The 57,671-nt window shown below is 44.8% G+C and carries 44 protein-coding genes (2 of these 44 running past the window's edge); 35 read left to right on the top strand and 9 right to left on the bottom strand.

What is annotated here, in order from left to right; translation table 11 throughout:
* The 10 genes from proS to DW025_RS07830 all read left to right on the top strand — a co-directional run.
* Positions 1 to 194: the final stretch of a proline--tRNA ligase gene (gene proS, locus DW025_RS07785; RefSeq protein WP_119999458.1), read on the top strand. It extends 1,240 nt beyond the left edge of the window; 194 of the gene's 1,434 nt are visible here — the last part of the coding sequence; its start codon lies beyond the left edge, outside the window; its stop codon occupies positions 192 to 194.
* A 91-nt stretch (positions 195 to 285) separates the two neighbouring features.
* Entirely contained in the window at positions 286 to 1,617 is a 1,332-nt protein-coding gene (locus DW025_RS07790) for a CCA tRNA nucleotidyltransferase (RefSeq protein ID WP_119999460.1), read from the top strand.
* 177 nt (positions 1,618 to 1,794) lie between these two features.
* On the top strand, positions 1,795 to 2,787 hold the full coding sequence (locus DW025_RS07795; protein WP_243104934.1) for a hypothetical protein: 993 nt from the start codon (positions 1,795 to 1,797) through the stop codon (positions 2,785 to 2,787).
* A 153-nt stretch (positions 2,788 to 2,940) separates the two neighbouring features.
* Complete coding sequence (locus tag DW025_RS07800; protein ID WP_117549954.1) at positions 2,941 to 4,692, top strand: phospho-sugar mutase; 1,752 nt, start codon at positions 2,941 to 2,943, stop codon at positions 4,690 to 4,692.
* Positions 4,693 to 4,846: 154 nt separating this feature from the next.
* Positions 4,847 to 6,547, top strand: a complete 1,701-nt coding sequence (locus DW025_RS07805; protein WP_119999461.1) for a hypothetical protein — start codon at positions 4,847 to 4,849, stop codon at positions 6,545 to 6,547.
* Positions 6,544 to 7,494: a glycosyltransferase family 2 protein gene (locus DW025_RS07810; protein WP_119999463.1), complete on the top strand. Its 951-nt coding sequence runs from the start codon at positions 6,544 to 6,546 to the stop codon at positions 7,492 to 7,494. Before DW025_RS07805 ends, DW025_RS07810 begins: the two co-directional genes overlap by 4 nt.
* Positions 7,495 to 7,687: 193 nt before the next feature.
* Positions 7,688 to 9,094, top strand: coding sequence for a hypothetical protein (locus DW025_RS07815; protein ID WP_119999465.1), 1,407 nt, complete (start codon positions 7,688 to 7,690; stop codon positions 9,092 to 9,094).
* Positions 9,082 to 9,297, top strand: a complete 216-nt coding sequence (locus tag DW025_RS07820) for a hypothetical protein (protein ID WP_015534452.1) — start codon at positions 9,082 to 9,084, stop codon at positions 9,295 to 9,297. Before DW025_RS07815 ends, DW025_RS07820 begins: the two co-directional genes overlap by 13 nt.
* A gap of 122 nt (positions 9,298 to 9,419) precedes the next feature.
* On the top strand, positions 9,420 to 10,571 hold the full coding sequence (locus tag DW025_RS07825) for a YIP1 family protein (RefSeq protein WP_119999467.1): 1,152 nt from the start codon (positions 9,420 to 9,422) through the stop codon (positions 10,569 to 10,571).
* 141 nt (positions 10,572 to 10,712) lie between these two features.
* Positions 10,713 to 11,636: an AraC family transcriptional regulator gene (locus tag DW025_RS07830; protein ID WP_118017024.1), complete on the top strand. Its 924-nt coding sequence runs from the start codon at positions 10,713 to 10,715 to the stop codon at positions 11,634 to 11,636.
* 95 nt (positions 11,637 to 11,731) lie between these two features.
* Here the strand turns inward: DW025_RS07830 and DW025_RS07835 are convergent, their stop codons facing one another.
* Positions 11,732 to 12,499, bottom strand: coding sequence for a YesL family protein (locus DW025_RS07835; protein WP_022217363.1), 768 nt, complete (start codon positions 12,497 to 12,499; stop codon positions 11,732 to 11,734).
* A 351-nt stretch (positions 12,500 to 12,850) separates the two neighbouring features.
* On the opposite strand from DW025_RS07835, the gene DW025_RS07840 reads away from it, so the two are divergent.
* The 9 genes from DW025_RS07840 (at position 12,851) to DW025_RS07880 (ending at position 31,443) form a co-directional block, all read left to right on the top strand.
* Positions 12,851 to 14,152: an ABC transporter substrate-binding protein gene (locus DW025_RS07840; RefSeq protein ID WP_243104935.1), complete on the top strand. Its 1,302-nt coding sequence runs from the start codon at positions 12,851 to 12,853 to the stop codon at positions 14,150 to 14,152.
* Between the two features lie 115 nt (positions 14,153 to 14,267).
* On the top strand, positions 14,268 to 15,254 hold the full coding sequence (locus tag DW025_RS07845) for a carbohydrate ABC transporter permease (protein ID WP_243104936.1): 987 nt from the start codon (positions 14,268 to 14,270) through the stop codon (positions 15,252 to 15,254).
* Between the two features lie 15 nt (positions 15,255 to 15,269).
* Positions 15,270 to 16,112 (top strand): carbohydrate ABC transporter permease, encoded by an 843-nt coding sequence (locus DW025_RS07850; protein WP_117549963.1) that lies wholly within the window; start codon positions 15,270 to 15,272, stop codon positions 16,110 to 16,112.
* A gap of 248 nt (positions 16,113 to 16,360) precedes the next feature.
* Positions 16,361 to 17,065, top strand: coding sequence for a hypothetical protein (locus DW025_RS07855; protein WP_119999468.1), 705 nt, complete (start codon positions 16,361 to 16,363; stop codon positions 17,063 to 17,065).
* 73 nt (positions 17,066 to 17,138) lie between these two features.
* On the top strand, positions 17,139 to 19,331 hold the full coding sequence (locus DW025_RS07860) for an alpha-galactosidase (RefSeq protein WP_119999470.1): 2,193 nt from the start codon (positions 17,139 to 17,141) through the stop codon (positions 19,329 to 19,331).
* Between the two features lie 153 nt (positions 19,332 to 19,484).
* On the top strand, positions 19,485 to 24,785 hold the full coding sequence (locus tag DW025_RS07865; protein WP_119999472.1) for a hypothetical protein: 5,301 nt from the start codon (positions 19,485 to 19,487) through the stop codon (positions 24,783 to 24,785).
* 165 nt (positions 24,786 to 24,950) lie between these two features.
* The gene (locus DW025_RS14960) at positions 24,951 to 26,117 is read left to right on the top strand and encodes a hypothetical protein (protein WP_207666807.1); all 1,167 of its coding nucleotides are present in this window, start codon (positions 24,951 to 24,953) and stop codon (positions 26,115 to 26,117) included.
* 646 nt (positions 26,118 to 26,763) lie between these two features.
* Positions 26,764 to 29,934 (top strand): isoleucine--tRNA ligase, encoded by a 3,171-nt coding sequence (gene ileS / locus DW025_RS07875; RefSeq protein WP_022058402.1) that lies wholly within the window; start codon positions 26,764 to 26,766, stop codon positions 29,932 to 29,934.
* A 300-nt stretch (positions 29,935 to 30,234) separates the two neighbouring features.
* On the top strand, positions 30,235 to 31,443 hold the full coding sequence (locus DW025_RS07880) for a metallophosphoesterase (protein ID WP_119999474.1): 1,209 nt from the start codon (positions 30,235 to 30,237) through the stop codon (positions 31,441 to 31,443).
* Here the strand turns inward: DW025_RS07880 and DW025_RS07885 are convergent.
* From DW025_RS07885 to DW025_RS07895, 3 genes are all read right to left on the bottom strand, one after another.
* Positions 31,434 to 31,649 (bottom strand): hypothetical protein, encoded by a 216-nt coding sequence (locus DW025_RS07885; protein WP_119999476.1) that lies wholly within the window; start codon positions 31,647 to 31,649, stop codon positions 31,434 to 31,436. The genes DW025_RS07880 and DW025_RS07885 overlap by 10 nt on opposite strands.
* 248 nt (positions 31,650 to 31,897) lie before the next feature.
* Positions 31,898 to 32,470, bottom strand: coding sequence for a zeta toxin family protein (locus DW025_RS07890; protein ID WP_119999477.1), 573 nt, complete (start codon positions 32,468 to 32,470; stop codon positions 31,898 to 31,900).
* Positions 32,460 to 32,714, bottom strand: coding sequence for a hypothetical protein (locus tag DW025_RS07895; RefSeq protein WP_119999479.1), 255 nt, complete (start codon positions 32,712 to 32,714; stop codon positions 32,460 to 32,462). The genes DW025_RS07890 and DW025_RS07895 overlap by 11 nt, the downstream gene beginning before the upstream one ends.
* Before the next feature lie 538 nt (positions 32,715 to 33,252).
* Here DW025_RS07895 and DW025_RS07900 point away from each other — a divergent pair.
* From DW025_RS07900 to DW025_RS07930, 7 genes are all read left to right on the top strand, one after another.
* On the top strand, positions 33,253 to 34,971 hold the full coding sequence (locus DW025_RS07900) for an alanine/glycine:cation symporter family protein (RefSeq protein WP_119999481.1): 1,719 nt from the start codon (positions 33,253 to 33,255) through the stop codon (positions 34,969 to 34,971).
* A 204-nt stretch (positions 34,972 to 35,175) separates the two neighbouring features.
* The gene (gene dnaK / locus DW025_RS07905) at positions 35,176 to 36,936 is read left to right on the top strand and encodes a molecular chaperone DnaK (RefSeq protein ID WP_117549975.1); all 1,761 of its coding nucleotides are present in this window, start codon (positions 35,176 to 35,178) and stop codon (positions 36,934 to 36,936) included.
* Between the two features lie 25 nt (positions 36,937 to 36,961).
* A complete protein-coding gene (locus DW025_RS07910; RefSeq protein ID WP_015534466.1) occupies positions 36,962 to 37,357 on the top strand; it encodes a hypothetical protein in 396 nt (131 codons plus the stop codon).
* A 54-nt stretch (positions 37,358 to 37,411) separates the two neighbouring features.
* On the top strand, positions 37,412 to 38,311 hold the full coding sequence (locus tag DW025_RS07915) for a DUF5685 family protein (protein ID WP_117549976.1): 900 nt from the start codon (positions 37,412 to 37,414) through the stop codon (positions 38,309 to 38,311).
* A gap of 3 nt (positions 38,312 to 38,314) precedes the next feature.
* Positions 38,315 to 39,124, top strand: coding sequence for a J domain-containing protein (locus DW025_RS15315; protein ID WP_015534468.1), 810 nt, complete (start codon positions 38,315 to 38,317; stop codon positions 39,122 to 39,124).
* 301 nt (positions 39,125 to 39,425) lie between these two features.
* Positions 39,426 to 41,867 carry a glycogen/starch/alpha-glucan phosphorylase gene (locus tag DW025_RS07925; RefSeq protein WP_119999534.1) on the top strand — a complete coding sequence of 814 codons (2,442 nt, stop codon included), beginning with the start codon at positions 39,426 to 39,428 and terminating at the stop codon, positions 41,865 to 41,867.
* Positions 41,868 to 42,020: 153 nt separating this feature from the next.
* A complete protein-coding gene (locus tag DW025_RS07930) occupies positions 42,021 to 43,097 on the top strand; it encodes a glycoside hydrolase family 5 protein (protein ID WP_119999483.1) in 1,077 nt (358 codons plus the stop codon).
* A 107-nt stretch (positions 43,098 to 43,204) separates the two neighbouring features.
* Here DW025_RS07930 and DW025_RS07935 read toward each other — a convergent pair whose 3' ends face one another.
* Positions 43,205 to 43,420: a cold-shock protein gene (locus tag DW025_RS07935; protein ID WP_015534471.1), complete on the bottom strand. Its 216-nt coding sequence runs from the start codon at positions 43,418 to 43,420 to the stop codon at positions 43,205 to 43,207.
* A 261-nt stretch (positions 43,421 to 43,681) separates the two neighbouring features.
* On the opposite strand from DW025_RS07935, the gene DW025_RS07940 reads away from it, so the two are divergent.
* Together DW025_RS07940 and DW025_RS07945 are read left to right on the top strand one after the other, a co-directional pair.
* A complete protein-coding gene (locus DW025_RS07940) occupies positions 43,682 to 44,632 on the top strand; it encodes a SpoIID/LytB domain-containing protein (RefSeq protein ID WP_243104937.1) in 951 nt (316 codons plus the stop codon).
* Positions 44,633 to 44,715: 83 nt separating this feature from the next.
* Positions 44,716 to 45,477 carry a M23 family metallopeptidase gene (locus DW025_RS07945; RefSeq protein WP_119999487.1) on the top strand — a complete coding sequence of 254 codons (762 nt, stop codon included), beginning with the start codon at positions 44,716 to 44,718 and terminating at the stop codon, positions 45,475 to 45,477.
* 198 nt (positions 45,478 to 45,675) lie between these two features.
* On the opposite strand, the gene DW025_RS07950 is transcribed toward DW025_RS07945, so the two are convergent.
* Positions 45,676 to 48,159, bottom strand: coding sequence for a GH36-type glycosyl hydrolase domain-containing protein (locus DW025_RS07950; protein WP_119999489.1), 2,484 nt, complete (start codon positions 48,157 to 48,159; stop codon positions 45,676 to 45,678).
* Positions 48,160 to 48,429: 270 nt separating this feature from the next.
* Between DW025_RS07950 and DW025_RS07955 the strand changes: the two genes are divergently transcribed.
* Positions 48,430 to 49,062 carry a nuclear transport factor 2 family protein gene (locus tag DW025_RS07955; protein WP_119999491.1) on the top strand — a complete coding sequence of 211 codons (633 nt, stop codon included), beginning with the start codon at positions 48,430 to 48,432 and terminating at the stop codon, positions 49,060 to 49,062.
* A gap of 93 nt (positions 49,063 to 49,155) precedes the next feature.
* Here the strand turns inward: DW025_RS07955 and DW025_RS07960 are convergent, their stop codons facing one another.
* The 3 genes from DW025_RS07960 to DW025_RS07970 all read right to left on the bottom strand — a co-directional run bounded on the left by DW025_RS07960 (position 49,156) and on the right by DW025_RS07970 (position 52,970).
* Positions 49,156 to 49,386, bottom strand: coding sequence for a substrate-binding domain-containing protein (locus DW025_RS07960; protein WP_243104939.1), 231 nt, complete (start codon positions 49,384 to 49,386; stop codon positions 49,156 to 49,158).
* Positions 49,387 to 49,629: 243 nt separating this feature from the next.
* On the bottom strand, positions 49,630 to 51,831 hold the full coding sequence (locus tag DW025_RS07965) for an InlB B-repeat-containing protein (RefSeq protein ID WP_119999495.1): 2,202 nt from the start codon (positions 51,829 to 51,831) through the stop codon (positions 49,630 to 49,632).
* A gap of 134 nt (positions 51,832 to 51,965) precedes the next feature.
* Complete coding sequence (locus DW025_RS07970; protein WP_015534480.1) at positions 51,966 to 52,970, bottom strand: aldose 1-epimerase; 1,005 nt, start codon at positions 52,968 to 52,970, stop codon at positions 51,966 to 51,968.
* A gap of 218 nt (positions 52,971 to 53,188) precedes the next feature.
* Here DW025_RS07970 and DW025_RS07975 point away from each other — a divergent pair, with 218 nt between their 5' ends.
* From DW025_RS07975 to DW025_RS08000, 6 genes are all read left to right on the top strand, one after another.
* A complete protein-coding gene (locus tag DW025_RS07975) occupies positions 53,189 to 54,166 on the top strand; it encodes a hypothetical protein (protein WP_119999497.1) in 978 nt (325 codons plus the stop codon).
* 15 nt (positions 54,167 to 54,181) lie between these two features.
* The gene (locus DW025_RS07980) at positions 54,182 to 54,658 is read left to right on the top strand and encodes a DUF4358 domain-containing protein (RefSeq protein WP_119999499.1); all 477 of its coding nucleotides are present in this window, start codon (positions 54,182 to 54,184) and stop codon (positions 54,656 to 54,658) included.
* Positions 54,659 to 54,941: 283 nt separating this feature from the next.
* Positions 54,942 to 55,505: a flavin reductase family protein gene (locus DW025_RS07985; RefSeq protein WP_119999500.1), complete on the top strand. Its 564-nt coding sequence runs from the start codon at positions 54,942 to 54,944 to the stop codon at positions 55,503 to 55,505.
* Between the two features lie 47 nt (positions 55,506 to 55,552).
* Complete coding sequence (gene ispE, locus DW025_RS07990; RefSeq protein ID WP_119999502.1) at positions 55,553 to 56,434, top strand: 4-(cytidine 5'-diphospho)-2-C-methyl-D-erythritol kinase; 882 nt, start codon at positions 55,553 to 55,555, stop codon at positions 56,432 to 56,434.
* The gene (locus tag DW025_RS07995; RefSeq protein ID WP_015534484.1) at positions 56,434 to 57,105 is read left to right on the top strand and encodes a GntR family transcriptional regulator; all 672 of its coding nucleotides are present in this window, start codon (positions 56,434 to 56,436) and stop codon (positions 57,103 to 57,105) included. Before ispE ends, DW025_RS07995 begins: the two co-directional genes overlap by 1 nt.
* Before the next feature lie 151 nt (positions 57,106 to 57,256).
* Positions 57,257 to 57,671: the 5' portion of a spore germination protein gene (locus DW025_RS08000; RefSeq protein ID WP_117549998.1), read on the top strand. 1,076 nt of this gene lie beyond the right edge of the window; only the first 415 of its 1,491 coding nucleotides appear in the window; it begins with the start codon at positions 57,257 to 57,259; its stop codon lies beyond the right edge, outside the window.

Genomic DNA, 57,671 nt, shown 5'->3' on the forward strand with positions numbered 1-57,671 from the left:
AGAATATCATCGACAACGAGCAGGGCTTTGTAAAGGCTATGTGGTGCGGCGAGACAGCTTGTGAGGAGGCTATCAAGGATGAGACAGGAGCATCCACAAGATGTATGCCATTTGCACAGGAGCATCTTTCAGATGTATGTGTACACTGCGGCAAGCCGGCCAAGAAGATGGTATACTTCGGACGTGCATACTAGAATATAGATAATAATCATGTATAATAACTTCTTCAGTATTTTGCTGGAGAAGTTATTATTTTACAGATATAAAGATGCGGAGAGAAAATATATGAGAATAGACATTCCAGAGGGAGCAAATAAAGTTATAGAGGGTCTTGAGGCAGCAGGCTATGAGGCCTATATAGTCGGCGGCTGCGTGAGAGACAGCATACTCGGAAGAGAGCCGGGGGACTGGGATATCACCACATCTGCCAGACCTGAGCAGGTCAAGGAGATATTCAGGCGAACCGTAGATACAGGAATAGAGCATGGAACCGTAACAGTCATGATGGGCAAGGAAGGCTATGAGGTCACGACGTACAGGATAGATGGAGAGTACAGTGATCACAGGAGACCGGATCAGGTGGAGTTCACAGCCAGCCTTGAGGAGGATCTGAAGAGAAGAGACTTCACCATAAATGCCATGGCGTACAGCCACAGCAAGGGCATAATAGATATGTTTGGCGGTGTGCAGGATCTGAATGACAAGGTTATAAGAGCTGTCGGTGTGGCAAGGGACAGATTCGATGAGGATGCACTTAGGATACTCAGAGCCATAAGATTTGCGGGACAGCTTGGATTTGACATAGAGAGGGATACCCGAAAGGCCATGATCATCCAGGCACAGTACCTCAAGGATATAAGTGCGGAGAGGATCAGGGTGGAGCTCACAAAGCTCCTTGTATCAGATCACCCGGACAAGCTGCTCGAGGCCTATGTTACAGGGATCACTGCATATATCCTTCCTGAATTTGACAAGATGATGGAGCAGCCACAGAACAACCAGTATCACAGATACAATGTGGGTGTACACTCCATTGAGGCGGTTAAGAATATAAGAGCTGATGTAACCATGAGATGGGCGGCACTTCTCCACGATATAGGCAAGCCATCAACACACACTGTGGACGAGAATGGAACAGATCACTTTTACGACCACCAGATCGCGGGAGTTCCACTGGCGGAGGCGGTTCTCAGAAGACTGAAGTTTGACAACAATACCATCAAGGACGTGTGCAAGCTGGTGAGATGGCATGACTTTGGCATGGGCTGCGTTCCGAAGAAGAATACCATCAGGAAGCTTCTCGGAGAGGTTGGAAAGGATTTCTTCCCATATATAATCGAGATCAAGAAAGCCGATATGGCTGCCCAGAGCGATTACAAGCTGGAGGAGAGACAGAGCCAGCTTGCGGAGCTTGAGAAGAAATATGAAGAGATCGTGGCAGATGCTGACTGCGTCAGGATCAAGGACCTCAAGGTAAATGGCGGAGACCTCATAAAGATGGGAATAAAGCCGGGACCTCAGATGGGCGAGATACTTCAGAAACTGCTGGATATGGTTATAGAAGACCCGGAGAAGAACGACAGGGAATATCTTATTGAACAGGTCAAAATTATGTAAGGAGTATGTATTTCCCATATCATATAAAAAAGAATTATTGGATGATGCGATAACAGTCGTAAAAAAATCCGGTAAAATATAATAACTTAAGAATGAATCTTAACAGCCCCTCATACAATAATTTAGCAGGTTATTATTGCTATAAAGTGAGCGACAGTTGTAGGAGGGGGTTTTTATTTGACTGAAAAAATGGGTGAAGTGTATGAAGCATACGATATGGAAGTACAGGGAACGGGCAGAGGCAGAGGTGCTGTGATCCTGATGACGGACAAGGGGGTCAGACAGGTGTCATCCCTGAATGGAACTGACGAGAGGCTTCAGCAGGAGAAGGAATTCAAGGATAAGATATATGAAAAGGGATTCTGTAATATAGACCGGGTCGTGGCCAACAGCGAAGACGAGCTGGTGACCTGCGACAGGTATGGAAATCCATTTGTGTGCAGGGAATATTTCCAAGGGCGGGAGTGTAATGCATCAAGCATAAGGGATCTTGAGAAAGCAGTTATAAATCTGGCGTGGTTTCACAGAGCCGGAAGGGAACTGTACATGGAGGAGAATACGTCATACACAAAAAAAACTCCGGGAAATCTGGATAGAAAGGTAAATGAGCTTCGCAGGATAAGAAATTTTGTCAGCAGGAGAACCCTGAAGAATGACTTTGAGATGATGTACATAAAGACATTTGATTATTTTTACAGCCAGGCAGAGAAGTGCCTGTCGCTGTTTCAGGATAATTTCACATACAACGACAAATGGCTTGGCTATTGTCACGGCTCGTATAATTATCACAGCGTGATGTTCTGTGATGGATACATAGCAACCATAAATTTTGACCGGTTCCATGTGGGATACCAGCTCATGGATCTGTACCAGTTTCTCCGCAAAGCCATGGAGAAGAACAGGTATGATATCACCATGGCGAAGGACATTCTGAGTGCGTACAGTCAGATCAATTATCTTGAACATGAGGATTATGAATTCATATATCTTATGTACAGTTTCCCGGAGAAGTTCTGGAAGATAAGTAACCGGTATATGAACACCAGAAAGAGCTACATATCCCCGGTTTTGATGGAAAAACTCCAAAAAGTTATCGAAGATGACCAAGAAAAGCTCAAAATTTTGAGTGAAATTAACGATACCTATGGACTTCACAAGCTGACAAATTAAGAGTATAATGTTGGGGCGTGGATAATAATTGAGTTAGACACGTGATACTGAATTGTGATGTATTTTACAGATGGTTTTTTCGTGTGTGTGTTTTCCATTTGTAGGATGCTCTATGGGTAACATAAAGCAATAGATTTCACAGGAGGCAAAATGATGAGCGATTATAATTACAAGGACGTGTATGAGCAGTGGGTGAACAATCCTTTGTTTGGTCAGGAAACCAAGGATGAGCTCTTAGCGATCAAGGACGACGAGAAAGAGATAGAAGAAAGATTCTATTGTGATCTTGTATTTGGAACAGCCGGACTTCGAGGCATCATCGGAGCTGGTACTAACAGAATGAACATATATGTAGTGCGCAAGGCTACACAGGGACTTGCAAACTACATCATCAAGGCGGGCAAGCAGGACAAAGGTGTGGCAATAGCTTATGATTCAAGAAGAATGTCACCCGAGTTCTCTATGGAGGCAGCTCTCTGCCTGGCAGCAAATGGCATAAAGGCTTACAGATTCGAGTCACTTAGACCGACACCTGAGCTCTCATTTGCAGTGAGATATCTGGACTGTGTAGCTGGTATCAATGTAACAGCATCACACAACCCACCAGAGTACAATGGATATAAGGTATACTGGGAGGATGGCGCACAGATCACACCACCTCATGACCAGGGAATCATGGCCGAGGTAAAGGCCATCACAGATTTCGCAGATACAAAGACCATGGACATGGTAGAGGCAAAGAAGAAGGGGCTTCTTGTAACTATCGGTTCAGAGGTTGATGACGCATACATGGGCGAGCTCAAGAAGCTCATCCTCAATCAGGATGCAATTGACAAGTATGGCAAGGATATCAAGATCGTGTACACACCACTTCACGGAACAGGCAACATCCCTGTAAGAAGGATTCTCAAGGAGATCGGATTTGAGAATGTGTACGTGGTTCCTGAGCAGGAGCTTCCGGATGGAGATTTCCCAACAGTTGAGTATCCAAACCCAGAGGCAAAGGAAGCATTTGCACTGGCACTCAAGCTGGCAAAGGAGGTCGATGCAGATCTCGTTCTGGCAACAGACCCTGATGCCGACAGACTCGGATGCTACGCCAAGGATTCCAAGACAGGTGAGTACAAGGTATTCACAGGTAACATGTCAGGAAGCTTACTCTGCGAGTATGAGGTGAGCCAGATGAAGGAGAAGAATGGCAGCCTTCCAGCAGACGGAGCAATCATCAAGACTATCGTTACTACCAACATGGTAGATGCTATAGCAAAGTATTATGGAACAGATCTCATCGAGTGTTTCACAGGTTTCAAGAACATTGGCCGTGAGATCCTCAGATTTGAGCAGACAGGCAAGGGAACATACCTCTTCGGATTCGAGGAGAGCTACGGATGCCTGATCGGAACCCACGCAAGAGACAAGGATGCCGTTGTTGCAACTATGGCTCTCTGCGAGGCAGCAGCTTACTACAAGGGTCAGGGCAAGACTCTTTGGGATGCAATGATGGATATGTACGAGAAGTACGGATATTATGTAGATGACATCAAGACCGTAACACTCAAGGGTGTTGAGGGATCTAAGAAGATCGGACACATCATGAATATCCTCCGTGCAAATGTACCTGAGGATGTTGCAGGCTACAAGACAAAGGTAGTTCGTGACTACCGTCTTGAGTATATAAGAAACATTGAGACAGGCGAGGTTAAGCCTACCGGTTTCCCTAATGCAAATGTACTCTACTATGAGCTTGAGAACGATGCATGGCTTGCAGTAAGACCTTCAGGAACTGAGCCAAAGATCAAGTTCTACTACGGAGTAAAGGGTTCATCATACGATGAGGCACAGAAGGAGTCAGCAGCATTTGGTGACAAGGTCATGGATCTTATCTACGATATACTTGAAAAGTAATAAAGAAAAATAATCATAAACAAACGGATTGTTACAGTGACGTATAATATACGGTCACAATGTAGCAGTCCGTTTTTTATTTTAAAATAAATTAAGTATACAAAGGAGGTAAACTGCTCTTATTATATGGGCAAAGACAGGGAGAGAATAGATTATGACAGAGAGTGTAAAGAAAAATAAAGAAATCAGGACAAATCGGTATTTCTGGATCGCATGCATAGTGCTGGTGTTACTGCAGTATGGACTGTGCATCCACTACGGGCTTAAGAGACAGTATCTGTTTTGTGATGAGGTGTACAGCTATGGCCTTGCAAACTCCACGGACAAGACTTTTCTCCATCCGGGAGAGGACAACACGCCACTTGATGAGTGGGTGACGGGGTCATATTTTGAAAACTATATGAATTATAACGATGATTCATTCAACTACAGTGCGGCATACAGAAATCAGGAAAATGATGTCCACCCGCCGGTATATTATATGCTGCTGCATACGGTGTGCTACTTTTTCAAAGGAGCGGGATACAGTGCAGTTCCGGGAATAGTGCTCAACCTCATACTCCTGATATTTGTGGATATTCTTCTGTTGTATGTGGCGGCATATCTGCTTGGAAACAGATGGTATGGACTGATGGCGGCAGCCTTGTGGGGCGTATCATCGGTGGGCATAAGCAACTGTATGCTCATACGGATGTATCTTCTTCAGACCTTGAATGTATTGCTGCTGACGGCGGTTCATGTATATATACTGAGACATAAAAAGAAGATGACCATGCCGTATTTTATATTGCTGGCACTGGCGGTCATGTTCGGCGGACTCACACACTATTATTTCTACTTCTATGTTGCCGGACTTGGATTGTGTGTATGTATATACCTGCTGTATATGCGAAAGGTAAAGCAGATGTTTGCGTATGGCTTTAGTCTTGTTGCTGGACTTGGTGCGGCAATAGCGGTATTTCCCGCAACGATAAAGCACATATTTGGTTACAGGGGAAGCTATGCTACCGATAATCTGATAGGACTTTCCGGTCACAAATTCTTATATTATATCAGTTATATAAACAGGTCGTATTTTGCAGGACTGCTTCCGCTGATCGTGCTTGTGGCACTGGTGCTCATCGTGGCAAGGATAGTGCTTTCATTTGTGGATATAAAGATATCCTTGGTCAGGGGAAATGATGGATTATCCTACAGAGTATGTATACACAGGAGAGATATAGATGCAGACAGAACAGGAAGGATAGAGTCACGCTCACTGTTATTGGCGGGAGTTATCGTGGCTGACGCCGTTCTTGCATTTGTGGGAATACAGGGGTCCGAGCTTGTAAATGCAAGATATATCTACTCGGCACTTCCTATAGTGGCTGTGTTTATGATATGGTGTATGATGAAGCTGGTTCCAGTAATAACCAGGAAGAGATGTGCAGTTGTAACCGCTGTCATATGCCTGGCATTATGTGCAGGCAGTATAGCTGTAAAGGGTGTAGACTGGCAGTACAGGGGCTACAGCGACTGGAGCACAGCCTTGGAGGAGATGAAGGGACAGGACTGTATCATACTGTGTCACGGAGATGGCAAATGGAACAACGTGTATGCGGGTATGAATGTATTTTCCAGTATGGGAAGATGCAGGTATGTGTATGAGGATGATATAGACAGCATCGCAGACCTGGTGGAGGACTGTGGCGATGAGATATATGTGGCGGTCATCAATGATCCAAAATTTGAAGAGAAAAAGATACACAAGATGACTGAGAAAATAGCAGAGATAACAAAGTATACAAAGAAATCTATAGAATACAGATTTTCAGGAATACGAATTTATAAATTTAAAGCAGGTGATACAAAATGAAAAAAGTCAGCTTGATAATTCCTTGCTATAATGAAGAGCAGGCTCTTCCGATATTTGCAGGGGAGTTGGATAAGGTGAGACAGGGGCTCAGACAGTATGATTTTGAGGTTCTTATGGTAAATGACGGTTCGTCAGACAAGACTCTTGAGACCATGAAAAAGATCTCAGAGGAATACGATTATTTCAAGTATTTGTCATTTTCCAGAAACTTTGGTAAGGAGGCTGCAATGTATGCGGGCTTCTGCAATGCAGATGGGGATTACGTGGCGGTGATGGATGCCGACATGCAGGATCCGCCGAGTCTGCTCCCGGAGATGCTCGGTATACTTGAGCAGGGAGAATATGACAGTGTGGCGACCAGAAGAGTCACCAGAAAGGGCGAGCCGCCGATAAGATCATGGTTTGCGCGGATGTTCTACAAGATCATCAACAAGATATCCGACGCCGATGTCGTGGATGGCGCCAGGGATTTCAGGCTTATGAAGGCAGAGATGAAGGATGCCATCGTGTCGATGTGCGAGTACAACAGATTCTCCAAGGGAATATTTGGCTGGATCGGGTTCAGGACAAAATGGCTGGAATACGAGAATGTGGAGAGAGTTGCGGGCGAGACGAAGTGGAACTTCTGGAAGCTTTTCAAATACGCACTGGACGGAATAATCAACTTCTCCGAGGCGCCGATGAGTATAGCTTCAGGATTTGGAATATTTTGTACATTTGTCGCATTTGTCATGATGCTGTTCTTCTTCATAAGAAAGCTGGTGTGGGGAGACCCTGTTGCGGGATGGCCGTCACTTGTGTGCATCATACTGTTTATATCAGGACTCCAGTTCCTGTGCATAGGAATAATGGGTAAATATATCGCCAAGACATATATGGAGACCAAGAGCAGACCACATTATATAATTTCCGACACCAATAAAGACGACGTGAATAAGATAAATTGATAACATTATGAAGCTGTATTGTGATGGAATGGTTATGATACAGCTTTATTTGGATGATAAGACGTTTTATGTAATATTTACATCCGTTACAGGTACATATAGTTGTAATTTGACTACTTGATAGCTTATAATTTAGATGATACTGTTTTAGTCAAATGGGGCTTATGTTTGGTATACATGGGGGTAACATGCAATGAATCTTACAGTAAAATGTCCATCCTGCGGCGGTGTTGTGGTACTGAATCCTAAGACGAGGCAGCTGCAGTGTACGCAGTGTGATTCGGTGATCAGCAGAGGCATAGGAGAAGAAAACTCTGCCATGACCAGGAATGAGGATGGAGAGCTTGTAGATAAGAGAAGCTATAAGGCAATTCAGAAGATTGCCAGAATAAAAAGATACATAACTGATGCCACGGATACGATATACACATTGGATGAGATCAATATTGGAAAGGATGATGAATCACCAAGGTATATGGATATGAATCTATATGAATGTACCTCGTGTGGTGCGAGACTCATGGTGAAATCTACAGAGACATCAAGCTTCTGTGCGTATTGTGGGCAGCCGATGATATTGGTTGACAGAGTTAAGGATGAACTGGAGCCGGACCTTATTATTCCATTTGGGATTTCTCAGAAGAGAGCAGAACAGCTTATACGTGACAGGTTCTGTAAGGGGTGGTTTGTTCCGGATGAGATAAAGAAATTTGAGATTGATAAGATACGAGGAATATATATACCATATTGGCTGGCATCTTATCATGTTAGAAAAAAGCTCAAGTATGTATTTCAGGAGAATGAAAAAGGCGAGCGCGTTAGTAATTATGAAAAATGCTTTGGTTCTATAGCAGCAGTTGCACAGAAAACTGCAGACAAAACAGTCACACACAATTGTATGAGAGATTGTGAGTGTACAGTTCCAAGGGTACCTGGTGATGCAACAAGAAGATTGAATGATCACATTTCGGCAAGACTGGAGCCTTATGATTTAGAGAAGGCTTTGACGTTTTCTCCAGAATATCTGTCCGGATTTTACACGGACAGGTACGATGTACCAGCTGCCGAGATCGCAGCCGTTGCAAAGAGAAAGAGCAATGATGCGGTGAAGGAAGAGATGATGAGCGATGTTCCGAAAAACGCCCGGATTACTGAGGAAAAAACGGATATAAAGATGACAGATATCGAGTATGCATTGCTGCCAGCGTGGTTCATGACTTTTCGTTATCAGGGAATACTCTATACCGTGGCGGTGAATGGGCAGACCGGCAAGGTCGTGGGAAATGCCCCATCCAACAGATTTAAGGTTGGGGCATCCATAGCGATACTTATGACAGTGATGGTTGTGCTTTGTACATATGTATCTGTATTTGTTGGGGGACTTATGACGGATCTGTATAGGATAAGTGCAGGTGTGGGTGATTCAGGTGGAGCTTTTATGGTATTTTCCGCGTATGTGGCCGGAGTTATATATAGTTTGGTGAGTTTCTGGCGTGCGATCAACAAGCTTCACAGATCTAGAATAGATATTCACAGATTCAGAAGCTATGGCACTATAGAATACGTTAAGGAAAGGCAGGATAAGACATGGGTTCGATAGTATTTTTGTATGTTGCAATAGGTATCGTGTGCGGGATATGCTTAACGGTATCCATAGTGATTTCTGCTCTTGTAAGATCCAACAATATTGGACAGAATGAGGAGAAGAAAGCGGAATACGTTGATTATACTACATTTGTGTATCATGCAAAGTATGACAGCCACAGCCCGATTAACTATTTCGATGGATATTATAAGGATTGAGTCAGATCCTTCGATATCGCACAGAAGTTTATAGAGCAATGATATGATGACAAAACCAGGGGGATTTGGTATCATATTTTTGATATATTTTCACATAGGGAAAGGAATTGGAGGTAACAGGAATGAACGAGAATCAGGATCAGCAGTTTGGTCAGCCACAGGGAGAACAGCAGGTGGCAGATCAGGCACAGACAAATCAGCAGGCGGCGGAGAACAGCCAGCCACAGGCAGATCAGCAGGCAGCGGCTTACAGCCAGCCGCAGATGAGTCAGCAGGGAGTGTACAATCAGCAAGGCTATGGCCAGCAGATGAACCAGCAGGGTGCATACAATCAACAGGGTTACGGCCAGCAGATGAACCAGCAGGGTGCATACAACCAGCAGGGCTACGGTCAGCAGATGAACCAGCAGATGTATAATCAGCAGGGTTATGGCCAGCAGATGAACCAGGGAGCATACAGTCAGCAGGGCTACGGTCAGCAGATGAACCAGCAGATGTATGGTCAGCAGGGCTACGGCCAGCCACAGATGAACCAGCAGATGTACGGCCAGCAGGGCTATGCACAGCCACAGCCGAAGAAGCCATCAGCAGCGGGCAATATGATAAATGATCTTCTCAAGAATGTGATAGGTCTTTTCAAGAGCCCTGCAGATACAGCGGGTGAGATGGTTCAGAGTGACAACATGGTTCCTGGCGGAATACTTGCAGGAGTAAATGCCATCCTCTCACTTATATTTGTAACTGTCGGATTCCTCATAATGGGATTTGACTTTGGCGATTCAATAGCAAAGGGCTTCTACATGTTCTTCTTCACTATAATCGCAGCAGTCATCATGACAGCAGCGGTATTTATCGCCGGAGGAATTATATTCAAGGGTGGAATCACATTTGGAAAAGCACTTAACGCCGTTGGTGTATTTGCACTTTATGAGGCAATAGCAATGGTTGCAGGAATCATATTTGAGATCATCTCAGCACTCTTCCACAAGGTTGATTTCCTCAGCGGAATCATCGGAGGCTTTGGATACATACTCTTCCTCGGAATAAGCCTTTGCGGAATCGTGATCGCAGCTCATGCGTTATTCGATAACCTTGAGACAAATGACAACTCAAAGATATTTGCAGTTATCGCTGCTATAGTTATCTCAGTATTCCTCATCACTGTTATAGATAACATCGCAGAAAAGATATTCAGTGACAGCGCAACATGTGCAGAGCAGGTACTCAGCTACTTCAAGAACGCTGCAACAGTATTTGGTTACCGTCACTGGTAAGACATAATTTATAGATATTTTACAGGAAGCAGACAGATCTGAAAATTGACAGGTTTGTCTGCTTTTGTTAAAATATAAAGGTGTTTTGGTGTTAACTTATATAAAAGGGTGGCAAAGATATAGTAAAGGAAAGGACGGGTTATGGTAAGAAAGGTTGGTTTAACTGACAGTGTTGGTTTTGCTTGTCTGGAAGATCTACAGTTGTCGAACTCCTATATGTGGGGTACCGCAATCAGTCTGGACTATTGTGGCAGAGAGGATTGTATAAAAGGCTGGAAGTTTGGTCCATACGTCAGAGAATCATATGTTATCCATATGGTAAAGAAGGGCAAGGGTACATTTACAATTGCGGGGAAGACTTATGAACTAGGACCTGGACAGGCGTTTATCATCAGACCTGGTGAGGAAACTACTTACAGGGCTGACGATGATGATCCATGGAGCTACATGTGGGTTGGATTTCATGGCTACAGAGCTGAAGATTTTATTGAGGCGATGGGGTATGTAAAGGGCTCACCTATCATCAAGATAGAGCAGATGGATATGTGTGCAGAATGTATCAACAAGATGCTCGAATATTCCCAGATCACACGTATAAACGAGGTGAAGAGAATGAGTGCACTGATGCTTCTCTTCGCAACCATTATGGAGGATAATGCCTCCGATGCGCAGGAATCTGATAACATTGAGTATCCAAGTAAGATATATGTAAAGGCTGCTGTCGACTTCATAACAGAGAAGTACATGAACAAGATCAAGATCGATGACATTGCGGATTTCATAGGAATCAGCAGAAGTCATCTGACAGGAAGCTTCAAGAAGGAGATGGGTGTATCTCCTCAGGAGTATCTTATCAACTTCAGATTGGAGAAAGCTGCAAGTCTTCTCCGGTCATCAAAGGAACAGATCAATATAATCGCATATCAGTGTGGTTATGAGGATTCTCTTTCTTTCTCCAAAGCATTCAAGCAGAAGTTTGGAATGAGTCCTAAGTCATTCAGGAATCTTGAGGTTGAGCTTGAGACGAATGATGCTAAGTTTGGACATGAGGCTTCGAAGCTGTAAGATATAATTGAATCAAGAAATTTGAATTAAGCAAAAGGCGGGTGTGCGATTTGTCGCACATCCGCCTTTGCTGTATTTACGATATACGGTAAAAACTACTGTCTGCCATGATATGAATTGTCAACGATAAGCTTCTTGGTCACCTTTGTAGATTCAGGATTATCCTCATCTGATTCAGATGTCTGGTCATCGCTGTGCATCCATGAAGCAGGATCGTCGTCCGTGTACTTCTTTGTGACCTCATCCAGATATGGGGTGAATGCCTTCAAAAACATGAATGATGATACATATGCTATAAGGCCAAAGCCACATACTATGAACACGAATATACCTACCATGAATACCTGAGTGCTGGATAGCAGAACATATGCAGGCAGAGTGTAGAGAACCATGATCACTATTGTAAATATGAAGTTCTTGGCTGCCAGGTAAATGGACTGCAAGAGAAGGTTCTTCAATGTGTTCTTAAAGGCACTTATGACAGGGAACAGGTAAATTGCGATGAAGCATGTCAATATCATAAGCACGACACTGGTGTAGTACATGAGCTTGTTCTCCTGTGGACCACCCTTGCCAAAAAGGTTGAAATCCAGAGTGAATATAAATGATATAAGAAGGAATAGCAGCCATGAAATCGTTGACTGTTTGAAATTATCCTTGAAGCCTTTGAAGAATAATTTCACTACACCTCCATTTTCGCCTGTCCTCTGCTTCTTTAACAGAGTGAAATACATTGCGCTCATGGAAGCTCCCATGGTGACTATGGGAATACTACACAATATAAATAGAATGTTCACTATTATAATATCGCCGAGCGTTCCAAAAAATCTGGAAAACCAGCCGTCACTGCTGAAAATGTTCATAAAATTCCTCCTGATGTAAAAAGTGATAATATCGTTTGTTTAACTATAGCACAAAAAGGTATGCCAATATATAGCGAATTTTACAATTTACCATATGTATTCTACAATTTACCATAAAATAGCACAAAAACAGCGAACTTAACTACTTAAAAATATACATTTATGACAAAAACCCATGATATTTTGACATTTTTCCATGTGAAAATGTTCACCAAAATTTTATAATTCAATCATAGAAAGCACACAGAACGCCGTAAGGCGAACCGGCAGAACAGGACGCAGAATTCAGGGTATGAAAGAGAATGTGGGTGTCGTAAATCCTGCCGGTGATGTAAAAAGGAGGAAGGTTTTATGAGAAGAACAATGAAGAAAGCAGTAGCAGTAGGGCTTGCAGCGGCAACAGCATTTTCACTGTGCGCATGTGGCGGCGGTGATGGAAGCAAGGGTAGCAGCAAGGATGCACTTGAGGTGGTTATCTGGGATAACAATCAGCAGAAGGGTCTGCAGCAGATATGTGATCTCTTCACAGAAGAGACAGGAATCAAGGTTGATGTACAGGTTAAGGAGTGGGATTCATACTGGACACTTCTTGAGGCTGGAGCATCAGGTGGAGATATGCCGGATGTATTCTGGATGCACTCCAACAACTCACAGATGTACATGAAGAACAACAAGCTCTTAAAGCTCGATGACTACATTGAGAAGAGCGATAAGGTTGATATGAGCAACTACATGTCAGAGATCACAGAGCTCTACACATATGATGGCTCATATTACGCAGTACCAAAGGATTACGATACAATCGCTCTCTGGTACAACAAGAAGATGTTTGATGATGCAGGACTTTCTTATCCAGATGAGACATGGACATGGGATGACCTCTATGATGCAGCTAAGAAGCTTACTAATGGCGATCAGTACGGTTTCTGTATGAACACATCAAACGATCAGGATACTTATTACAACATGGTTTACTCAATGGGCGGTTACATCGTAAATGACGATCACACAAAGTCAGGATATGACGATGCCAACACTATCAAGGCTATGGATTATGTAGGAAAGCTCATCAAGGATTGCTGTCCACCGGCAACAACAATGTCAGAGACAGGTACAGACGTTATGTTCCAGTCAGGCACAGTAGCAATGATCACACAGGGGTCATGGATGACAGCAGGATTCCTTGACAACGAGTATCTAGTTGAGAACTGTGATGTAGCGATTCTTCCATATGACAAGACAACGGGCATGAGAACATCTATCTGTAACGGACTTGGATGGGCTGCATCAGCAGATACAAAGAGACCGGATGACTGCTGGAAGCTTATCGAGTGGCTCGGTTCAAAGGAGATGCAGGAGAAGCAGGCAGAGCTCGGCGTGACAATGTCAGCTTACAACAATACATCAGACAAGTGGGTAAAATGCACAGACAAGTTCAACCTCAACGCTTACCTTGATATTACAAAGGAGTCAACAGTTCCAGGTGTAACAAATGAGCTTATACTCAGACCTTACACATACAATTCAACAGTTTGGTCACAGGCTGCACAGACATTCTTCGCAGATGCATGGGCAGATACATCAAAGATGGAGCAGTCATGTAAGGACTTCGCAGTTCAGATGAACCAGTACATCGATGAGGAAGACAAGTAATCCTACAGAGCATTTATAAGATAACATAACAGTGGGTAGGATGAAGGTCCTGCCCATTGCTTACCAGAAACAATGGGGTGTTAATTACAGTATAAATGATAAGAGGAGGGATTTTATGTCAGATAACAACAAGAAAGTTGAAGAAAAAGCGGCTGAGATAATTCAGGCTACAGAGACACAGACAGTTAAGCCGGCAGCAGCAGAAGATAAAGAATTCAAGAAAAAGAAGTCAACAACATGGGAAAGAAACCAGCGCAAATGGGGCTGGGCATTCATCCTCCCAACAATGATAGGAATCATAGTACTTAACTTATGGCCTATAGTACAGACAATATATCAGTCATTCTGCAAGGTCGGTTCATTTGGAACATCAACATTTGCAGGATTTGACAACTACAAGAAGATGTTCGCCGACCCGGAGGTATGGCAGTCACTTCTCAATACATTCAAGTATGCGATCATTGAGGTTCCATTTTCAATCGCCATCGCACTTATACTTGCGGTATTCCTGAATCGCAAGATGCACGGAAGAACAATATACAGAGCAATATTCTTCCTGCCAATGGTAGTTGCACCTGCAGCTGTAGCCATGGTATGGAGATGGTTATACAATTCACAGTTCGGTCTGTTAAACCACATCCTCGGTACAAAGATCGAGTGGATATCCAATCCAAAGATCGCATGGATCTCAGTTGCGATCATCGGTGTATGGTCAATCATAGGTTACAACATGGTTCTGTTCCTTGCAGGACTTCAGGAGATACCTAAGGATTACTATGAGGCAGCAGATATTGACGGAGCATCAGGAGTAAGAGCTTTCTTCAAGATCACTCTTCCACTTCTCTCCCCTACAGTATTCTTCGTACTCGTAACAAGAGTAATCGGAGCACTTCAGGTATTCGACCTTGTATACATGGTAATGGATATTTCTAATCCGGCCCTCAAGAAGACAGAGTCAATCGTGTATCTGTTCTACCAGTACTCATTCCAGAATGGTAACAAGGGTTATGGATCAGCAATAGTAGTTCTTCTTCTCGCAGTCATCATGGTACTTACGGTATTCCAGATGATAGGTCAGAAGAAGTGGGTTCACTATAACTAGGAAGGGGGAATCGATATGACAAGAGGCGTACAGTTTAAGAGAAGAATGCAGAAATTATTGATTCACCTCATTCTGATCATATTCTCAATTATTATGATAGTGCCATTTGTATGGATGACACTCACAGCATTTAAGACAGTAACAGAGGCAACTTCGGTAAGTCCATTCGTAATATTCCCATCACAGTGGCGTACAGACGCGTTCACAACTGTTTGGAATAACATGAACTTCCTTGTCCTTTACAAGAACACATTACTGCTCATATTCTTCAGAGTTGTATGTGCATGTCTCACAGCAACACTTGCAGGATATGCATTTGCAAGACTTAAGTTCAAGGGCAGAGATTTTATGTTCTCTCTGATACTTTTCCAGATGATGATTCCTTCACAGATATTCATCATCCCACAGTTCCTGATGATCAGTAAGATGGGCATGACAAATACAATGTTTGCTCTGGTATTCCCGGGAATTGTAACAGCGTTCGGTACTTTCCTGCTCAAGCAGGCTTACATGGGACTTCCTGGAGATCTCGAGGAGGCAGCGAGACTTGACGGATGTAACATTCCAAAGACATTCGTGTTCGTTATGGCTCCGCTTGCAAGATCATCGATGGTTGCTCTCGGTATATTTACAGCAGTGTTCGCATTCAAGGATCTGATGTGGCCACTGGTTGTAAACAGCAGTGCAAACAAGATGCCGCTCTCAGCAGCTCTTGCAACAATGCAGGGACAGTATCAGTCCAACTATCCACAGCTGATGGCCGCATCTCTTATATCATGTATACCAATGATCGTTATATACCTGATATTCCAGAAGCAGTTCGTAGAAGGTATCGCAACATCAGGTGGAAAGCTCTAAAGAAAGTTAAAGAAGATATTATATATGCTCACAGGGTGACGTCACTTAATGACGCCACCCTTGTGAAATATATCGTAAATACGAAGTATTTACGATGCTGCAGACGCCGCGCGAAGCGCCTCCCATGCGTCTGTTCCAAAATATATCGTAAATACGAAGTATTTACGATGCCGTGGACGCCGCGCGGAGCGCCTCTCATGCGTCCACTCCAAAATATATCGTAAGTGCGAAACAAAAGGAGGACGTCTATGAAAAAGCCGATAATCACGGAAGAAGAAAAACAGAAGATCAAAGAGATGGACTCCACACGCAAAAAAATAGGATATATCTGGGATTATTACAAGCTTTGGATAATCGGTGCTGTCGTTCTCGTGGGACTTGTAGTGTATTTTGCTGTTGTGTTTGCAACGAGGGAGGACAAGCCGATACTGGATGTCGTCCTTGTGAACAACTACGATGATGTTTCAGGGGACAGCAAGCTAACACAGGGGTTTGTGTCGTATGTAGGGGAAGAAAATCTCCCGGGAAGGGTTACATTTGATAACAATGCATTTTTTAATCTGGCAAATAACTCAGATTATAAGAACAGTTACTATATGAAGGTGCTGGCATACCTTGAGGCGGACACTGCTCAGGCAGTCTTGTGCCAGTATGACAATCTCATAGGTCTGGCGAAGAGCGGCAGACTTGCAGACCTGTCGGATGATAAAGTCGGCGATATATATGATAAGTATAAGGATAGGATAATTTATTATGAGGATGAAGAGGGGAAGAAGATACCTGTCGGAATAGATGTATCTGAAGGATACAAGGCGGCAGGACTTACTGAGTACACAGATGGCAAGGCATATATTGGATTGTCAGCATATGCGGCGGATTATGGATATGTGGAGAAATTTGTGGACTACATGGTGGAACTTGGAATACAATCCGGCGGAGCCGGTTGTAGATAAATTATGAGGAAAGACCAGTCAAATGAAATTTGGCTGTAGAGAAACTGGAGATCACGAAAAGGAGGACTTGGGCATGGCAATATTGATAAATGAAGAGAAAAAGCTTTTCACATTGAACACCAAAAATACTACATATCAGATGAAGGTGATTGACTATGGGTATCTGGCTCATCTGTATTATGGCAAGAAAATGGACGGGGATATGTCATATGTCATAACTCATTACGATAGAGGATTCTCAGGCAATCCTTATGAAGCACAGGAGCACAGAGAATTCTCTCTGGACAACATTCCACTGGAATATAGCTGCTACGGCAACGGAGATTTCAGGACTCCGGCATTCAACATAAAGGACATAGAGGGAATACATGGATGTGATCTCAGATATGTTTCATATGAGGTGATGGACAGTAAGTATAGTCTCAAGGGACTTCCTGCTGCTTACACAAATGACGGCGAGAAGGGTGAGACCCTTAAGATCGTTCTTCAGGATCCTCAGGTGGGAGTGGAGGTTGATCTTCTGTATGGAATTATAGAGGATAAGGATCTGATCACAAGATCAGCTATAGTCAGAAATATAAGCGATGCTGATATATTTGTGGCAAAGGCATCAAGTGTGAGCCTGGATTTTGTGACAGGTGATTATGATCTCATCCACTTCCACGGAAGACATGCTATGGAACGCATGTATGAGAGAGAAGCTATAAATCATGGTGTGAAGAAGATCGGAAGCACAAGGGGTACATCAAGCCATCAGCACAGCCCATTTGTGGTTATAGCAGGCAAGGATGCAAATGAAGATGCGGGCGACTGCTACGGAATCTCACTTCTCTATAGTGGAAGCTTCAACTGTGAGGTTGAGAAGGATCAGACAGATCAGGTGAGACTCAACATGGGCGTTCAGGATGATATGTTCGAGTATGTACTCTATCCAGAGAGTGAATTTGTGGCACCTGAGGTTGTCATGGTGTATTCTCCTGATGGATTTGCCGACATGTCACACAAGATGCATGATGTTGTGAGATACAATATCTGCCGCGGCGAGTACAAGACAAAGAGAAGACCTATTCTCATCAACAGTTGGGAGGCAGTATACTTCGACTTCAACGGTGATGATATAGTTAATATAGCAAAGCAGGCTTCAGAGCTCGGCGTTGAGATGCTGGTTCTGGATGACGGCTGGTTCGGTGTGAGAAATGATGACAAGTCAGGTCTCGGCGACTGGTTTGTAAATGAGGATAAGATGGGCGGCCCTATGGCTGATGTTGTCAAGAGGGTTAAGGATCTCGGCATGAAGTTCGGTATCTGGATCGAGCCTGAGATGGTATCCGAGAAGAGTAACCTGTTCAAGGAGCATCCGGATTATGCATTTGTGATCCCTGGAAGAAAGCCTGTCATGGGAAGAAGCCAGCTCAATCTGGACTTCTCAAGAAAAGAGGTTGTAAACTGCATATTTGATCAGATGACTGCGGTGCTGGACAAGATTGATGTTGATTATATAAAGATGGATATGAACAGAAGTATCCTCAATGTATACTCCATGACAGAGGGAATCCAGAACAATGGAACTATCCTCTACAAGTATGTTCTCGGTGTATATGACTTCATGGAGAGACTTCAGGCAAGATATCCAAAGATGTTCATCGAGGGTTGCAGCGGCGGCGGCGGAAGATTTGATGCCGGAATGATGTATTACACACCACAGATCTGGTGCAGTGATGATACGGATGCCATCTGCAGACTTGACATACAGTATGGAACTTCATTTGGATATCCTATATCGGTGGTCGGCTCACATGTATCAGCGGTTCCAAATCACCAGACAGGAAGAACAACTCCTTTCAACACCAGAGCGGTCGTTGCCATGGCAGGAAGCTTTGGCTACGAGCTTGATTTGAACAAGGTCAGCGATGAGGAGAAGGAAGAGGTAAAGGCTCAGGTAGAAAACTACAAGAAGTACTGGGATCTTCTTCATAATGGACTTTACTACAGACTGACGGATGCGGATAAGAGCAAAGGTGTAGCTGCATGGTCATTTGTGGCAAGGGATAAGTCAGAGACCCTTGTCAATATCGTGACGGTGGAGAGCTTCTGCAATGCCCCTGTACCTTTTGTCAGAGTAAAGGGACTTGATGTGGATGCCACATATGTTGACGAGGAGACCGGCGCAGAGTACAGCGGACAGGGACTTGAACAGATAGGACTTCCTGTACCACTCAAGTTCGGCGAGTACAATGCTTACCAGATCCATCTGGTTAGAAAGTAAAATTGCATAAGTGATATTGTGTTATTTATACATAAATATTAATTATATTGTATTAAATTACAGCTTCATGATAATATGAGGCTGTAATTTTTTGTGCTTATATATTCGGCATAAATGTGCTGAATATGTATGGGAGAAAAAGGGAGGTTACATATGAAATTGAAGGGGATAATGGCTGCGGCTGTAACTGTAGCCATGGTGTCGTCGTGCATTCATATACCGATGACGACTGCACAGGCACAGACTTTACTGTCAAATATGACAGCGTATGCCGTACAGATGAATGAAGCTGAGATATCAGCAGCTACAGAGGATATTTCAGAGCTTGAGGGTGACTATGGGGTTGTGAACATAGTTAATGGCAAGGAGAGTAAAATATCATTTGTCACGGATGAGACAGGATATTATGAGATAATATTGCAGGGAAGCCAGTCACGGCTGATGCTTCAGGAGACCTTGTATAACAGTAAGAGTAAGCGCCTTGCTACAGGTAAAAAGGATGGCAGTGGATGCTGCAGGCTGGTATACAAGTGCACTGCGGGGGAGAAATACATTCTTGGGTCTAAGTATGCCCGTTCTTATACAGTTTCCGAAAGTGCAAATATAAGCGTGAGAAAGCTTCCGGATGTGGCGGCAATAAAAATGGTGCCGGATAATACAACGATACTGGAGGGAACACCAGACTCCATAACATCGGCGTACGCAACGGTAACCTATTCCGGTGGAAAGGTGCGCAGTTCAGGTATCAGCGGCTCAGACTGTAAGATAGATGGAGTTACATACAGTCTGTGGGTGAAGGATTCCAAGGGAAATTATTATTATGAGGGCGATGAAGGGGATATGGTATCGTATGCGGATGCGGAAAAACTTCCGGCCGGTACGTATACTGTTCAGCTTACAGATAAAATGGATAGTGAGCCGAATCAGTCGACCAAGATATACGATTCGTACACTGCAAAGGTGCAGACTCCTGCTGAATATTTTGTAGGAAAAAGGAATATCAGTGAGACGGATACCTACGCATATGATACCAGGGTGGACGGTTACGAGTATTACAGATTTATACCATCTGCAACTGCTGACTTTGTGTTTGAGGTAGATAAATCATCAACTGCATTTATAGATGTATATGATTCGGACATGGCGGTGGTTGAGACCGATAATGACAGGTATTCATTTGTCAAGGGAAAGACCTATTATGTCAGACTTTCAGGAACAACGGATGATGACAATGAAACATTGAATGAGGTCAGGCTCAAGGCGAAGAAGTATGTGGCACCTTCAGGGGTGACATTGAAGCTGGCAAAGAGCGAATGGGCAGCCGGAACGCCGATAAGCTTCATGAATGGTGCGAGCAGTACAATAAAGTATAATGATAAGTCCACGGAAAGCATAGATCTGACCGGTGGAAGTGGATACAGTAATGGAAACAGATATACAGTATATTATTCGTCATCTGATGATAACTGGAAAGAGTACGAATATGAAAAAGGTGTAACTCTTTCAGAGGGCGAGTACAAAGTAGCTGTGGGATATGATGCGGCTGAGGAAGATCAGGAGCTGCTCGGCACGGCAGTGCTTAAGGTAGTGTCCATAGACAAGCTGAGCGCAGGACAGCTCTCCGAAGGTGACAACAATGTGAGTGTCGGAACGGATGAGTATGACAAGGCCTATTACAGTTTTGTCATGCCATTTGACGGAAGTGTGGTAATAGAAAGCGACAGTCTTTATTGTGTATATGAGTCCGGTGATGAGGGCCCGGTAGAGGTTACAGGAAAACTTACCGGAGGCAGCACTTATTACGTAGGCCTGTATAATGAGTTATCTACTTCCAAGACAAATGTGAGACTCAGTTTTATTCCAAAAGTGACAGACATGATTGCTGTTCCCGAGAACACAGATTTTATCAGAATGGGCAGCTATGATAAGGATATCAGCAGTTATGTAGATGGAACCAGAGTAAAGATCTCGTATGCTGACGGAAAAACAGAAGATCTGGTATTTGACGATTCGGACAGTGTGAAAACCTCCAGAGGAGACGAGGTATTTGCAGAGATAGTCACAGATACGGAAAATGAGCGCCCTGTCGGAGAGGCACAGATTAGGATATACACACTGTATAGTGAGGACTCTTATGCATATGACATAGAGATAAAGGATATAGAGGATGTTGCTGCCGGAAGTCTTGCGGAGGGATCTAATCAGGTAAGTCTGTCGGAGAATGGCAGTGCATATTATACGTTTAAGCCTTCGGCATCCGCCAGGTATACATTTGCCCCAGTGGGCGGTATGGAGATCTACAGCAAGATCGACGCTAACGATGAGACAATGTATGATCTGAAGAAACTTAGTGTATCGGATGGCGAGGCTGCACTTGAGAGCGGCAATACATACTATATCTGTCTCGATGGCGGAGTAGAGGACAAGTGGGGAGATACGCAGACCAGTTGGAGCATGAATGTGACAAGGGGAGAAACTTTGTCAAATTCAAAGATCAGTTCATGGAAGCTGAGAGATAACAGAACCTATGAATTCCTTCCAGATATGAAATTATCAGGTATCAAAAACCTTCTGGATAGAGAGACTCTCCAGTTTGTATATGATGATGGCAGTGTAAAAGAGGCCAGTGTCGGTGACAGCGAGGATAATGAGCTGATCACGAGTACATGGTACAGATATAACGAGAAAACTGGAAAGTATGTCGAGATCGCAGGCTTTGGCAGCAGGGTTGATACTGGCAGATACATGGTTGAACTTGCAATCGCTGGTGCGGATGGCATGGATACGGTTGATATACCATTTGCAGTGAAGACTGCACAGAGCATGAGCCTTGGAACATGGGACGGCTCAAAGACGCTTGATATTTCAGGCGACAGATATGTGTATGTATATAAGGTAAGTGCCCAGGCGGGTTCGTATGTGGTATCCGCTGATGAGAAGATCGATGGCATCAGGATTTTAGATGCAAATGGAACAGAGATAACGACTAACAACGTGGCTTATTCATCTGATGGATTTGGCAGTGCGGGATTTGACACAGCAGGCGGGGATCTGTATGTATGTGTGTATCCGGGAAAAAATGTAAATAAATGCGGCGTGACAATGAAGGAGATCGTCAAGGCTGTAAGTGTAAGCACAACCGTTTCTAAGACTGAATATCTGAGGAAATTTGATGAGATCAAGGGCAGCATAAAAACCGTTGTCACATATTCTGATGGAAGTACCAGAACATTTGGCGCGGATGACGATGATATAAGCTTTACGATCAAGAAAAACGGCAGGGTGAGCAGCTATTTAAGCATCGACACGATAACAGAACAGACCGGATTATATGAGATAATACCTTCCATATGGGGAATGGCTGACGATTGTGAAGTTCAGGGAGCATCATTTGACGTCGTAGATCTGAATGTGGATGAGCTGGAGTACCTGATATCAGATGAGCCTGTGGTGCTTTCAGGTGTTGAGAACACTGGGGATGTAAAGCTGTACAGATTTGATATTGCGTCAGATGGAGTGGTATCCCTTCAGAGACAGGGCTTTGAGCTTAAGGGTATATATACCATTGAGGATGATGGCAGCTTTTCAGATACATATAGCAGTGGAGATGCTTTCTCTCTGAAAAAGGGAAGCTATATTATAGCACTCTATGCGAGAGAGAAAGATGATCAGATAACATTTACATATCACGATTCGTATGTGACAGGTAATGGAAAAATAACACCGGGTCAGAAGACAACAGCGGATATAAGCTATGACGGAGAGGGCATCGAGTATGAATTTATCCCAACGGAGACCGGAGAGTACAGATTTACGGTGGACTGCGGAGATAATACAGTATACACCAGAATCTATGCTGATGGAGTTCTGGAAAAGACATACTCACGGAACGGCGGACAACTCATTATAGATAGGACATTTGAGGCGAACCGCAGTTATGCATTCAGGATCAGCCTTGCGTCGCAGCAGACAGGAAGCGTGACGATCACTCCTGAGAAGGTGGAGGCAGAGGTAGAGAACGAGTACGATATCTCCGCTGTGAGCATATCAGGATGCAAGGTGAAGAAGACGGAGGACGGATACAGTGTAACCGGAGATATAGAGATAACATATGCAAATAATGAGAGTCAGAAGACACCATTTGTCAGCGGAAGATGGACAGATGCATATGGAAATACCATTCAGGGAATCATGTCTGTTGTGGAAAATGACACATACACAGATGTGACCCTGGATCTCAGATATAAGAATACGGGTTCATCAGAGTGGATATATGCTGAGTCAAAGACCCAGAAGTTTGGGGCTGGAGATGACGAGGGATGGATCATAACCAAGACTCCGACATGTACTGAGAACGGAGAGAAGACAAGGTACATTGAGGATGAGGATATATATGAGACCGAGGTGATCCCTGCTACAGGACACAGCTTCACAAAGTATGAGTCAGATGGAAATGCCACATGTTCGCAGAAGGGAACCAAGACGGCAAAATGTGACAATAACTGCGGAGAAAAGGATACTATCATAGACGATGAGACCACAGTTCCTCACGATTATCAGACGGAGTGGACGGTTAAGAAAAAGGCATCACAGACCAGTGACGGATATAAGGTGCATGTGTGCAAAAACTGCAAGTCAGCAAGCAAGGGAACTCAGAGTATATACAGGATAAAGAGTATCAGGCTTGCATACAGCGCTGTTGAGTATGATGGTACAGCTAAGAAGCCTGCGGTAGAGGTCAAAGACTCAAAGGGCAGAAAGATTGCCGCAGGAAATTACAGCGTTTCATATTCAAATAACAAGAATATCAGCAAGGCCAAAGTTGTCATCAAATTCAAGGGTGACTATGAAGGGGAGAAGACACTCACATTTGACATCAAGATGGGTGTGAGAAAAGTTGAGTCCATTGACAACACAGCAAATGGAATAAAGTTGAGCTGGAAGAAGTATAAAGCGGCATCGGGATATGTTGTTTACAGAGGAGTAAATGGAAAAGCATATACGATAGCAGGTGTTGTTCAGAATCCGGGGACAACATCGTTCGTGGACGTCACAGCTAAAAATGTGGGTGTAAAGTATACATATAAGATAAGAACTTATAAGACATTTGGCGATGTTACATACAATTCGGCATTTGGCGGCGAGAAGACAGGAAGTTATGTACCTGCCGTGAAGCTGAAGAAATTCACAAGTGCATCTGCCGGAACAGCCAAGGTTACATATAATAAGGCAGCCAAGGCCACCGGATATCAGATACAGTATGCAGACAATGCATCGTTTAAATCTGCAAAGACGGCCAATGTAAACGGAGGTTCAGTTACAAGTAAGACCATCAAACGACTTACTAAGGGCAAGAGATATTATGTCAGAGTACGAAGCTTTAAGAAGATTGATGGTAAGGTTTACTATTCCGCATGGAGTGGAAAGAAATCGGTTGTAATAAAGAAGAGATAATATCAAAAGAAATAGAAGAATCCGTCATGGATACAATCTGTATCCGTGGCGGATTGTTTTTTTATTCTGTGTGTTCATCATCATAACGCCTTTTATTACATAATAGCGAAAGAAAACAGGTAATAAAGTGTAAAATTTGAGATAATGTGATGTTTTTGGTTGGACATGGCAGATATAAAATGCTACCATGATTCTATGGGAACATTATTGTTCCAGAGCAGCAAAAGGGATGAGCAGAATAAGGAGAGAAAGATGGACGAGAATAACGTAAATGGATTTAATGATATGGACGACGATGAGGACGAGGGAACTACTGTCCTCACGACTCCGGGAGTGAGCGCATTTTTTCCGGTGCAGAACAGTGCACAAGGGCAGCCGAACCCGGGTCAGCCACAGCAGAATCAGCAGCCGGGTGGATTTGGACAGCCGATGGGCGGACAGTATGGAGGATTTGGACAGCCACAGTATGGACAGCCGCAGTACGGTCAGGGTCAGCAGTTTGGTGGAAATGTCCAGTCGACAGGTGGACAGTATGGAGGATTTGGACAGCCACAGTATGGACAGCCGCAGTACGGTCAGGGTCAGCAGTTTGGTGGAAATGTCCAGTCGACAGGTGGACAGTATGGAGGATTTGGACAGCCACAGTATGGACAGCCGCAGTACGGTCAGGGTCAGCAGTTTGGTGGAAATGTCCAGTCGACAGGTGGACAGTATGGCGGATTTGGGCAGCCACAGTATGGACAGCCACAGTACAGCCAGCAGCCGGGCATGACTCCGGGTGTTATGGAGCCGGGTAAAAAGGTGAACAAGAAGCTTATAGCAATAATAGGCGGAATCGCAGCGGCAGTCCTGATCGCGATAATAGTCGTTGTTCTGATCCTGGCGGGTGGTTCCGGTGAGAGAAGTGCCAAGAAGGTCGGAGACAAGCTGGTGACAGCCTATGAAAAAGGCGATGCCGATGCCATGGTTGATCTGATGGACAAGGAATATTACAAGCTGTATAACAGGATAAGAAGCTATACAGGCAGTGATGACTATGTCAAGGATACATTCAACGAGCAGGTCAGCGACATGGTAGATGAGATAGGCAAGGTCAAGAGTATCAAGGTCGAGGACCGATCAGAGAAGGAATATGACGAGGATAAGCTTAAGGATGTAAATGATACATTTGACATGCTGGATGTCGACATGACGGTTGACAAGTGCTACGAGGTGGATCTTGATGTCAAGATAAAAGGATCTACTGACGAATCAGATGGCGAGATCATATACACAGTTATAAAGACTGGCGGTAAGTGGTATCTTGTAGACTATGATCTCTACGTATATTAGAAAATAAATCTCATGGATTGAGGATTGATTTCTCAGTCCATGAGATTTTTGTATATATTAGATAAATGCGAACGTGTTTTGTAGCAAATATGCATAAAAAACAAATTGTATTTGTATATGCATGGTGATAATATAAAAAACGTAAGAAATTTTTATATGTATCTTAATAATGGAGCTGGTGGATATATCGTATACAGAAAGTCCGGCAGAGTGACATACTATTCGGCATGGAGCACAACAAAGAATGTGGTTATAAAGAAGTAGAATAGTAAATTATTTGCGCATATTGCGATTGACAAACCACAAATACTTGCTATACTAATGAATGGATAGGTTCAGAAATGGCTTATACAGGCGGTTTTCTGGATCATATAAGTTAAAAACGATGACAGAGACAGTACGGAGTCTGCGAGATCAGCAGCGAGCCGGGGGCGGTGCGAGCCCGGTGACAGTAGAGACTTTCGGAATATCACTCTGGAGTTGCAGACCAAAAGAGAATTACTCAAGTAGGCTCTGACGTATTTCCTGCGTTAAGGGGAGCGCATATGTTAGTATGTAAGTAATAGGTGGTATAACGAACTCAAAGCCCTTCGTCCTGATTACGACGAAGGGCTTTTTTATATTTATCACAGAAAGGAAAGACGACATGTACGACAAGGTTTCGACTAAACTGGAATTCGTGAACAGAGAGCAGAAGGTATTGGACTTCTGGAAAGAAAATCAGGTATTTGAGAAGAGTGTTGAAGAGACAAAGGATCTGCCAACATACACATTCTATGATGGCCCTCCAACAGCAAATGGTAAGCCACATATCGGACACGTTCTCACACGTGTAATCAAGGATATGATCCCTAGATATCAGACAATGAAGGGACATAACGTAGTCAGAAAGGCCGGATGGGATACACACGGTCTGCCTGTTGAGCTCGAGGTTGAGAAGCTCTTGGGAATCGACGGCAAGGAGCAGATAGAGGAGTACGGACTGGAGCCATTTATCCAGAAATGTAAGGAGTCCGTATGGAAATATAAAGGCATGTGGGAAGAGTTCTCAGGCAAGGTAGGTTTCTGGGCAGATATGGACAACCCATATGTAACATACCATGATGACTTCATCGAGTCAGAGTGGTGGGCGCTGAAGAAGATCTGGGATCAGGGACTTCTGTACAAGGGCTTCAAGATCGTGCCTTACTGCCCAAGATGTGGTACACCTCTTTCAAGCCATGAGGTTGCACAGGGATATAAGACAGTCAAGGAGCGTTCAGCAGTAGTAAGATTCAAGGTTATCGGAGAGGATGCATATTTCCTCGCATGGACAACAACACCTTGGACACTTCCTTCAAACGTAGCACTCTGTGTAAATCCAGATGAGACATACGTGAAGGTTAAAGCAGCAGACGGCTACACATATTATCTTGCACAGGCGCTTGCAGACAAGGTTCTCGGCGGTCTTGCAAAGGAAGCAGCAGACGATCAGGCAGCAGTTCCTGCATACGAGGTTCTTGAGACATATGTCGGTAAGGATCTTGAGTACAAGGAGTATGAGCCACTCTATGAGTGCGTAAAGCCTGTATGTGAGAAGCAGCACAAGAAGGGCCACTTCATCACATGTGACACTTATGTAACTATGACAGATGGTACCGGTATCGTTCATATCGCACCTGCATTTGGTGAGGACGATGCAAATGTCGGAAGAAACTACGATCTTCCATTTGTACAGTTTGTAGATGGCAAGGGTGACCTCACTGAGGAGACTCCATTTGCCGGAATGTTCGTAAAGGATGCAGACCCTGAGGTACTGAAGGATCTGGACGCAAGAGGACTTCTCTTCGATGCGCCTAAGTTCGAGCATGAGTATCCACACTGCTGGAGATGTGACACACCACTTATCTACTACGCAAGAGATACATGGTTCATCAAGATGACAGCAGTCAGAGACAAGCTGGTTAAGAATAATGACACTGTAAACTGGATCCCGGAGAGCATCGGTAAGGGCCGTTTCGGCGACTGGCTGAAGAATGTTCAGGACTGGGGACTTTCAAGAAACCGTTACTGGGGTACTCCTCTGAACATCTGGGAGTGTGAGTGCGGCTGCAGACATGCCATCGGATCAAAGGAAGAGCTCCGCTCAATGAGCGACAACTGCCCTGAGAACATCGAACTTCACCGTCCGTTCATCGACGCTGTAACCATCAAGTGTCCTGAGTGTGGCAAGCAGATGCACAGAGTTACAGAGGTTATCGACTGCTGGTTCGATTCAGGATCAATGCCATTTGCACAGTGGCACTATCCGTTTGAGAATCAGGATATATTTGAGAAGCACTTCCCTGCTGATTTCATCAGTGAGGCTGTTGACCAGACAAGAGGATGGTTCTACTCACTTATGGCGATCTCAACACTGCTGTTCGACAAGGCTCCGTTTAAGAACGTAATCGTTCTCGGACATGTCCAGGATAAGGACGGACAGAAGATGAGTAAGTCCAAGGGAAATGCGGTAGATCCTATGGATGCTCTGAACAAATATGGTGCAGATGCCATCAGATGGTACTTCTACAGCAATTCAGCACCATGGCTTCCTAACAGATTCCATGAGGATGCGGTTGTTGAGTGTCAGAGAAAGTTCATGGGTACACTGTGGAACACATATGCGTTCTATGTACTCTATGCAAATATAGACAACTTCAATCCACTTGAGCATGAGTTAGAGTACGACAAGCTGTCACTTATGGACAAGTGGCTCCTGTCCAAGCTGAACTCAACAGTCAAGGCGGTTGACGCAAACCTTGGCGCATACAAGATCCCTGAGACAACAAGAGTTCTCGAGGAGTTCGTGGATGACATGAGTAACTGGTATGTCCGTCGTGGACGTGAGAGATACTGGGCAAAGGGCATGGAGCAGGACAAGGTAAATGCTTACATGACACTTTACACAGCGCTCGTTACGATCGCACAGACAGTAGCTCCTATGCTCCCATTCATGGCAGAGGATATTTACCAGAATCTGGTTAGAAATATAGACAAGGATGCACCTCTCTCAGTTCATCTGTGCTCATTCCCTGAGGTGGATGAGAAGATGATCGATCCAGAGCTCGAGGTAGCTATGGACGAGATCCTGAAGATCGTAGTTCTGGGACGTGCAGCAAGAAATACAGCAAATATCAAGAACAGACAGCCAATCGGCAAGATGTATGTCAAGGCTGACAAGAAGCTTTTCGGCGAGGAGAAGGCTATCATTGAGGATGAGCTGAACGTGAAGAATGTTGAGTTCGATGATGATGTAAGCGCTTACACAACATACAGCTTCAAGCCACAGCTTCGTACAGTCGGACCTAAGTACGGCAAGCACCTTGGCAAGATCAAGGAGCATCTGTCAGCACTGGATGGCAACGCAGCCATGGCAGAACTCAAGGCAGAGGGCGCTCTGAAGTTTGAGGCAGACGGAGAAGAGATCGTACTCACTGAGGCTGATCTTCTGATCGACATGGCTCAGATGGACGGTTTCGTATCCGAGGCAGACGGCGGTGTGACAGTAGTTATCGACACCAATCTGTCAGAGGAGCTTCTTGAGGAAGGATTTGTCCGTGAGATAGTATCCAAGGTTCAGACTATGAGAAAAGAGGCTGGATTCGAGGTTATGGACAAGATCACTGTATACGCAGACGGAAGCCAGAAGGCAAATGACATCATTGCAGCAAATGCGGATGCCATCATCGGCGACGTTATGGCAACAGAGATAATAACCGGCTCGGTTGACGGATACACCAAAGAGTGGAACATCAACGGCGAGAAGGTAACTCTCGGAGTGAAGAAGAACGACTAAGGGATATAATATTAGGGTTTAAAACAGGCATTTTGGAAAAAATTATCCCTGATCAAGAGAATACGGCCCGAAAGGTACAAATCTTAAAGATTTTGTATCTTTCGGGCTATTTTTTTGTGATTTAGGATAATTTTGTACTTTCTTTAAATATATTTGGATATTAGGGGATGACGGTGGAATTACGATTTATTAAGTTTGTGTATGTGTGGTGTTGGGAGTATATTATTGTATGAATAAATCGTACAAAGGACAGCCGTCAATATGTATATTGGCCAGTCAGAAAAACAAAGGAGAAAAAAGATGATTGCAATTTTTATCGCGCCATTTTACATAGCGTTAAATATATATTTGTTCTGGAGAATAAAGGGCTGGGTACAGGCATATTTTCCAAAACTCAAAGGCAAGAAGGGCTGGATAGTCCCGATAGTGCTATACGTATTTCTGGCATCGGCACTGGTGATCGCATTCTTCCTGCCACAGGGAAGGTTCAGACGTGGCATGAAGCTGGTGGGCAATTACTGGCTGGGCGTTCTGCTGTATATGATATTTTTCATAGTGATAGCTGAGCTTGGAAGATTCCTTCTGCTTCATGTATTCAGAGTGAGCAAAGATAAGATATGCGTGCCGAGGGTACGCAGGATAGTGGGCTGTGCGTGCGCAACACTCATTATATGCATATCCATCTGGGGAGTTGTAAATGCGAGACTTGTGCGGGTGACACCTTATGACGTGACTATCAACAAGGAAGTCCAGGACGAGAATGGTCAGAAGATGGATTCCATGAAGATAGTGCTGGTTGCAGATCTTCATCTTGGATACAACATTGGCACAAGACAGGTTCAGAGAATAGTAAATTCCATAAATAAGCAGGATGCAGATCTTGTGTTGATAGCTGGCGATATATTTGATAATGAGTGGGAAGCAGTTGACCAGCCGGAGAAACTTGAGGAAATACTTCGGGGAATCAAGTCGAAGTATGGAGTGTACGCATGTTATGGCAACCACGATATACAGGAGCAGGTACTTGCCGGATTTACATTTGGCGGACAGAAGGAGAAGACCAGCAGCCCGGAGATGGACGAGTTTATGGAGAAGGCGGGAATCACACTTCTTCGCGACGAGGGAGTGCTGATAAACGATTCCATATACATCTATGGCCGCCGCGATGCCCACAGACCGGGAAATGGAGTTACAGACAGAGCATCCGCGGACGAGATCACGGAAAATATGGACAAATCAAAACCTATCATAGTCCTTGATCATGAGCCAAAGGAGCTGGAGGAGCTGTCGTCGGCGGGTGTGGATATGGATCTGTGTGGACACACCCATGATGGACAAATGTTCCCAGGCAACATACTTGTGGCGATGATGTGGGAAAATTCCTGCGGTTACCTGAATGTTGACGGCATGCACAACATAGTGACATCAGGAGTCGGCGTGTTTGGCCCAGATATGCGGGTTGGAACCAAGGCGGAGATATGCCCGATAACGGTGCATTTTCAAGAGTGACTTTTTCCACTCGCATCCTTGTATGCCTTGCCTGTATTTGCATCTACTGCTACTGACATAAGTGTGTACTTGGTTGATGCTTTCAGATTGGTTGCCTTGATGCTATCCTTGAATGAGGAATTCTTGCCTGTAACGGACATCTTTGTATTTGTGTCTGTTGAAATGGCACTTGAAGTCATCTTTACTTTAACTTTGTCCTTAAACATGATTTACCTTCCTTAAAACTTTTCCTTGTAGTTACTTTCTTGTTGCTCCTTTCTGCAACATTCATTCTTCTTCCTGCTCCTTTCCTCGTTATTTTCTTGTTTTCAGCTCGACGTTGTGTTTGAAAAGACATTGCCTTCAAACGCAAAAATAGGAGCCTCAACTAAGAGACTCCTACCTGTCTTGTTTTAAGGGAAACCCAGAAATACTGGGTGAAAAGAGGTAATCCCAATTAAAGGACTACCTCCTGTTAATTAACTCTATACTTACCAAATAATAATCTACTAATATCTTCCATACTCCAAAACTTATTTGGAAATATAGTAAAATCTTCCTTATGTTTTCTAACAATTCTATAAAGATTTTCAGTGTTATCATAAATATGCAGAATATCGCAAAGCTTTAATAATTCTGGTATATTAGAAATAGCGCCATAATACCGAGAAACTATTTTCTCTGCATCCACATCATGTCCACCGTCTAGAACTCTTTGTTGTACTCGTTGAATATTTATCTTCGGATCAGATGTTAATACAAATACACACTTGATAAAATAGCCTGCATCTTTTGCAGCTCTTAACAGATTCATTTTGTATTCAGATGACAAAACTGTTTCAAAACTGAAATCTTTGCGCTGTGCTATGGCACTGTATCTTCTATCATCAACTTCACGGGCTGCTTCCAAATTGGTCATTCCTGTGGCACTTACTACATCATCAGCATTAGTGTACTCACCTACAATACTGAAAAAAGATTTAGAAGTACTTTTACCAGATCCATTAGGGCCCGCAAACACTAATACCATTGGTTTTCTATTCTGCATACTCTCTCCTACCATCTGGATGTATCAAAACAACCTTTTTCTTTTCTGGGTCGTATGAAGCTATTGTGTGACCAAGAAATCTATGACGCTCCTTTGCCATATCAGAAGCTTTTCGCATTCGACGATCCATCTCTTTTTCCTCTGGAGTTAATTCATCGTGAACTAATCTAAGACCATAAGTCTCATACATTTCCTTAGCAAGAGCCTGCTCCTCTTCCTGCTGGGATAAATCTATTTTGCCCATAACAACACCTCCGAAATCATCGTAATATTATTTACATAATTATAACATTGCCCAAACGCAACAGCAATAGTACTTTAAATCAGTTCACAATTGAGTTTCGCCAAATTCACACATTCTTTCTACGACACTTCCTAGCGTATCTAAACCTTAGTCATCACTATCATAGTATAACTCAAGTGCCTCTTCTAAATTAGGGAGAGCCTGCTATTAACCCGTTATTTATGTGGATAAATATGCATAATTCACAAATTAATAAAAAACGGTTTTTAAATGCAAGGGAAAACGTAAAAAAACATATTGAAAACCTGCAAAATAATATGAAAATATAATTTTCCTCAAAATATATCCACACCGCATAATATTTCGCCAACCGCTCGCATAACTTAATTAATAAAGGAAAATAACCATAACACCACAATACTCTGGACTTTGTGGCAAAAATACAGTAAATTTACGGGTATATAAACTGATTCGGGATAAAAATGAGGGGAGTGCCGGGTCGGATGATATGGATAACCTGGAAAGAGGAGGCGGTTGTATGGAAAAGTTAAATGAGATCGTGTCGGCGGTGGATGGATTTGTCTGGGGACCGGTCATGCTGGTGCTTCTGGTTGGAACGGGAATATTTCTGACGATCAGAACAGGATTTCTTCCTTGGAGGAACCTCGGCTATGCGCTGAAGAGTACACTTAGCAAGGAGGCAAGGACAAAGAGCAGAGGAACCGGAGACGTGTCACCATTTTCGGCACTGACCACCGCGCTTGCTGCAACCATAGGAACGGGAAATATCGTTGGTGTTGCAACGGCCATGGTATCGGGAGGTCCGGGAGCACTGGTGTGGATGTGGATATCCGCAGCATTTGGTCTGACATCCAAGTTCTCAGAGTGTATGCTTGCTATCAAGTATCGTGAGGTGAATGCCAAGGGCGAGATGAGCGGCGGTCCTATGTACACTATGAAGAAGGCATTCAAGCATAAGAAGTTCGGCGCAGTGCTGGGCTGGCTGTTTGCACTCTTTGCAGTCATCGCCTCATTTGGAATAGGAAATATGACACAGGCCAATTCCATATCTGAATCTCTTAGCAGCACATTCAGCGTGCCTACATATGTGACAGGAATCATACTTACGGTTTTTGCCCTTCTTATAATAGTTGGAGGAATCAAGACTATATCTAAGGTGTCATCAGTTGTTGTTCCTTTGATGGCGATATTCTATGTTGTAGCCGGACTTATTGTAATAATCGTCAATATCCAGAATCTTCCGGCAGGAGTTGCCATGATATTCAAGATGGCATTCTCAGTCAAGGCAGTCGGTGGCGGTCTGTGTGGTACGATCACAGCAGCTATGATGAATGCCATGAGATTCGGTGTTGCCAGAGGAGTATTCTCAAATGAAGCTGGAATGGGCTCTGCGGCCATCACGGCGGCGGCTGCCACAACAGACAATCCTGTCCGTCAGGGTTACATCAATATGACAGGTACATTCTGGGATACCATAGTAGTATGTACCATCACAGGTCTCTGTATTGCATCGTCGGGTGTGCTTGGAATTACGGAGAACAGTACAAAGGGCAGCTATCAGGTGAGCGGAACGGAGGTTACTGTGGAGGCTGTTGATTCCGACAACAAGACTACCACAACGGATTATACATATGAATTCACAGATGACCAGCTCATTTTGACAGATACATCCAATTCGACAAATACCCTGACGCTTTCGGTTCTTTCATCCGATGAACTCAACAAGGATGAGAATACAAAGCTTGCAAGTGAGCTTGTGGTGGAGGAGAGTCAGGCGGCCATAGGAAGTCTTACCGGTACATGGACTGATGCAGCCGGAAACCATTATACATTTGCTGAGGATGGAACATTTGCCTGCTCAACTGTTATAAAAGGTGCAGCTCTCACGATACTGTCATTTGGCTCTGCACTTGGCAAGGTGGGAGGCTGGCTCGTAACTATAGGAATTGTGCTCTTCGCATTCTCCACGATCCTTGGATGGGAGTATCACGGAGAGAAGGCATTTGAGTATCTGTTCAAGTCACACAAGTACAATATGATATACAGGATAGTGTTCTCGCTCGTTGTATACGTAGGCGCGACGATATCACTGGATCTTGTATGGAACTTCTCAGATATAGCGAATGCGCTCATGGCGATTCCGAACCTTATCTGTCTGCTGGCACTTAGCGGAGAGATCGCAAAGGATATGAAGGAATTCCAGGCGGTTATCAAGGCAGAGAAAGCATCAAAGTAGAATATTAAGTCCGGGGACGGAGGGGTCAGGTACCTCCGTCCCCTTTTTTTATACTCTCTTAACCGAACTTTATACTTACTTTATTTTTTGTCCAAATTATGTTCATAAGTGATGGTTATTATATACAATATATGGGGACGGAGGTGCCTGACCCCTCCGTCCCCATGAGTAGATTAGAATACCATTACAGAGAGGTTGACATATATGAGCAGAGTAGTAGGAATAGACCTGGGAACAACAAACAGCTGTGTGGCAGTGCTTGAGGGCGATCAGCCAACTGTCATACCGAATTCGGAGGGTGGCAGGACCACACCTTCCATAGTAGCCATCACAAAGAATGGAGAGAGACTGGTGGGTGAGGCTGCCAGGAGACAGATGACTGTGAATGTGGACAGAACTATCACATCCATCAAGAGAGCGATGGGAACAACATACAGAAAGAGGATAGACGGCAAGGACTATTCGCCGCAGGAGATATCCGCCATCATACTTGCAAAGCTGAAGAGCGATGCTGAGAGTTATCTGGGCGGACCGGTATCTGATGCAGTCATAACAGTTCCGGCTTACTTTGACGACAGCCAGAGACAGGCCACAAAGGACGCCGGAAGAATAGCGGGACTGAATGTGCTTCGAATCATAAATGAGCCTACATCGGCGGCTCTCGCCTATGGTCTTGACAATGGACAGGCGCAGAAGATACTTGTATACGATCTGGGCGGAGGAACATTTGACGTGTCTGTTATAGAGATAGGGGACAGCGTCATAGAGGTTCTTGCCACCGCGGGAGACAATCATCTGGGCGGAGATGATTTTGATGAGAGATTGCTGGATTACGTCATCAAGACCTTTAAAAAGGAGACAAAGGTCAATCTGGCGAAGGATATCACGGCATCCCAGAGAGTGAGGGAAGCCTGTGAGAATGCCAAGAAGGAGCTCTCATTTGCACAGACTGCACACATCAATCTGCCATTTATATCGACAGTGAAGAATCAGCCGGTGCATCTGGATATGACGATAACAAGGGAACAGTTCAACGAGCTGACCTATGATCTGGTGGAGAGAACGGCGGGACCTGTAAACCAGGCATTATCCGATGCGGGCATAACGAGAAATCAGATAGACAAAGTGCTGCTGGTGGGTGGCTCTACCCGTATACCGGCGGTTGTGGATAAGGTTCGTGCCATAACCGGCAGGGAACCATCCAAGAATATGAACCCGGACGAGTGCGTTGCCATGGGTGCGGCGGTCCAGGGAAGCAAGCTCAGCGGCGAGCTCACTGTGTCGAACAAGGTGAATGACATTCTCCTCATGGATGTGACACCTCTTTCGCTGTCCATTGAGACCCTTGGAGGCGTGGCAAATGTCATCATTCCGAGAAATTCTGCCATTCCGACTAGGGCATCAAAGATATTTACCACGGCGGGCAATTTCCAGAGGGATGTCGAGATCAAGGTGTACCAGGGCGAGAGACATTTCACAAGGGACAACAAGCTGCTAGGCAACTTTAGACTCAGCGGTATCAAGAGAGCCATGGCGGGCGTTCCTCAGATCGAGGTCACATTTGACATGGATGCAAATGGTATCCTCAAGGTTTCAGCTAAGGATCTTGGCAGGGGCGTGGAACAGCAGATAGTGATCACATCCAGCACCAACCTCTCGGAGGAGGAGATCCGCAGAGCAAGGGAGGATGCGAAGAAGTACGAGGATGATGTGGCTGGAGCCAGAGAGTTCAAAGACATTATGAACGAGGCCGAGGCGTATGTATATAAGGTAGAGAATCTTCTTGAGACCAAGGGCGCACAGCTCGATAAAAAAGAAATGAAACGGATCAAGAGCGACTGCGAGTATCTGAGAAAGCTTGTGACACGAACAGACATGAATCATGTAGATGACGTGGAGATGGGCAGGATGAAGGAAGCCTACAGACAGCTCCAGGAATCCGCAGAGAAGCTGGAGACAATGTAAGAATTTGCGAGGAGAATGGTGAATTATGAAAGACAAATTTATAAGATTTATGAGATCCAGGTACGGCAACGATCAGTTGTCATCATTCCTTACCTGGGGCGGATTGATATTTATGGTACTGGATGCATTTATCAAGACAGGGATATTTTATTTCCTTGGACTTCTCATGTTCATATATGGATATGTCAGGATCATGTCCAAGAACTATGACAAGCGCGCGGCGCAGAACAGATGGTTCATGGAGCATACCGCGGGCGTGAGGAATATATTCAAGCGCGCGAAGAAACAGAAGGAAGCCGGCAAGGAATACAAGATATTTGTCTGCAGCAAATGCCAGCAGATGATCAGAGTTCCAAGGGGAAAGGGCAAGATAGAGATCAGATGCCCTAAGTGCGGCAACAGATTTGTGAAGAAGTCTTAGTGATGATGCGGACTTTAGATATTTTGAGTTGAAATACAGTGTGGAGATTGAGAGATGTTTGGATATATAGTGGTGAACCAGCCTGAGCTTAAGATGAAAGAATACGATGAATACCGTAGGTATTACTGTGGCCTGTGCAAATCGCTGAAGGACAGATACGGTGCGAGAGGACAGATAAGTCTCAGCTATGATATGACATTTCTGGTCCTTCTTCTGACGGGACTGTACGAACCGGAGAAGCTTTCGGGCCGCAGAAGATGTATCGCACACCCTACATCGAAGCATACTTATGTACAGAACGAGTACACGGACTATGTGGCGGACATGAACGTGATACTTACCTATTACAAATGCATAGACGACTGGGATGATGAGCATATGTTTACCCGGAAGCTGTATGCGGATGTGCTGCTCGCCGGGAAAAATGGCAGGAGGCTCAAGGAAGATTATCCACAGAAGATCCAGGTTATAGCGGAGAACCTCAAGGCGATAAGCGAGCTGGAGGAGGTGGGATCCGATGATATGGACGCATTGTCGGGGCATTTTGGCAATATAATGGCAGAGATATGTGCCCCGAAACATGATGAGTGGGAAACATATCTCCGCACCATAGGCTATTATCTGGGCAAATTTGTCTACATAATGGACGCGTATGACGATATAGAGAAGGATATAGGTGCTGGAAATTACAATCCATTCGTGTGCAGGCTTGCGCATGAGCTGGGTGTTGAGGTACAATCAGTGGGTGCGGATAAAACCATAGAACAGGACAAATGGCAGGAGCTTGCAGAGTGGACGAAGGATGTTCTGATGATGATGGTGGCACCACTTGCAAAAGAGTATGAGATGCTTCCTATTATTGAAAATGTAGGTATACTCAGGAACATAATATACTCAGGAATATGGGAAGCATATTATTCGACTACAAATAGAAGATGCGGCGATGAGGAATAAATTATGAAAGATCCTTACGAGGTGCTGGGACTCAAAAGAGGTGCCAGCGAAGAAGAAGTAAAAAAAGCATATAGAAGGCTGAGCCGGAAGTATCATCCGGATGCGAACATCAACAATCCTCACAAGGATGAGGCTGAGGAAAAGTTCAAGGAGATACAGCAGGCGTACAAGTCCATAGTGAGCGGCGAGGCTGACCGTGCAAGTTACGGTGGTGCTGGTGGGTATGGAACTGGAAGCTCGCAGGGCTACGGCGGCGGTTATGGATCTGGCGGTTCATATGGTCCGTATGGTGGAAGTTCTTACGGCGGTTCGTCAGGAGGCTACGGACAGTATGATGATCCATTTGGCGGTTTCGGAGGATTTGGCCCATTTGGTTTCGGTGGCTATCAGAGACAGAATGACTACGATCCGAATGATAAAGATTCCAGATATTTTCAGGCCGCGAAGAACTATATGAACAGCGGAAGCTATGAGGAGGCGAAGAACGTCCTCAATCAGATAGAGAATCACGATGCCAAGTGGCACTATTACAGTGGCGTGTGCAACGCCGGACTTGGCAATCAGATAAGAGCCATGGAGATGCTGAAGCGTGCAATGGAGCTTGAGCCGGGCAATCAGGAATACCGCCAGGCGTATGAGTCCATCAAGAGCGGCCGTCAGTGGTACATGGACAGAGGTGCCGGGTATGGAATGGATATGCCGACCGGCGGAAAGTTTTGCAACAACCTTTGTACCATATGTGCTCTCATGTCGTGCTGCATGGGCGGTATGCCTTGCGTGTGCTGCATGCCGAGTGGATACGGACGAAGTTAGATATAAAACCCCTGGGAGTTGCCTCTCCCAGGGGTTTTATATCGTATACGTGGTGCATTTACAATATTCTGGTAATCATTGAAAACGCAAGAACCCCCAATTAATCTCGATATTATCAGACATTTATCGCCTTTTATGTAAAAAAACTGCAAATTCTATTTGACTATAGTCTAATTTTATAGTGTTATTTAACAAATTTTTTCTCATGTATTGTTAAAAAAAAAGGTTGATGATAGAATGAAACAGTGAAAATGGAAAAAATTATATCTATTTATCCAAGGAGGGAATGAATCAGATGAAGATGTTAGCAGATTTCGATAAGGAAGGCTTCAAGAAGGAAGTCATTACTAACGTAAAGACCCTTTTCCGCAAGCCTATCGAGGAGGCTACTCCACAGCAGGTATTCCAGGCAGTCAGCTACGCAGTAAAGGACGACATCATTGACAGATGGATTGCTACACACAAGGAGTATGAGAAGAAGAACGTCAAGACAGTTTATTATCTGTCTATGGAGTTCCTTATGGGTAGAGCACTCGGTAACAATCTTATCAACTTGACTTACTACGATGCAGTTAAGGAAGCACTTGACGAGTTAGGATTTGACCTGAACTTTATAGAGGATCAGGAGCCTGATGCCGCTCTGGGTAATGGCGGTCTCGGACGTCTTGCAGCTTGTTTCCTTGATTCATTGGCAACACTTGGTTATCCTGCATACGGTTGTGGTATCAGATACAAGTATGGTATGTTCAAGCAGGGTATCAAGGATGGATATCAGGTTGAGATGCCGGATGACTGGCTCAAGGATGGCAACCCATTCGAGGTTAAGCGTTCAGAGTACGCTGTTGAAGTTAAGTTCGGTGGATATGTCAGAGTTGAGAACAAGAATGGCAGAAACTACTTTATACAGGATGGATATCAGTCAGTTCGTGCCGTACCTTATGACCTTCCAGTCATCGGTTATGGCAACAACGTTGTAAATACACTTAGAATCTGGGATGCCGAGGCAATCCAGGAGTTCTGCCTTGACTCATTTGACAAGGGTGAGTATGAGAAGGCAGTAGAGCAGCAGAACCTTGCAAAGACTATCGTTGAGGTTCTCTATCCAAATGACAATCACTACGCAGGTAAGGAGCTCAGACTGAGACAGCAGTATTTCTTCATCTCAGCTTCAGTTCAGAGAGCAATCCTCAAGTTCAAGGAGCTCAACAAGGATATCCACAAGCTGCCAGAGAAGGTGACATTCCAGATGAATGATACACACCCAACAGTAGCAGTTGCCGAGCTCATGAGAATCCTCATGGATGAGGAAGGCCTTGAGTGGGATGACGCATGGGATATTACAACAAGAACATGTGCATACACCAACCATACGATCATGGCAGAGGCACTTGAGAAGTGGCCTATCGAGCTGTTCTCAAGACTGCTTCCACGTATCTACCAGATCGTTGAGGAGATCAACAGAAGATTCGTTCTCAAGATCCAGGAGATGTATCCGGGCAACCAGGATAAGGTTAAGAATATGGCAGTTCTGTACGATGGCCAGGTTAAGATGGCTCATCTTGCAATTGCAGGTTCTTACTCAGTAAACGGTGTTGCAGCTCTTCATACCAAGATCCTTGAGGAGAGAGAGCTTAAGGACTTCTATGAGATGAGACCAGAGCAGTTCAACAACAAGACAAATGGTATCACTCAGAGACGTTTCCTGCTTCATGCTAACCCACTTCTTGCAAACTGGATCACAGACAAGATCGGTGACGAGTGGATAACCAATCTTTCACACCTTAAGAAGCTTAAGGTATATGTGAACGATGAGAAGTGCCAGCATGAGTTTATGAACATCAAGTACCAGAACAAGATCCGTCTTGCAAAGTACATCAAGGAGCACAACAATGTGGATGTAGATCCTCGTTCAATCTTCGATGTACAGGTTAAGAGGCTTCATGAGTACAAGAGACAGCTTCTGAACATCCTTCATGTTATGCATCTGTATAACAGACTGAAGACAGAGCCAGAATTCGATATGTACCCAAGAACATTCATCTTTGGAGCAAAGGCATCAGCAGGATATAAGAGAGCTAAGCTTATCATCAAGCTCATCAACTCAGTTGCAGATGTTGTCAACAACGATGCTTCAATCGAAGGCAAGATCAAGGTTGTATTTATAGAGAACTACAGAGTATCCAATGCCGAGATCATCTTCGCAGCAGCAGATGTATCAGAGCAGATCTCAACAGCTTCAAGAGAGGCTTCAGGTACAGGTAATATGAAGTTCATGCTGAACGGTGCACCTACACTTGGAACTATGGACGGAGCAAACGTAGAGATCGTTGAGGAAGTTGGCATAGAGAACGCATTTATCTTCGGACTTTCAGCAGAAGAGGTTATGAAGTATGAGCGCGAGGGCGGCTACAACCCAATGGATATCTACAATAACAACCAGGCTGTAAGAAGAGTTCTCACACAGCTTATCGATGGCACTTATGCAAAGGATGATCCGGACAGATTCAGAGATCTCTATGATTCTCTCACAAAGGAAGATGTATACTTCATCCTCAAGGACTTCGATTCATATGCAGAGGCTCAGCAGAAGGTTGACAAGGCATACCAGGATGAGAAGGGCTGGGCAAAGATGGCTATGCTCAACACAGCATGCGCTGGAAAGTTCTCATCAGACAGAACTATCGAGGAGTATGCAAAGGAGATCTGGAAGCTTAAGAAGGTTAAGGTTTCCCTTGATAAGTAATTATCAGATAGAATGAAATAATAAATAACAAACGGGCATCATATGGTAATGATCGTATGGTGTCCGTTTTTATTTTGCATCTGTTAATACATCCGCGCCTATGTTATGATAGATATATATGTTACGTTGTGATGAAAAGGGGGCTATAAACATATGAAAGGTAGAAAATTGAGACACAGACTCACGGCTCTGCTGCTCGCATTTGCAATGATATTTACAGCGGTTGCCGTACAGCCGAACTGTGATGCATTTGCAGCTACGAAGGTAAAGACGCCGGTGGCGACACATGGGAGACTGTCTGTGAAGGGGGCAGATCTGGTGGATGCCAAGGGCAAGAAATTCCAGCTCAGGGGAATCAGCACACACGGTATCAACTGGGATGTGGGATATCCTTATGTGAACAAGGCGGCGTTCAAGACTCTGAGAGACGACTGGGGAGTTAATGCGGTAAGACTTGCCATGTATACATCTGAATACAACGGCTATTGCGCGGGCGGCAGCAAAGCGGCACTTCGAAATCAGATATACAAGGGCGTGAAATATGCGACCGACCTCGGCATGTATGTGATCATCGACTGGCACATACTCAACGACGGGAATCCTATGACACAGGTTGCAGAGGCAAGAAGATTCTTTGCAACTATGGCGAAGAAGTATAAGAAACAGAAAAATATCATTTATGAGATATGCAATGAGCCAAATGGCTGCGACTGGAAGACCGTCAAGCGATATGCGTCCCAGGTCATAAAGGTCATAAGAAAGTATGACAAGAAGGCGATCGTCGTAGTGGGAACGCCGACATGGTCCCAGCTCGGTTCGGATGGCACACACAATGAGGTTGCGGATAACCCTATCAAGGGCTACAAGAATATAATGTACTCACTCCATTTCTATGCTAATGAGTGGAGCCACAACCGGTATCTTCCTGCGAAGCTTGCATACGCAAGGAAGAAGGGGATAGCGGTCATAGTCACAGAGTTCGGAATGTCCGCGGCAAGCGGCGATGGAGGCATAAGCAAAGCCTACACCGGCAAATGGCTGACCAGACTCAACAAGGCGAATGTCAGCTATTTCTGCTGGAGTCTCAGCAATAAGAATGAATCGGCATCCCTCCTGGCGTCGTGGACGAGCAAGACGAGCCGGTGGAAGACGAGTGAACTGTCTGAGGCAGGCCGTTATATCAGAGCGAAATACAGAGCCCGCAAGAAGGCTCTCGGAAGCAGGGCGTAACGGGAAGCCGTGAGGAAACCGTGATATTAACAAGCAATAAAAAACAGGCGCTATATAGATCAAAGATCTGTATAGCGCCTGTTCTTGTGTTAATGGTTATATGTGAATTAAGCTACAACTGTTACGTTAGTTGCTCTCTCCTTAGAAGCGTCCTTAGGATCAGCCTCTACGTCAAATGTAACCTTCTGTCCCTCGTTAAGAGTCTTATATCCATCAGAGTTGATTGCTGAAAAATGAACAAATACGTCCTTTCCTGTCTCATCATCTGAGATGAATCCATAACCCTTTTCTCCGTTGAACCACTTAACTGTACCGTTCTTCATCACGAGTACCTCCTAAAAATGAAAATTTGTACTCAATGAAAACACTACAATATACCTTATAGAGAATACTCCAAAGAAAAGCTTACCTTATATAGCAATCGAACCGTTAATCTTGAATACGCTATTATCATATTATGTCATGTTGCATTTGTCAATAAACGATACGACTAAAATTTGCGTTAAGATTTCTCAGTAAAAAGGGTATATGAGCAGTGTAAAAACGATATATATATAAGAGGTATAAAAATGCGGGAGGGTGAAATGAGGAATGCAAAGACGATCATTATAGGGATTGCGTGTGCTATGGCACTTGCTTACATAATATCAGGAATATACGACAAGGCGGTTGGGGGAGATGACACTGACGGATCGGTAAAAAGCGGACGCAATGTGTGTATTTATGATAATGGGGAGTATTCCCTCGTGGATGTGGAAGAGTATACAGCATCGACGCTGGCGGGAATGATGAGTGACAAATGGAGCGATGAAATGCTCAAGGCGGTCGCAGTTGTGGTTAGGACCGGAATCTATTACCAGATGGATGAAAATGACAGGAATTCCGCCACACAGGGGCAGACAAAGAATCTTATAAATGAGTCCCAGCTCCGGGAGATAAGATATACGGAATCGCAGCTCAAGAAGAAATGGGGAGGCGAGTGCTCCGGGATAATGAGAAGGGCGGAGAAGGCGGTGTATGCGACCGGTGGACAGGTTATGAAATACGGTGGAGAGGTAATACTTCCGGCGTATCATATGATAAGTACAGGGCATACTGTGAGTGCACAGGAAATATATGGGCATGACATACCGTATCTCAGGCAGGTGGCAAGTGATGTGGATCAGATGGCGGAGGACTTTTCGACCACTGAGATATACAGCGGGGACAGGCTTCAGAAGATATTCAGAAAATGGATAGACGCTGACAATATGACGGATGAGGTCAAGGTTATGACAGCCACAGAATCTGGATTTGCACAGACCATAAATGTATTTGGGAGCGAGCTGGAGGCTGATGTTTTCAAAGAACAACTGGGACTTGCCTCGACGAATATACACATAGATAAGGTTAAGGATGGATACAGGATCATAACGGTGGGCGTTGGAGATTCTCTGGGAATGTCACTGTATGGGGCGTCTGTATTGGCGGAAAATGGAGAGAAGTATGATCAGATCCTCAGGTATTATTATACTGGAATAGAGATTGCAAAATAAAGGTTGATAAAAAACATTTACACATTCAAATCATCTGTATATAAGTGCCAATAAGTGGACATGATACAGATGAGGTGATGAATATGAAGAAATTTTTGGGCGGCATAAAGAAGAATATATTTTATATCTCGCTCATCACAGGCATGGCAGTGCTTGTGACAGTGCTCGGACTTTATAACGCACAGACCAATTCAAAGGAGAAGACCATAACAATAGGACAGAATACGCCGAATGACAGTACGACGGAAGCCGATGCGAAGGAAGCTTTGAACGATAAGAAAAATGATAAGAACAGCGGAGTGTCGGATGAAGGTACATCAGAGCAGAAAGATATTGAGACGGATAATACCATAGAGAATTCCGCTGCATCCACAGCGGAGAGTGAGAGTGCTGAGACTGGAGCTTCAGGAGTTTCAAATGACAGCCTGCATTACGATCCAAAGGATAGCATATCATGGCCTATAAATGGCAATGTGATAATTCCTTACAGCATGGATATGACAGTGTATTTTGAGACACTCAAGGAATACAAGTGCAGCCCTGCAATGGTAATTGAGGCGCAGACGGGCGATGAGGTCAAGGCTGTATATGAGAGCAAGGTAGCGGAGGTCTCAAGCAACCCAGAGCTGGGCAATTACGTCAAGCTTGAGCTTGGAGACGGCTACACCGTGACACTTGGACAGCTTCAGGATGTGAAGGTTGCACTTGGCGAGCATCTGGACGCCGGCCAGGTAGTGGGAACCGTTGGCGAGCCAAGCAGATTCTACAGCGAGGAAGGAAGCAATCTCTATTTTGCAGTCGAGAAGGACGGCAATCCTGTGGATCCAATGCTGCTTATACAGTAGAGGGAGGGTTGGACAGGTTGCTAAGTTGTATCTTTTGTGATGATAACATAGCGTTTTGCAATAATCCCGTGGCGGGATGAAGAAGATAGGCCATATAAACAAAAGAGCCCCACAATATCTAAAATAGATATTGTGGGGCTTTTGCACTATATACTTACGTATATTTTCTTAAATGTGCTTTATAATCCACGGTCTATATTAGCCCATTACAACCTCTACTGAGTGAGTCTTGCCATCGCCAAATGCTGGGATAACGTTGCTCTCGATAGCGTTGCCATCAACGAGTACGCTCTTAACGCCCTTGTTGATGTGATCTGGGTTAGAAACCTTGATGTCGTATGTAGCACCACGGAACTGACGTGTAGCTGTCATTCCATCCCATGCAGCAGGAATTGATGGATCGATCTTCAGACCATCGAAGTCTGCTGAGATACCAAGGATGTACTGTGATATAGCTACCATGTTCCAAGCAGCAGTACCAGTCAGCCATGAGTTCTTACCCTGACCGAAGTGGTTGCCCGGCTTGCCAATATCAGATCCGGCATCCTTACCACCGATCATCTGGCCGTATACATATGGCTCAGTCTTGTGTATATCTGATGTCTCCTCAGTGAAAGCTGGAGCTATCTCTGAGTAGTACTTAAATGCCTGATCACCGGCACCTGCGTAAGCAGCAGCACAGATGATCCATGCATTGTTATGTGTGAAGATTCCGGCATTCTCCTTGTATCCACCTGGGTATGTAGAAATCTCACCATACTGGATGTAATACTTTGTAAATGCTGGGTTGTTGAGTACAAGTCCGTGCTGTGTATTAAGTCTCTCATCGATTGCAGCAAGAGTCTTCTTGTCGCAGCCCTGATCCTTACCGATGTCTGACATGATAGCGAATCCCTGTGGCTCGATGAAGATCTGACCTTCCTCGCACTCCTTGGATCCCATCTTCTCACCGTTTGCATCGTAAGCTCTGAGGAACCAGTCGCCGTCCCATGCTGACTCCATGATGTTGGCCTTCATCTTGTCGATCTCAGCCTGAGCAGCATCAGCCTCAGCGTCCATTCCAAGGTGCTTAAGGATAGCAACGTAGTTAGGACCTGCATATGTGAAGAGTGTAGCAACCATAACTGACTCAGCAACCTTTGAGTATCCACCCTCAGCAGCGAACTTAGGGTTGGTGTATGTCTGGAAGCTCTCACCTGGTGTATCTGAGAAGCATGAAAGGTTGATACAATCGTTCCAGTCAGCTCTCATTGCAAGTGGAAGTCCGTGTGGTCCAAGGTTGTTTACGATCTTGTAGAATGAAACCTTGAGGTGGTCAAGCATAGGTTTTGCAATTGACATATCGTTGTCATATGGAACCATCTCGTCAAGGATGCCCCAGTCACCAGTTTCCTTGATATAAGCTGAAACTGAAAGGATCAGCCATAATGGATCATCTGAGAAGTCTCCACCGATATCTGCGTTACCCTTCTTGGTAAGTGGCTGGTACTGATGGTAGCATCCACCGTCTGGGAACTGTGTTGAAGCTATATCGATGATTCTCTCTCTTGCACGATCAGGGATCTGATGAACGAATCCAAGCACATCCTGGTTGGAATCACGGAATCCCATACCACGGCCGATACCTGACTCGAAGTATGAAGCTGAACGTGAAAGGTTGAATGTAACCATACACTGATACTGATTCCAGATGTTGACCATACGGTTAACCTTGTCATCAGGTGTGTTAACGTTGAGAATGCTCAACAGTCTGTTCCAGTGCTCCTTGAGCTCCTCAAGACCTGCAGCAACCTTCTCAGGAGTGTTGTACTTCTCGATCATCTCGAGAGCCTTTACCTTATTGATAGTCTTGCCGTCTGCCTCGAACTTCTGGTCAACAGGCATCTCAACATATCCAAGTATAAATACAAGAGTCTTTGTCTCGCCTGGAGCAAGAGTGATCTTCTTGTAGTGTGAAGCGATAGGCGACCATCCATCAGCAAATGAATCATTTGACTTGCCAGCCTCAACAGCCTGTGGGTTGTGGAAGCCGTTGTACAGTCCGATGAATGAATCTCTGTCTGTATCGTAACCATCGATCTCGTCATTTACTGTGTAGAATGCGAAGTGGTCACGTCTGTCTCTGTACTCTGTCTTGTGGTAGATAGTTGATCCGACAACCTCTACACGACCTGTACTGAAGTTTCTCTGGAAGTTGGTGCAGTCATCCTGTGCATCCCAGAGACACCACTCCTCAAATGAGAAGAATGAGAATGTCTTCTCCTCTGAGCCTTCATTTGTAAGAACGACCTGCTGAACCTCTCCAGCGTAGTTCTGAGGAACAAAGAAAGTAACCTCAGCCTTAAGGTCATTCTTCTTACCTGTGATGATTGTATATCCCATACCATGACGGCACTGATACTCGTCAAGCTCTGTCTTTACCGGTGACCATCCCGGATTCCATATTGTACCATTGTCGTTGATATAGAAATAACGTCCGCCCATATCTATAGGCACGTTGTTATAACGATATCTTGTGATTCTACGAAGACGAGCATCCTTGTAGAAGCTGTAACCTCCTGCAGTGTTGGAGATCAGTGAAAAGAAATCTTGTGTTCCAAGGTAGTTGATCCAAGGATAAGGAGTTCTAGGAGATGTGATGACATACTCCTTGTTGGCATCATCAAAATAACCAAATTTCATGTAGCATATACCTTCCTTCCAATGTTTTGTGAAGGCTTCCAGATGGCTATGCCAGCCCCCCTGAAGCCGCTTTTGTATCGACTTGTGCTAAATTCTCCCTTAAAGTCAGCCATACACTCTGATTATATAATAAAAGACTTTAAAACACAACAAAGTTATAGTGAAAATTGCACAATTACTAAATGTATTAATTCCTGTATTTGAGTAATTAATTGATGCTTATGCTGTGTTATACTGTGTAATATCAAAACAGTATAGGAGTTATTTGCTATGGGAAAAAATGAAACTAAGAATTATGTAGGCGGAAGCGGAATGGATGATATGGAGCTGGACGAGCGTGATATACAGCTTATGGAGGAGAGCAGAAAAGAAGGCAAAAAGAAGCTGTTTATAGCGCTTGGTGCGATCGTGTTAGCAGTGATAGTAGTGGTGATATACATAGTTGTCAAAAAAAATATGACCGGAAAATCAGAGAGCGAGGAACTGATAAAGACCTACATGGAGGGTCTTGAGGAGGCGGATCTTGACAAGGTGGAGAGTGTTATGGATCCTGATACCATAGACAGCGATTCGTCAAAGGATCTGGTCACTGTGTTCCAGACTTATAAGGAAAATAATATAGAATATACAGTCAGCTATACCATGGGTGATGGGCATGTGGCAGAGTCCGGCGATCTGGCGGCAGTCAGCAGCACTGTATATGGAAAGACCCAGAAGGAAGCAGGTATATCAAAGGGTTATGTCATTTCGGTTACCGGAACGATAATGATGACATTCCAGGGTCAGACTTCACCGTATGATCTGGACATGGATATCATTTGTTATGAGAAGGATGGAGAGTGGTATCTCGGCGGAACAGTTATGACTACGGGAGATACGACTACAGATGATACGACAGAGTAGTCACGAGAAGGACAACTGCTGGATACAGATATTGAATACAGAAACTGAATATATGGACATGGATACATGAACAGACGACAAATGGTGCGGATATTAAATGTAATATTCGCACCATTTGCTGTCTTCTGCCAGTGTGCAGCTATCTCTCTTGATGAGCTTGCACTGGAACTCAATTCTTGCGACTCCCTTGTGACCGCCCTTGAGGCTGTCCATTAGAAGCTGCAGGGCGAAATGCCCCATGTCCGTCTTGGATATCTCCACGGTGGTCAGCATCGGAGTTGTGTACTGGGCTTCCTCGCACATCATGCGGATTACAGAATCCACGTTCTCATACCTGCATCTCCTGTCGTCGGAGAAGATGGACCGATACCATACCTTGGACAGGATGCATCCGTTCTTGTGGATCTCACTCTCTATGACATGCAGCAGTTCTGTAAAGAATGGGTCCGACGCTCTGGGCGATGTCTTTTATGGATGCCACGGTCGTTTCTTATGTTCATGCTGTTACCTACCTTCAGTCTATGCCGCTGACTATTCTGACGTGCTGCCTTATTGAACTTTTCGGTATTATTTCTTCTTCATACCTGAAATTATGATTATCACAAACGAGATTAGAATGGTCGCAAGCACTGTTATAAGGATTATGAGCTGAAGGTTATGTACCTTACTCTTACTCTTATCAGTGGAGGAGTAGCTGCCCACGGTGAGTGTGCTCTTTTCTGTTGTGACCTCAGTGGTCGTCTCGGTTGTGGTACGCTCTATCGTGGATATCTCAGTTGTGGTCGCCTCGGTCGTCACAGGGGTAAATGTATTTCTATACTCTGTGGTGACCTCGGTCGTACTTGCCGTTGTCGCCTCGGTTGTGGCTCTGGTAGTTGTCTGTGTGGTTGTGGAAGTCTTCTTCTTGGACACTGTAAATGTTGTCACAGCATCTCCGGTCTTGGATCTGATGGTTATGGTGTGGCTTCCGACCGAGAGGGATTCAAGATAGCTCGTCTTGAGCTCGATTATGATGCTTCCCTCTTTCTTGTTGTAATATGAAGGGTCAAGTTCCTTGTCATCTATGAGGACACAGACAAAGTCAGCGTACTCAGCGTTCGATCTGAACTTGATAGTGTTCTTGCTGGCCTTGCTCCATTTGCTTCCCTTGCCGCCGATGATCTCGGGTGCTGCCTTGTCGATGACTGTGTCAGCCTTGCTTATCTCCTTTGTACAGCCCTTGTTGCTGAAATATTTCTTGCAGGCTGAGCAATACCAGTATTCTATATTGCCCTTGCTGGAGGTGGTTGCTGCTACATAATCAGTTTTCTTAAGGTCTGTGTGGTTCGTTGTGCTGAGTTTGCCGTAGCTCTTGCCGCACACAGAGCACACTGCCTTCTTCTGGCAGGTTGCGGTTCCACCGGAGCAGTCCTGGATGACCTTATATCCACAGCCCTTGTTCTTGCACTTGCGGGAGTGGGTTTTGCCGTTGCCATCACTTGTCCAGTTGCCGAGGTCGTGGCTGCTCTTGCCCTCCACGACGATCTCACCGCAGTAGCGGCATTTCTGAGGTGTCGTGCAGTCACCGTCGTCGGTTTCTGCGGTGTGTTTCTTGTTTACTGTTACAGTCAATTTGGTTTCATTTCCCGCCTTGTCGGATACGATGATGGTCTGCTCACCATCTGTGGCTTCCAGAGCAAGTGAGTGATCGTCGTCAAGGGGTTTCTCCTCGCCGTTCACTGTGACCTTTGCCAGATGGGATTCCTTCACGGTCATCACGGCTGACAGGCAGTAAGTCTCTCCGTCGGCGATTCCTGTGACCTTTGGCGCGTGTGTGTCGATGATGAAACCATCTGTGGATAAGTATGTTGTTTTGCCGTCCTCTGATGAAAGCTTTGCGTATACAACATATTTGCCCTCGTCCTTTATGGAAAATGATTTCTTATACTCGGTAAATGTTGCTGCACCCAGATCGTCCGATGACAGAGCTGAGTCGCTTATCAGGTAGCCGACTGTGATGGAAGGGTCGGAGTTGTTGTCACAGGTGATGGTAACCTTCTGGGCCTTGTTGTAATACTGCTCAAATGATGATACATCTTGGAGACCGTTCCAGCTCTTATCGCCCATGCTGATGGTGCCTGTAGGAGCAGAGTCTGATTTCCACATCGCATAAAATACCAGGTTTCTTTTAGCCGATGAGTCATCAGTATCGGAATACTCATATCCGTTATCTGCCGCCTTCTCAAAGGAAGAGGTGTATATGATGTTCACGGTCTTGCCTGATCCGTCGGACTTCGTGTTCCAGCCCTTGAACTCATAGCCCTCACGGGTCGGTGGGTAGTCGTTCAGTGCCACGCCATATCCTGATCCTGCTACATCAAAGTCATATGTTCCGCTGTCCGCATCTCCGAGCTTGCCTCCATTTGCATTCAGTGTGAAGGTGAGCCCTGAACCGGAGAAGCTGTCCTTGGTGTACATCGCTGTCAGCTTTATACGGTTTGTAGACTGGAAGTATGATGTGTCAATGCTGGTGACCTTTGTCTTGTCGTTGTACCATCCTGTGAATGTAAAGCCGTCTTTCTCCGGCTTGTACTTTGACAGGTCAACAGTCGTAAATTCTGCTGATGGGCTGCTTATCACAGTGGAAGTCTCCCCCGATAACTGTCCTCCTGCTGCATCAAACTCCAGATAGTATGTGTCTGGATCGTCGGTATCTTCTGCAAATGCTGTGAAGCATGTCATACAGAACATTGCCGCGAAAACTAGTAAAAATCTAAGTATCTTTTTCATAGAATCCCTCCTTGCATATGGTATTATAATAATTTTATTATACCGGGGGGAGAAAAACAACGAGACAGGGGAAAAATTAATAATATGAAAGAACGGCCTCCGACGGGAGACCGTTCCATAGAAAATGTCATGTTTTATGCCATTGTGAATATTCTTTCTTTTACTGTCTTGGACTCGCCTGGAGCAAGCTCTGTGTAGCCTGTGATCTCCGGTGCTCCTGAGAGATTTGGAGCGTCAATATTCCAGCTCATTGGCTCAGGACAGAAGTAACCCTTGTCGCCGTGATCGTTCCACATGATCCAGAACTTCATTGTGTCGTCAACCTCATAGCAGACCTTCTTGCCTGTGGCAACATCAGTTGCGTATACTCCGTAGAAAGGCTTGCCGTCTAGCTCGTTCATCTCCGCTGTGTAGAGATCGTTGTCGATGTCCTTCAGAACAGGTACCATGGTTCCGTTCTTGTACTGGAGATCGTAATCTGTTATAGGAAGGTTCTTCTCTGTAGGGATAGCGTGCTCATCAAGCTCCCATTTGTCTCCAACAGGTACACAGAGACGTACATCCTCGCCCTTTCCTGTGCTTGTGAAAGGCCCCTTGAATGCAACGTGGTTACATACGCCGTATGGCATCTGCTTGTCGGAGAGGTTGGTGAGTGTGAACTCGTAGTGCATACCGTCCGGAGCAAGAGTGAATGTGAAGTCTGCTCTGAAGCTCACAGGGTATGTAGCGAAAAACTCATCCTTCTCATCATATACATATGAAGTCTTGCCGATGGCCTTGTCTCCATCCACTGACACGCTCTCTATGCTGTGGTTTCTGAGATGAAGGAAACCGTGGAGATGGTTGCCGAGAGGATCATTGCATGGGAAATGATACATGGCATCGGAGGTTCTTAAGTTGCCGTGTGACAGTCTGTTAGGGAGATACAGGGTAGGCATTCCGTAGATCTCTGCTGCTGCTTTGAGCTGTGCAGGAGTCAAGGAAGGATCGTTCCTGAATATATCAATATCCAGAGCGGTGTTCTCCATCTTCATAATGTTGCTTCCGTTAAATGGTGCGATCAGTGCACGGTAATCGCCTGATATAAGTTCAATACAAGTCTCGCCCTTGTAGTCTATTGTACGTGCTGTAGTGTTCATCGTGTTCTCCTCTTCTATAAATATGTTGTGTTTAAGTTGTATGCTGAAATCCACAAAAACAGTGAACTTTCCTATGTAAAATAGTAACACGGAAAAAATTGTATGGCAACAATGAGGTTCACAAAACGCGGCGTTCTTGATTATTTTATCATTAATTGCTATACTATCATAGGATATTTTGCGAAAGACATGAAAGTTAGTTAATTCGGAGGTCGAAGGTGACTAAGAATAATAACACTGATTATAGAAAAAAGATATACAGACAGCGGCATCACCGCAGAATGAAACTCGTCGAGAGCGGAATAGGAGTGATCGTCGCAGTCATAATGATATTTGCGCTTGGACAGGGCAACCTGAAAAAGAATGTGAACGGTCAGGAGGAGTTCCAGCCTGAGAGCGGAACATCGGCAGATATAAGTGAGAGCAGCAGTCAGGATATGTCATACAGTGACACGGAGGAGGCTGCACAGCAGTATCTGGCAACTGCGGAGGATGCGGCCATTCCGGATCAGAGAAATGGTCAGTATGTACAATTTGTCAATTACACCAACCCTGATGTGAGCGGCAAGGGAGCGGACAAATATGACAGCAATATATACATGCCGGCGAATGCTACGGATGACCAGTATTTCTCGACATCTCTGCTCATAGGTGATTCCAGAGCCGAGGCGCTGGGACTGTACAGCGGTGTAGATAACTGGGATATGTGTGTGGCGAAGAATCTGGACATAGAGAAGGTCGCTAATACCAAGATGTTCACCTGCGATTCAGGAGAACAGTGTACGGTTGTCGAGATGCTTGGCATGAAGAGCTATGAGAATATATACATTTCATTTGGGCTTGAGGAGCTTTCGTGGTATAACAAGCGGTACATGTCGGCCTACAAGACTTTACTGGATCAGATCTCCCAGTTACAGCCTGCGGCAAATGTATATGTGATGTCAGTACTTCCTGTATCGGCGGAGCTTTCATCAAAAGACCAGGTGTATAACAACCCGGGTGTGGACAAGCTCAATTCTCTCATGCAGGAGATGTGTGGCAGCTACGATCAGGTGATCTATCTCGATGTGGCTCACAGCGTGTCTGTGGATGGTGTTCTGCCGGAGGATGCGGGAATAGATGGAAAACATTGTAATAAGAAATATTGTCTCAAGATGATGGACTACATCAGAAAGAACGTGTATGTCAGAAGATAGTGGAGACGGAGGCATATGATAAAAAAAATAATATATTTGTTTGCATGCTGTCTGATGATCTGTTCGCTTGCGGGATGCGCAGGAAATGGAGACGACGAGGCAGATACGCCGGATGTGCACTCTCTGGCTGATATGCTCATGCAGAACGTGAAGTTTGAGGATTCCGTGGAGGAGGTCTCCTCTGAGACGGCGCTCAGATATTATGGTATAGACAGCGCTCAGGTGCAGGACAGTGCAGTGTACATGTCAACGGGAGCCACCGCCGAGGAGCTCGCAGTATTTCAGGCGTCGTCAACGGTCGATGCCCAGGGCATACTGGCGGACATGAAGAAAAGACGCGACTCACAGTTGCAGATGTACCTTGATTACAAATCGTCGGAGACCGCCAGACTTGATGATGCGGTTCTGTATGTGCATGATACATTTGTGGTATACATGGTGTCCGATGACAGCGAAACGGCACAGGGAATAATAAGTGATTATCTGGAATGATCTTCCGGGTGATCATTTTTTTTGTCTGCATTTCCTTGTGTAACACCGGGACAGATCATTCATATTATAGTAATAAATCCGCTGTCAATAAAATAAGATAAATAAAGAGCGCTGTATGCGGTTGTAATTTTATGCACTGGCATGTATTATTATGTATAATGTATACAATATACAAAATACGAACAATTGACAGCTTGAGATATCAGCACTGTGGTGCGTTGCGCCACAGTGACTGAAAGTGGCTGAAAATGAGTTGAAGGTCAATAGAGAAAGAGGTATAGACATGGCAAAACAGAATTGGAAACCAGGAAATATGTTGTATCCGGTTCCGGCAGTTATGGTGAGCTGCCAGAGACCGGGAGAGAAGCCAAACATAGTGACGATAGCGTGGGCCGGTACCATATGCAGCGATCCTGCAATGGTGTCCATATCGGTGCGTCCGGAGAGATATTCCTACGACATAATCAAGGAGACAGGAGAGTTTACCATAAATCTCGTCACTGAGAAACTGGCATTTGCAACTGATTATTGTGGTGTGAAGTCAGGAAGAGACGTGGATAAATTCAAGGAGATGAACCTCCATGCATGTGACGGCGTGAATGTGTCATGCCCGGCTATAGAGGAGAGTCCGGTGAACATAGAGTGCAAGGTAAAGCAGGTAGTTGAGCTTGGATCCCACCACATGTTTATCGCTGAGGTGGTCGGAGTCCAGATAAGTGATGAATACATGGATAAGACCGGCAAATTCAACCTCAACAGCACGGGACTTGTCGCATATTCACATGGAGAGTATTTTGCACTTGGCGACAAACTCGGCAAATTTGGATATTCTGTTAGAAAAAAGTGATTGCAGGCTGAAAAGCTGCAGGGGAAATGTCACGGACAGGAGAGAAAATGGAAATATCATTAAAGGCATATGGAAAGATAAACCTCGGTCTCGACGTGGTCAGGAGACGCGAGGATGGATATCATGAGGTGAAAATGATCATGCAGACGGTCGATCTGTGGGATGAACTGACATTTTGCGATGTCACCACAGACGAGATCGTTATAACATCGGATTCGTCGGAGCTGCCGGATGTGAAGGATAACATCATATACAAGGCGTGCCGGATGATGAAGGATATATATGGAATAGACAAAGGCGTTCATGTGGCTGTGGATAAGCACATACCGGTTGCAGCCGGAATGGCAGGGGGAAGCGCTGATGCAGCGGCAGCCCTCAAGGCGATGAATATGCTGTTTGGACTGAACCTTTCCGATGAACAGCTCATGGAACATGGAGTGAAGCTCGGCGCAGATGTGCCTTACTGTATCATGCAGGGTACGGCACTCTCGGAGGGAATAGGAGAGATCCTTACACCACTTCCACCTATGCCGGACTGCCTGATCGTCATAGCGAAGCCGGCGATCGGAGTGTCCACAAAATGGGTATACCAGAACCTGAAGGTGGATCTGCTGGAGGAGCATCCAGATATCGATGGCATGGCGGATGCACTCAAGACCGGAGATCTGAAGGGAATAACAGACAGAATGGCAAATGTGCTCGAGACGGTTACGATACCTGCAAATCCTGTGATAGATTCAGTCAAGAAGCTCATAGCGGAGAACGATTCCATGGGAGTGCTCATGAGTGGCAGTGGGCCGACAGTGTTCGGAATATATGACAACAGGGATAAAGAACTGGCACAAAGGGTAGTAGATATGCTGCGTGAAAAGGACGAGATACAGGCTGCGTATGCCGTCAGCCCGTATAACATAAGAAGAGGTATGTGATGGATCTTAGATTGAATATGGATGAGTACCTGCCTCTTCGAGAGGTAGTGTTTAAGACTTTGAGGAATGCTATAGTTCACGGTGAGTTTGAGCCGGGGGAGAGACTTATGGAGGTCACTCTTGCGAAGAGGCTTGGCGTAAGCCGTACCCCTGTCAGGGAGGCCATGAGAATGCTTGAGCTTGAAGGGCTTGTGGTCATGATCCCGAGAAGGGGAGCAGAGGTTGCCAGGATAACGGCAAAGGATCTGAGCGATGCGCTTGAGATCAGGATGGCGCTTGAGGATCTTGCGGCAGGGCTTGCCTGCAAGAGGATAGACGACGAGGGAAAAGAGCGGTTGAAGCAGTCCTATGCCGACTTCAAGAAAGCGGTAAGCTCCAAGATAATCCCGGAGATAGTAGATGCGGATGTTGCATTTCACAATACTATAATGGACATGACGAACAATCCGAGACTGATCAGCATGTCCCAGAGTCTTCGTGAGCAGGTGTACAGATACCGCGTGGAGTATGTAAAGGATTTCAGCTATCACGACAAGCTTATAGCGGAGCATGAGGCTCTCATGAATGCGATAATAGCCAGGGATGAAGAGAAAGCCAAGGAGATAACCCGTATACATATATACGATCAGGAACAGATCGTGATCGCAAATGTTGTCATAGCACAGAAATAACAATATGCATAATAATAAATACCTGTATAAGAGGCGGAATGCGTGAAAACGTGTTCCGCCTTTTTATGTGTATGTCTGAATAAAAACACATCCGTTGGACAAGATAGATTACAGGAGATAAACGGTATGTTGGAGGTGTTTACGGCGGACGATGGCTTCAATCAGTAAAAAAATAGACGAAAACATCACGCAAATTGAGACAATGTTCGGTAACTGGAGCGATATCGTGGAGCGAAGGTTTGATCTGGACCGCTGTGCCTGGGGAGATGATCCGGCAATATACGTGGTGTATATAGATGGACTGTGCGATCATGAGTTGATTGAGAACACATTAATAAAACCAATAACCTGGGAATGGCGGAATAAAGACACGGCAGATCTGTGGGAGCATATAATCTCCTGCGAGGGTCAGACGGCGGATTATACCCAGGAAAGTGACATGGACAACGTTGTCAGGGCGGTTCTCAGGGGGGATACGGCCATATTTGTATCCGGGAGCGATCAGGCAATAGTAGTGTCATCGAAACATTTCCCTGTGAGAGGTATAGAGGAAAGCTCCACCGAGG

It is taken from the genome of Coprococcus sp. AF38-1 (assembly GCF_003603945.1).
Classification (GTDB): domain Bacteria; phylum Bacillota; class Clostridia; order Lachnospirales; family Lachnospiraceae; genus Coprococcus; species Coprococcus aceti.

Bases quoted from the DNA above. Each gene is read 5' to 3' on its own strand.
- DW025_RS07790 (WP_119999460.1), top strand. From the start codon at position 286: ATGAGAATAGACATTCCAGAGGGAGCAAATAAAGTTATAGAGGGTCTT.
- DW025_RS07800 (WP_117549954.1), top strand. From the start codon at position 2,941: ATGAGCGATTATAATTACAAGGACGTGTATGAGCAGTGGGTGAACAAT.
- DW025_RS07805 (WP_119999461.1), top strand. From the start codon at position 4,847: ATGACAGAGAGTGTAAAGAAAAATAAAGAAATCAGGACAAATCGGTAT.
- DW025_RS07810 (WP_119999463.1), top strand. From the start codon at position 6,544: ATGAAAAAAGTCAGCTTGATAATTCCTTGCTATAATGAAGAGCAGGCT.
- DW025_RS07815 (WP_119999465.1), top strand. From the start codon at position 7,688: ATGAATCTTACAGTAAAATGTCCATCCTGCGGCGGTGTTGTGGTACTG.
- DW025_RS07820 (WP_015534452.1), top strand. From the start codon at position 9,082: ATGGGTTCGATAGTATTTTTGTATGTTGCAATAGGTATCGTGTGCGGG.
- DW025_RS07825 (WP_119999467.1), top strand. From the start codon at position 9,420: ATGAACGAGAATCAGGATCAGCAGTTTGGTCAGCCACAGGGAGAACAG.
- DW025_RS07830 (WP_118017024.1), top strand. From the start codon at position 10,713: ATGGTAAGAAAGGTTGGTTTAACTGACAGTGTTGGTTTTGCTTGTCTG.
- DW025_RS07835 (WP_022217363.1), bottom strand. From the start codon at position 12,499: ATGAACATTTTCAGCAGTGACGGCTGGTTTTCCAGATTTTTTGGAACG.
- DW025_RS07840 (WP_243104935.1), top strand. From the start codon at position 12,851: ATGAGAAGAACAATGAAGAAAGCAGTAGCAGTAGGGCTTGCAGCGGCA.
- DW025_RS07845 (WP_243104936.1), top strand. From the start codon at position 14,268: ATGTCAGATAACAACAAGAAAGTTGAAGAAAAAGCGGCTGAGATAATT.
- DW025_RS07850 (WP_117549963.1), top strand. From the start codon at position 15,270: ATGACAAGAGGCGTACAGTTTAAGAGAAGAATGCAGAAATTATTGATT.
- DW025_RS07855 (WP_119999468.1), top strand. From the start codon at position 16,361: ATGAAAAAGCCGATAATCACGGAAGAAGAAAAACAGAAGATCAAAGAG.
- DW025_RS07860 (WP_119999470.1), top strand. From the start codon at position 17,139: ATGGCAATATTGATAAATGAAGAGAAAAAGCTTTTCACATTGAACACC.
- DW025_RS07865 (WP_119999472.1), top strand. From the start codon at position 19,485: ATGAAATTGAAGGGGATAATGGCTGCGGCTGTAACTGTAGCCATGGTG.
- DW025_RS14960 (WP_207666807.1), top strand. From the start codon at position 24,951: ATGGCAGATATAAAATGCTACCATGATTCTATGGGAACATTATTGTTC.
- ileS (WP_022058402.1), top strand. From the start codon at position 26,764: ATGTACGACAAGGTTTCGACTAAACTGGAATTCGTGAACAGAGAGCAG.
- DW025_RS07880 (WP_119999474.1), top strand. From the start codon at position 30,235: ATGATTGCAATTTTTATCGCGCCATTTTACATAGCGTTAAATATATAT.
- DW025_RS07885 (WP_119999476.1), bottom strand. From the start codon at position 31,649: ATGTTTAAGGACAAAGTTAAAGTAAAGATGACTTCAAGTGCCATTTCA.
- DW025_RS07890 (WP_119999477.1), bottom strand. From the start codon at position 32,470: ATGCAGAATAGAAAACCAATGGTATTAGTGTTTGCGGGCCCTAATGGA.
- DW025_RS07895 (WP_119999479.1), bottom strand. From the start codon at position 32,714: ATGGGCAAAATAGATTTATCCCAGCAGGAAGAGGAGCAGGCTCTTGCT.
- DW025_RS07900 (WP_119999481.1), top strand. From the start codon at position 33,253: ATGGAAAAGTTAAATGAGATCGTGTCGGCGGTGGATGGATTTGTCTGG.
- dnaK (WP_117549975.1), top strand. From the start codon at position 35,176: ATGAGCAGAGTAGTAGGAATAGACCTGGGAACAACAAACAGCTGTGTG.
- DW025_RS07910 (WP_015534466.1), top strand. From the start codon at position 36,962: ATGAAAGACAAATTTATAAGATTTATGAGATCCAGGTACGGCAACGAT.
- DW025_RS07915 (WP_117549976.1), top strand. From the start codon at position 37,412: ATGTTTGGATATATAGTGGTGAACCAGCCTGAGCTTAAGATGAAAGAA.
- DW025_RS15315 (WP_015534468.1), top strand. From the start codon at position 38,315: ATGAAAGATCCTTACGAGGTGCTGGGACTCAAAAGAGGTGCCAGCGAA.
- DW025_RS07925 (WP_119999534.1), top strand. From the start codon at position 39,426: ATGTTAGCAGATTTCGATAAGGAAGGCTTCAAGAAGGAAGTCATTACT.
- DW025_RS07930 (WP_119999483.1), top strand. From the start codon at position 42,021: ATGAAAGGTAGAAAATTGAGACACAGACTCACGGCTCTGCTGCTCGCA.
- DW025_RS07935 (WP_015534471.1), bottom strand. From the start codon at position 43,420: ATGAAGAACGGTACAGTTAAGTGGTTCAACGGAGAAAAGGGTTATGGA.
- DW025_RS07940 (WP_243104937.1), top strand. From the start codon at position 43,682: ATGAGGAATGCAAAGACGATCATTATAGGGATTGCGTGTGCTATGGCA.
- DW025_RS07945 (WP_119999487.1), top strand. From the start codon at position 44,716: ATGAAGAAATTTTTGGGCGGCATAAAGAAGAATATATTTTATATCTCG.
- DW025_RS07950 (WP_119999489.1), bottom strand. From the start codon at position 48,159: ATGAAATTTGGTTATTTTGATGATGCCAACAAGGAGTATGTCATCACA.
- DW025_RS07955 (WP_119999491.1), top strand. From the start codon at position 48,430: ATGGGAAAAAATGAAACTAAGAATTATGTAGGCGGAAGCGGAATGGAT.
- DW025_RS07965 (WP_119999495.1), bottom strand. From the start codon at position 51,831: ATGAAAAAGATACTTAGATTTTTACTAGTTTTCGCGGCAATGTTCTGT.
- DW025_RS07970 (WP_015534480.1), bottom strand. From the start codon at position 52,970: ATGAACACTACAGCACGTACAATAGACTACAAGGGCGAGACTTGTATT.
- DW025_RS07980 (WP_119999499.1), top strand. From the start codon at position 54,182: ATGATAAAAAAAATAATATATTTGTTTGCATGCTGTCTGATGATCTGT.
- DW025_RS07985 (WP_119999500.1), top strand. From the start codon at position 54,942: ATGGCAAAACAGAATTGGAAACCAGGAAATATGTTGTATCCGGTTCCG.
- ispE (WP_119999502.1), top strand. From the start codon at position 55,553: ATGGAAATATCATTAAAGGCATATGGAAAGATAAACCTCGGTCTCGAC.
- DW025_RS07995 (WP_015534484.1), top strand. From the start codon at position 56,434: ATGGATCTTAGATTGAATATGGATGAGTACCTGCCTCTTCGAGAGGTA.